At 74.1% G+C, this 56,236-nt stretch carries 56 protein-coding genes, 1 tRNA gene, 1 other RNA gene and 1 pseudogene (1 of these 59 cut by a window edge); 40 read left to right on the forward strand and 19 right to left on the reverse strand.

Annotated elements, in window-relative coordinates:
- On the forward strand, window positions 1-311 hold a 311-nt coding region (locus tag BLW63_RS21365; protein ID WP_139263713.1), incomplete at its 5' end, for a transposase.
- Between the two features lie 101 nt (window positions 312-412).
- Here the strand turns inward: BLW63_RS21365 and BLW63_RS21370 are convergent.
- Entirely contained in the window at window positions 413-685 is a 273-nt protein-coding gene (locus BLW63_RS21370; RefSeq protein ID WP_091160761.1) for a hypothetical protein, read from the reverse strand.
- On the reverse strand, window positions 682-1,833 hold the full coding sequence (locus tag BLW63_RS21375) for a M14 family metallopeptidase (protein WP_091160764.1): 1,152 nt from the start codon (window positions 1,831-1,833) through the stop codon (window positions 682-684). The genes BLW63_RS21370 and BLW63_RS21375 overlap by 4 nt, the downstream gene beginning before the upstream one ends.
- 299 nt (window positions 1,834-2,132) lie before the next feature.
- Between BLW63_RS21375 and BLW63_RS21380 the strand changes: the two genes are divergently transcribed.
- The 4 genes from BLW63_RS21380 (at window position 2,133) to BLW63_RS21395 (ending at window position 7,529) form a co-directional block, all read left to right on the forward strand.
- The gene (locus tag BLW63_RS21380) at window positions 2,133-2,579 is read left to right on the forward strand and encodes a hypothetical protein (RefSeq protein WP_091160767.1); all 447 of its coding nucleotides are present in this window, start codon (window positions 2,133-2,135) and stop codon (window positions 2,577-2,579) included.
- A gap of 43 nt (window positions 2,580-2,622) precedes the next feature.
- Window positions 2,623-6,633: an nSTAND1 domain-containing NTPase gene (locus BLW63_RS21385; RefSeq protein ID WP_091160770.1), complete on the forward strand. Its 4,011-nt coding sequence runs from the start codon at window positions 2,623-2,625 to the stop codon at window positions 6,631-6,633.
- Between the two features lie 71 nt (window positions 6,634-6,704).
- A complete protein-coding gene (locus BLW63_RS21390; protein ID WP_091160773.1) occupies window positions 6,705-6,914 on the forward strand; it encodes a glycoside hydrolase family 6 protein in 210 nt (69 codons plus the stop codon).
- 66 nt (window positions 6,915-6,980) lie between these two features.
- Window positions 6,981-7,529, forward strand: a complete 549-nt coding sequence (locus BLW63_RS21395) for a hypothetical protein (protein ID WP_091160776.1) — start codon at window positions 6,981-6,983, stop codon at window positions 7,527-7,529.
- On the opposite strand, the gene BLW63_RS21400 is transcribed toward BLW63_RS21395, so the two are convergent.
- Both BLW63_RS21400 and BLW63_RS21405 read right to left on the reverse strand, forming a co-directional pair.
- Window positions 7,530-8,528 carry a patatin-like phospholipase family protein gene (locus BLW63_RS21400; RefSeq protein WP_211517219.1) on the reverse strand — a complete coding sequence of 333 codons (999 nt, stop codon included), beginning with the start codon at window positions 8,526-8,528 and terminating at the stop codon, window positions 7,530-7,532.
- Between the two features lie 34 nt (window positions 8,529-8,562).
- Window positions 8,563-8,799 carry a hypothetical protein gene (locus BLW63_RS21405; protein ID WP_091160778.1) on the reverse strand — a complete coding sequence of 79 codons (237 nt, stop codon included), beginning with the start codon at window positions 8,797-8,799 and terminating at the stop codon, window positions 8,563-8,565.
- A 52-nt stretch (window positions 8,800-8,851) separates the two neighbouring features.
- Between BLW63_RS21405 and cutA the strand changes: the two genes are divergently transcribed.
- Entirely contained in the window at window positions 8,852-9,220 is a 369-nt protein-coding gene (gene cutA / locus BLW63_RS21410; RefSeq protein WP_091160780.1) for a divalent-cation tolerance protein CutA, read from the forward strand.
- A gap of 68 nt (window positions 9,221-9,288) precedes the next feature.
- Window positions 9,289-11,052 (forward strand): putative bifunctional diguanylate cyclase/phosphodiesterase, encoded by a 1,764-nt coding sequence (locus BLW63_RS21415; protein WP_244522713.1) that lies wholly within the window; start codon window positions 9,289-9,291, stop codon window positions 11,050-11,052.
- Between the two features lie 19 nt (window positions 11,053-11,071).
- On the opposite strand, the gene BLW63_RS21420 is transcribed toward BLW63_RS21415, so the two are convergent.
- Window positions 11,072-11,365, reverse strand: coding sequence for a DUF6343 family protein (locus BLW63_RS21420; protein WP_091160785.1), 294 nt, complete (start codon window positions 11,363-11,365; stop codon window positions 11,072-11,074).
- 47 nt (window positions 11,366-11,412) lie between these two features.
- Here BLW63_RS21420 and prfB point away from each other — a divergent pair, with 47 nt between their 5' ends.
- The 7 genes from prfB to BLW63_RS21455 all read left to right on the forward strand — a co-directional run bounded on the left by prfB (window position 11,413) and on the right by BLW63_RS21455 (window position 17,311).
- Complete coding sequence (gene prfB / locus BLW63_RS21425) at window positions 11,413-12,525, forward strand: peptide chain release factor 2 (protein WP_091160970.1); 1,113 nt, start codon at window positions 11,413-11,415, stop codon at window positions 12,523-12,525.
- 276 nt (window positions 12,526-12,801) lie between these two features.
- A complete protein-coding gene (ftsE, locus tag BLW63_RS21430; RefSeq protein WP_091160788.1) occupies window positions 12,802-13,491 on the forward strand; it encodes a cell division ATP-binding protein FtsE in 690 nt (229 codons plus the stop codon).
- Window positions 13,492-13,526: 35 nt separating this feature from the next.
- Window positions 13,527-14,411, forward strand: coding sequence for a permease-like cell division protein FtsX (gene ftsX, locus BLW63_RS21435; RefSeq protein WP_091160791.1), 885 nt, complete (start codon window positions 13,527-13,529; stop codon window positions 14,409-14,411).
- A 106-nt stretch (window positions 14,412-14,517) separates the two neighbouring features.
- On the forward strand, window positions 14,518-14,994 hold the full coding sequence (gene smpB, locus BLW63_RS21440; protein WP_091160793.1) for an SsrA-binding protein SmpB: 477 nt from the start codon (window positions 14,518-14,520) through the stop codon (window positions 14,992-14,994).
- A gap of 9 nt (window positions 14,995-15,003) precedes the next feature.
- On the forward strand, window positions 15,004-15,918 hold the full coding sequence (locus BLW63_RS21445) for an NADP-dependent oxidoreductase (protein ID WP_244522714.1): 915 nt from the start codon (window positions 15,004-15,006) through the stop codon (window positions 15,916-15,918).
- Window positions 15,915-16,895 (forward strand): amidohydrolase family protein, encoded by a 981-nt coding sequence (locus tag BLW63_RS21450; protein WP_244522715.1) that lies wholly within the window; start codon window positions 15,915-15,917, stop codon window positions 16,893-16,895. Before BLW63_RS21445 ends, BLW63_RS21450 begins: the two co-directional genes overlap by 4 nt.
- 53 nt (window positions 16,896-16,948) lie before the next feature.
- Window positions 16,949-17,311, forward strand: a complete 363-nt coding sequence (locus tag BLW63_RS21455; RefSeq protein WP_091160799.1) for a VOC family protein — start codon at window positions 16,949-16,951, stop codon at window positions 17,309-17,311.
- 3 nt (window positions 17,312-17,314) lie between these two features.
- Here the strand turns inward: BLW63_RS21455 and BLW63_RS21460 are convergent, their stop codons facing one another.
- Window positions 17,315-17,635 carry a GYD domain-containing protein gene (locus BLW63_RS21460; RefSeq protein WP_091160801.1) on the reverse strand — a complete coding sequence of 107 codons (321 nt, stop codon included), beginning with the start codon at window positions 17,633-17,635 and terminating at the stop codon, window positions 17,315-17,317.
- Window positions 17,636-17,746: 111 nt separating this feature from the next.
- On the opposite strand from BLW63_RS21460, the gene BLW63_RS21465 reads away from it, so the two are divergent.
- The 3 genes from BLW63_RS21465 (at window position 17,747) to BLW63_RS21480 (ending at window position 21,844) form a co-directional block, all read left to right on the forward strand.
- Window positions 17,747-18,730 carry a GNAT family N-acetyltransferase gene (locus tag BLW63_RS21465; protein ID WP_244522716.1) on the forward strand — a complete coding sequence of 328 codons (984 nt, stop codon included), beginning with the start codon at window positions 17,747-17,749 and terminating at the stop codon, window positions 18,728-18,730.
- Between the two features lie 369 nt (window positions 18,731-19,099).
- Window positions 19,100-19,969 carry an SCO6745 family protein gene (locus tag BLW63_RS21475; protein ID WP_091160805.1) on the forward strand — a complete coding sequence of 290 codons (870 nt, stop codon included), beginning with the start codon at window positions 19,100-19,102 and terminating at the stop codon, window positions 19,967-19,969.
- Between the two features lie 261 nt (window positions 19,970-20,230).
- Window positions 20,231-21,844, forward strand: a complete 1,614-nt coding sequence (locus BLW63_RS21480; RefSeq protein ID WP_091160808.1) for an SLC13 family permease — start codon at window positions 20,231-20,233, stop codon at window positions 21,842-21,844.
- A gap of 11 nt (window positions 21,845-21,855) precedes the next feature.
- Here the strand turns inward: BLW63_RS21480 and BLW63_RS21485 are convergent, their stop codons facing one another.
- Complete coding sequence (locus BLW63_RS21485; RefSeq protein ID WP_091160811.1) at window positions 21,856-22,998, reverse strand: acyl-CoA dehydrogenase family protein; 1,143 nt, start codon at window positions 22,996-22,998, stop codon at window positions 21,856-21,858.
- Between the two features lie 72 nt (window positions 22,999-23,070).
- Here BLW63_RS21485 and BLW63_RS21490 point away from each other — a divergent pair, with 72 nt between their 5' ends.
- From BLW63_RS21490 to ssrA, 3 genes are all read left to right on the forward strand, one after another.
- Window positions 23,071-23,745 (forward strand): winged helix-turn-helix transcriptional regulator, encoded by a 675-nt coding sequence (locus tag BLW63_RS21490; protein WP_091160814.1) that lies wholly within the window; start codon window positions 23,071-23,073, stop codon window positions 23,743-23,745.
- Window positions 23,746-24,089: 344 nt separating this feature from the next.
- Entirely contained in the window at window positions 24,090-25,229 is a 1,140-nt protein-coding gene (locus BLW63_RS21495; protein WP_091160816.1) for a magnesium and cobalt transport protein CorA, read from the forward strand.
- 224 nt (window positions 25,230-25,453) lie between these two features.
- Window positions 25,454-25,829: a transfer-messenger RNA gene (gene ssrA / locus BLW63_RS21500) on the forward strand.
- A 223-nt stretch (window positions 25,830-26,052) separates the two neighbouring features.
- Here ssrA and BLW63_RS27500 read toward each other — a convergent pair.
- From BLW63_RS27500 to BLW63_RS21515, 3 genes are all read right to left on the reverse strand, one after another.
- Window positions 26,053-26,409: a divalent metal cation transporter gene (locus tag BLW63_RS27500; protein ID WP_211517221.1), complete on the reverse strand. Its 357-nt coding sequence runs from the start codon at window positions 26,407-26,409 to the stop codon at window positions 26,053-26,055.
- A gap of 560 nt (window positions 26,410-26,969) precedes the next feature.
- On the reverse strand, window positions 26,970-28,526 hold the full coding sequence (locus tag BLW63_RS27505; RefSeq protein ID WP_211517222.1) for a lytic murein transglycosylase: 1,557 nt from the start codon (window positions 28,524-28,526) through the stop codon (window positions 26,970-26,972).
- Window positions 28,527-28,714: 188 nt separating this feature from the next.
- On the reverse strand, window positions 28,715-29,704 hold the full coding sequence (locus BLW63_RS21515; protein ID WP_091160820.1) for an NADPH:quinone oxidoreductase family protein: 990 nt from the start codon (window positions 29,702-29,704) through the stop codon (window positions 28,715-28,717).
- Between the two features lie 175 nt (window positions 29,705-29,879).
- Between BLW63_RS21515 and BLW63_RS27050 the strand changes: the two genes are divergently transcribed.
- A complete protein-coding gene (locus tag BLW63_RS27050; RefSeq protein ID WP_170856897.1) occupies window positions 29,880-30,044 on the forward strand; it encodes a hypothetical protein in 165 nt (54 codons plus the stop codon).
- Window positions 30,045-30,244: 200 nt separating this feature from the next.
- Here BLW63_RS27050 and BLW63_RS21520 read toward each other — a convergent pair whose 3' ends face one another.
- Window positions 30,245-31,324, reverse strand: a complete 1,080-nt coding sequence (locus BLW63_RS21520) for a potassium channel family protein (protein WP_244522717.1) — start codon at window positions 31,322-31,324, stop codon at window positions 30,245-30,247.
- Between the two features lie 124 nt (window positions 31,325-31,448).
- On the opposite strand from BLW63_RS21520, the gene BLW63_RS21525 reads away from it, so the two are divergent.
- From BLW63_RS21525 to BLW63_RS21535, 3 genes are all read left to right on the forward strand, one after another.
- A complete protein-coding gene (locus tag BLW63_RS21525) occupies window positions 31,449-32,300 on the forward strand; it encodes a patatin-like phospholipase family protein (RefSeq protein ID WP_091160824.1) in 852 nt (283 codons plus the stop codon).
- Between the two features lie 153 nt (window positions 32,301-32,453).
- Window positions 32,454-33,581: a glycerophosphodiester phosphodiesterase gene (locus BLW63_RS21530; protein WP_091160827.1), complete on the forward strand. Its 1,128-nt coding sequence runs from the start codon at window positions 32,454-32,456 to the stop codon at window positions 33,579-33,581.
- Between the two features lie 43 nt (window positions 33,582-33,624).
- Window positions 33,625-34,338, forward strand: coding sequence for a DsbA family oxidoreductase (locus BLW63_RS21535; RefSeq protein WP_091160830.1), 714 nt, complete (start codon window positions 33,625-33,627; stop codon window positions 34,336-34,338).
- Window positions 34,339-34,363: 25 nt separating this feature from the next.
- On the opposite strand, the gene BLW63_RS21540 is transcribed toward BLW63_RS21535, so the two are convergent.
- Window positions 34,364-34,867 carry a MarR family winged helix-turn-helix transcriptional regulator gene (locus tag BLW63_RS21540; protein ID WP_091160833.1) on the reverse strand — a complete coding sequence of 168 codons (504 nt, stop codon included), beginning with the start codon at window positions 34,865-34,867 and terminating at the stop codon, window positions 34,364-34,366.
- A gap of 88 nt (window positions 34,868-34,955) precedes the next feature.
- On the opposite strand from BLW63_RS21540, the gene BLW63_RS21545 reads away from it, so the two are divergent.
- The 7 genes from BLW63_RS21545 (at window position 34,956) to BLW63_RS21575 (ending at window position 42,707) form a co-directional block, all read left to right on the forward strand.
- Window positions 34,956-35,513, forward strand: coding sequence for a YceI family protein (locus BLW63_RS21545; protein ID WP_091160836.1), 558 nt, complete (start codon window positions 34,956-34,958; stop codon window positions 35,511-35,513).
- A gap of 238 nt (window positions 35,514-35,751) precedes the next feature.
- Window positions 35,752-36,942 (forward strand): FAD-dependent oxidoreductase, encoded by a 1,191-nt coding sequence (locus BLW63_RS21550; RefSeq protein ID WP_170856899.1) that lies wholly within the window; start codon window positions 35,752-35,754, stop codon window positions 36,940-36,942.
- Window positions 36,943-36,988: 46 nt separating this feature from the next.
- The gene (locus BLW63_RS21555; RefSeq protein WP_091160841.1) at window positions 36,989-37,315 is read left to right on the forward strand and encodes a hypothetical protein; all 327 of its coding nucleotides are present in this window, start codon (window positions 36,989-36,991) and stop codon (window positions 37,313-37,315) included.
- 226 nt (window positions 37,316-37,541) lie between these two features.
- A complete protein-coding gene (gene typA, locus BLW63_RS21560; protein WP_091160843.1) occupies window positions 37,542-39,431 on the forward strand; it encodes a translational GTPase TypA in 1,890 nt (629 codons plus the stop codon).
- Between the two features lie 228 nt (window positions 39,432-39,659).
- Window positions 39,660-40,904, forward strand: coding sequence for an aldose epimerase family protein (locus BLW63_RS21565; RefSeq protein WP_091160846.1), 1,245 nt, complete (start codon window positions 39,660-39,662; stop codon window positions 40,902-40,904).
- Between the two features lie 189 nt (window positions 40,905-41,093).
- Window positions 41,094-41,594: a DUF5994 family protein gene (locus BLW63_RS21570; protein ID WP_091160849.1), complete on the forward strand. Its 501-nt coding sequence runs from the start codon at window positions 41,094-41,096 to the stop codon at window positions 41,592-41,594.
- A 129-nt stretch (window positions 41,595-41,723) separates the two neighbouring features.
- Entirely contained in the window at window positions 41,724-42,707 is a 984-nt protein-coding gene (locus BLW63_RS21575; RefSeq protein WP_091160851.1) for an NAD-dependent epimerase/dehydratase family protein, read from the forward strand.
- A gap of 178 nt (window positions 42,708-42,885) precedes the next feature.
- Here BLW63_RS21575 and BLW63_RS21580 read toward each other — a convergent pair whose 3' ends face one another.
- Both BLW63_RS21580 and BLW63_RS21585 read right to left on the reverse strand, forming a co-directional pair.
- Window positions 42,886-43,887, reverse strand: coding sequence for a sulfite exporter TauE/SafE family protein (locus tag BLW63_RS21580; protein WP_091160853.1), 1,002 nt, complete (start codon window positions 43,885-43,887; stop codon window positions 42,886-42,888).
- A gap of 247 nt (window positions 43,888-44,134) precedes the next feature.
- Window positions 44,135-44,680, reverse strand: a complete 546-nt coding sequence (locus tag BLW63_RS21585; protein WP_091160972.1) for a sigma-70 family RNA polymerase sigma factor — start codon at window positions 44,678-44,680, stop codon at window positions 44,135-44,137.
- Window positions 44,681-44,767: 87 nt separating this feature from the next.
- Between BLW63_RS21585 and BLW63_RS21590 the strand changes: the two genes are divergently transcribed.
- Genes BLW63_RS21590 through BLW63_RS21610 form a run of 5 tightly spaced genes read left to right on the forward strand, consistent with a single transcriptional unit; the run spans window position 44,768 to window position 49,778 of the window.
- Window positions 44,768-45,409 carry a zf-HC2 domain-containing protein gene (locus BLW63_RS21590; RefSeq protein ID WP_091160856.1) on the forward strand — a complete coding sequence of 214 codons (642 nt, stop codon included), beginning with the start codon at window positions 44,768-44,770 and terminating at the stop codon, window positions 45,407-45,409.
- A 44-nt stretch (window positions 45,410-45,453) separates the two neighbouring features.
- Window positions 45,454-47,274 (forward strand): copper resistance CopC/CopD family protein, encoded by a 1,821-nt coding sequence (locus BLW63_RS21595; RefSeq protein ID WP_091160973.1) that lies wholly within the window; start codon window positions 45,454-45,456, stop codon window positions 47,272-47,274.
- Window positions 47,275-47,314: 40 nt separating this feature from the next.
- Complete coding sequence (locus tag BLW63_RS21600) at window positions 47,315-48,070, forward strand: YcnI family protein (protein ID WP_091160858.1); 756 nt, start codon at window positions 47,315-47,317, stop codon at window positions 48,068-48,070.
- On the forward strand, window positions 48,067-48,720 hold the full coding sequence (locus BLW63_RS21605) for an SCO family protein (RefSeq protein ID WP_091160975.1): 654 nt from the start codon (window positions 48,067-48,069) through the stop codon (window positions 48,718-48,720). The genes BLW63_RS21600 and BLW63_RS21605 overlap by 4 nt, the downstream gene beginning before the upstream one ends.
- The gene (locus tag BLW63_RS21610) at window positions 48,717-49,778 is read left to right on the forward strand and encodes a hypothetical protein (RefSeq protein WP_091160860.1); all 1,062 of its coding nucleotides are present in this window, start codon (window positions 48,717-48,719) and stop codon (window positions 49,776-49,778) included. Before BLW63_RS21605 ends, BLW63_RS21610 begins: the two co-directional genes overlap by 4 nt.
- 121 nt (window positions 49,779-49,899) lie before the next feature.
- Here the strand turns inward: BLW63_RS21610 and BLW63_RS21615 are convergent, their stop codons facing one another.
- Both BLW63_RS21615 and BLW63_RS21620 read right to left on the reverse strand, forming a co-directional pair.
- Window positions 49,900-50,712: a phosphocholine cytidylyltransferase family protein gene (locus BLW63_RS21615; protein WP_091160862.1), complete on the reverse strand. Its 813-nt coding sequence runs from the start codon at window positions 50,710-50,712 to the stop codon at window positions 49,900-49,902.
- Window positions 50,702-51,838, reverse strand: a complete 1,137-nt coding sequence (locus tag BLW63_RS21620; protein WP_091160865.1) for a CDP-glycerol glycerophosphotransferase family protein — start codon at window positions 51,836-51,838, stop codon at window positions 50,702-50,704. The genes BLW63_RS21615 and BLW63_RS21620 overlap by 11 nt, the downstream gene beginning before the upstream one ends.
- Before the next feature lie 482 nt (window positions 51,839-52,320).
- On the opposite strand from BLW63_RS21620, the gene BLW63_RS21625 reads away from it, so the two are divergent.
- The 4 genes from BLW63_RS21625 to BLW63_RS21640 all read left to right on the forward strand — a co-directional run bounded on the left by BLW63_RS21625 (window position 52,321) and on the right by BLW63_RS21640 (window position 54,000).
- On the forward strand, window positions 52,321-52,974 hold the full coding sequence (locus tag BLW63_RS21625; protein ID WP_244522718.1) for a M23 family metallopeptidase: 654 nt from the start codon (window positions 52,321-52,323) through the stop codon (window positions 52,972-52,974).
- Between the two features lie 21 nt (window positions 52,975-52,995).
- On the forward strand, window positions 52,996-53,409 hold the full coding sequence (locus BLW63_RS21630) for a helix-turn-helix domain-containing protein (RefSeq protein WP_170856901.1): 414 nt from the start codon (window positions 52,996-52,998) through the stop codon (window positions 53,407-53,409).
- Window positions 53,410-53,429: 20 nt separating this feature from the next.
- Complete coding sequence (locus BLW63_RS21635) at window positions 53,430-53,843, forward strand: VOC family protein (RefSeq protein WP_091160873.1); 414 nt, start codon at window positions 53,430-53,432, stop codon at window positions 53,841-53,843.
- 84 nt (window positions 53,844-53,927) lie between these two features.
- Window positions 53,928-54,000: transfer RNA gene (locus tag BLW63_RS21640), tRNA-Ala, on the forward strand.
- A gap of 200 nt (window positions 54,001-54,200) precedes the next feature.
- On the opposite strand, the pseudogene BLW63_RS29065 reads toward BLW63_RS21640, so the two are convergent.
- The 3 genes and pseudogenes from BLW63_RS29065 to BLW63_RS21655 all read right to left on the reverse strand — a co-directional run.
- Window positions 54,201-54,968 (reverse strand): annotated as a pseudogene (locus tag BLW63_RS29065) (tyrosine-type recombinase/integrase); the annotation flags it as partial.
- Entirely contained in the window at window positions 54,925-55,719 is a 795-nt protein-coding gene (locus tag BLW63_RS21650; protein WP_170856902.1) for an IS110 family transposase, read from the reverse strand. The pseudogene BLW63_RS29065 and the gene BLW63_RS21650, both read right to left, overlap by 44 nt.
- Before the next feature lie 317 nt (window positions 55,720-56,036).
- Window positions 56,037-56,236 carry the 3' end of an LLM class flavin-dependent oxidoreductase gene (locus BLW63_RS21655; protein ID WP_091160878.1) on the reverse strand. The gene runs 895 nt beyond the window's last position, so only the last 200 of its 1,095 coding nucleotides appear in the window; its start codon lies off the right edge, out of view; it ends in the stop codon at window positions 56,037-56,039.

A 56,236-nucleotide genomic window follows, 5' to 3' on the forward strand; every position in this document is an offset into this window, starting at 1 on the left:
CCGGAGACAACCCCGACCGGCTGCGCTCCGAGCCGGCGTTCGCCGCGCTCTGCGGGGTCTCACCGATCCCGGCCTCCTCCGGGCGCACCCACCGCCACCGGCTCAACCGTGGTGGCGACCGACAAGCCAACGCCGCCATCTACCGCGTCGTGCTCTGCCGGATGCGCTGGGATGCCCGCACCCGCGCCTACGTCCAGCGCCGCACCGAGGAAGGCCTGTCGAAGAAGGACATCATCCGCTGCCTGAAGCGACTCATCGCTCGAGAGCTCTACTACCTGCTCACCGCATCGCCACCGGCCCGAGCCTCTTGACGATCCATAGGAGCATCGAACTCGTCACCTGCGTTCCTCGCGGGTTGCCGGCACCACAGCACCGGCACTGCACGAGGAACGCCGGCACGGGGAGAGCCCGGTCAGCCGTCGTCGTCCTCGGTCGGCGGTCGCTCCTGCATCCGGGCCACGTACTCCGCCGCGGTGGCCCAGCGGTCCACCCGGGCCAGCCGCCGCCGCTCCAGCTCGGCGAGCCGGCTCTCCGGCGCGGCGACGACGAGGAAGTCGGCGTGCCGCTCCCAGACGTCGAGGCCCAGGGGCATACCCAGCAGCCTCGCGACGGTGCTGCCGCTCTCCGGCGTCACGCGGGCGACCACCGGCTCGTCGCCCGCGCCGGTGAGGTCCGAGCGGGTCACGACCGGTCAGGCTCCGCCCGCTCGAGGGCGTGCTCGATGAACGCGAACGCCGCGGGCCGGTTCTCCTCCCAGCAGGGGTGGATCTGGCTGGCGGGCAGGATGAACCCGCCCTCCTGCGCGGAGGCCGGGCGCAGCTCGATGGTGAAGGACAGCGCGTCGTACTCGCCGTAGGTCCAGTCGCTGGTGTCGCCCGCCGTCGGGTACAGCTCGGACGACTGCTGCGCGGTGTACGTCTTGCCGTGCACCTTGCGGATCAGCTGCTCCATGTCCTGCGCCAGCTCCCGGTGCGCGGCGAAGTCGGCGTCGTCCTCGATCGGGTCGGACGTGTAGCCCCACGGGTACAGGACCAGCTGCGAGTAGCTGTGGTAGCTGAGCACGCCGCGGAACTGCTCGCGGGCGACGAGGTCCCGCACCGCCCGCACCTCGGGCTCGGAGAAGGCCCGCGGGCCGACGTACGTCTCGTCCGACGGGACGTGGCTGGAGGTGCTGACGTCGAGCGTGCCCCACATGTAGCCGTAGTTACGGTTCGGGTCGACGCCGACGCTGCCGCCCCGGTTGCGCCGCCGGTTCTTGCGCCACAGCCGGTTGTCGGTGCGCGTGTACTCGTGGCCGTCCGGGTTGACCATCGGCGCCACCCACACCTCGCCCTGCTGCAGCCACTGCTGCACCGGGTCGGAGGAGGAGTTCTCGACCAGGTGCTCGGCCAGCCGGTAGGGCACCTCGACGGCGAGCCACTCCCGGGCGTGGTGGCAGCCCAGGAAGGCGACCTTGGCGGTGCTGCCGCGGCGCTCGCCGATGCGCAGCGCCCAGAGGGGTCGGCCCTGCACGCTGCGTCCGATCTCGTGCAGCTCGGCGATCTCCGGGTGCTCCTCGGCCAGCCGCCGCAGGTCCTCCTCCAGGCTCGCCACGGTGTGGTAGCCGGCCGCGGCGTCGTCGGTGGCGAAGGTGCTCAGGTAGGGCTCGAGCAGCTGCACCTGCTCCACGCCGTACCCCATGGCCTCCAGCCGGGCGGCCTGGGCCTCGTCGGCCTGCACCACCAGGTGGTCGGGCCGGACCTCCCAGACGTCCAGGCCGAGGGGTGCCGTGAGGAGCCGGGCGAGCGGCGCCCGCGCACTCGTGGAGGTGACTGTCGCGATCAGGCCTGCCATCGGTCTCTCCTGCTCTGTGAGGGGCGACTGCGCGGGTCCACGGCCGGACAGGGAGCGGGTCCGCTGGAGGCCCCACCGCAGCACCGTGCGCGTGCATGCACCAGAGGCCGACGACGGGGCGCGAGATACCCGACGGCAGCTGCTGAGGTGTCGCGGGCGCGTCGGTGTGTCCGTCCCGCGGCGACCACGGGTGGTGCCGCGGTGACGGTCCGGTGACGGCCGGACTGCAGAGTTCCGTCCGACGGTACCCAGTGCACACCGGTGCCGACCGTGGGGCTGGAGAGAGACGGGTGAGGGACATGCCGCCTAAGAAGCCCAAGAAGCACAAGGGAGTCCCCGAGAAACTCAACCCGGAGGTCGCGGACGACCTGCCGGACGAGTTCACCTTGCGGTGGCACGACCCGCCGGTCAACGGCTACCGGGTCGTCGAACCGGACTCCTTCGACCGACGCCTCGGCGAGATCCTGGTGTGGAACGAGGACGCCCCACTACCGGACTGGGCCGAAGGTGAGGGATGGCGGAACATCGCCGGGCCGGACCAGGTCGTGTGCCGGCGGAAGCGCTGGTCCGAGCCCAGGTCGCCGGCGGACTACGAGTGCGAGTACCGGCACGAGCGTGGGGACTCGGACCACGACGACCGGGATCACGACGTGACGTTCCCCCTGGACGAGATGGTGTTCGTCGAGCCGGGTGAGGACGGCTACCCCGACCACTGGCTGCCGCGGTACGAGCCGCCCTGGAGCTGACCACGGCGCGGCGCACCTGGCACCCCAGGATCCGGGAACGGTCATGCCGTCGTTGTTCGTGAGCCACTGCAGTGCCGACCGGGCCGCGGCTGAGCGGATGCGCGACTGGCTGCAGCGCGAGGAGTTCTCGGCGCTCTTCCTCGACTTCGACCCCGCTCTCGGCATCCCCGCAGGACGCAACTGGGAACGAGAGCTGTACGCCCGGCTGCGCAGCGCCGATGCCGTGGTGTTCCTCGCCAGCCCGGCGTCGGTCGCATCCTCCTGGTGCTTCGCCGAGGTGAGCCTGGCGCGGTCCCTGGGCCGACCGGTCTTCCCGGTGCGCGTCGAGGCCGGCGTTCGGATGCCCCTGCTCGAGGACGTGCAGTGGGTCGACCTCGGAGAGGGGGAGCCCGCCCTGGCCCGTCTGCGGGGTGGGTTGCGGCGAGCCGGGTTCCACGCGGCTGACGCCTTTGACTGGGATGTCACCCGTCCGCCGTATCCGGGTCTGGAGGCGTTCACCGCGGAGGACGCTGCCGTCTTCTTCGGCCGGGACCCGGAGATCGAGCGGCTGATGGACCTGCTCCAGCCGACGCTGCAACGAGGGAGCGGGCGCTTCGTGGGCATCATCGGGCCCTCGGGCAGCGGCAAGTCCTCGTTGCTCCGGGCCGGCCTGCTCCCCCGCCTGCGGCGCCTGCGCTCCAGGTGGGTGCTGGTGCCGCCCATGCGTCCCGGTGACCAGCCGGTCCGCAACCTGGCCCGCTCCCTGGCCGCGGCGTTCGACGGGCACGGCCGGCCGCGTCCGGTCGAGCTGGTGGAACGGCGCCTCGAGGACGGCATGACCGGGTTGCGGCGTCTGGCCCTCGAGCTCTCGGACCTCCACCGTGCCGCGGACGGCGACCCCCCGGGTGTGCTGATCGCCATCGACCAGGCCGAGGAGCTGCTGACCCAGGGCGGGATCCATGAGCAGCAGGCCTTCCTGCGGCTCGTGCGTGGCGCGGTGGGCGGTGAGGGTCCCCTCTGGGGAGTGGCCACCATCCGGTCGGAGTTCCTGAGCACGTCACCGGAGCGCGCGGGGCTGGCCGAGCTCGTCGACGACTCGCTCGTCGTGGAACCGCTCAGCAGGGCGCGACTCGCCGAGGTGATCGAGGCACCCGGGCGGCGAGCGGGACTCGAGTTCGCTCCGGGCCTCATCGGACGGATGGTCGAGGACACCGCCGGCGGGGACGCCCTCCCGCTGCTGGCCTACACCCTGCGCGAGCTGTACCAGCGCGCCGGACCCGATGGGCGGATCGAACACGCCGACTACGAGTCCGTCGGCGGGGTCGTCGGTGCCCTCCAGCGCCGCGCCGACCGGATCACCGAGGAACTGTCCCGGCGAGGCGACGACCGGCTGGTGCTGCCCACGTTGCTGAAGCTGGTCACCGTCGAGGGCGACGGCGAACCGACCCGTCGACGTGTGGGACGCAGCTCCCTGGGCGTCGACGAGCAGGTCGTCGTCGATGCGTTCGTGGAGGCGCGCCTGGTCACCTCGCGCCAGGAGGGCGGTGGCCGGCCCGGGACCGCCGAGGCGGTCGTGGAGGTCGCCCACGAGGCGCTGCTGCGGCAGTGGCCTCCACTGCGAGACGCGATCGAGGCCGGACGGGCGTGGCTGCGGATCCGCTCGGAGCTGGAACGGATGGCCCTCGACTGGGACGCCGAGGGGCGCGACGACTCCTATCTGCTGCGCGGTGCCCGCCTGGCGGCCACGGACCGCTGGTCCGGGGAGCACTCTGCGGAGCTCGGTCCGACCGAACGGGCGTTCCTCGACGCCAGCCGGGCGTCGGCCTCGCGGGAGCTCCATGCCGCGCGACGGTCCGTCCGGCGGCTCCGGGTCCTGGCGGCCGGTCTGACCGTGCTGTTGGTGGTCGCGCTGGGAGCCGTTGCGTACGCCGTCCGCGCGAACGAGCGCACCCTGGCCCAGACGCGTCTGACGCTGGCTCGCCAACTCGCCGCAGCAACGACCGAGCTGGTGGACTCCCAGCCCGACACGGCGATCCTGGCCGGTCTGCAGTCGATGAGCCTGGCCCGCGGCCAGGTGCCGGAGCCGCCGGCCGGGCTGGTCACCGCTCTCTCGCGGACCACCCACGCGTCCCGGCAGCTCCTCCACGACGACCGGGTCCACGGGGTGGCCTTCAGCCCGGACGGCCGGGTGCTGGCCACCGGCAGCGCCGACGGGGCCGTCCACTGGTGGGACGCGGCGAGCGGCACCCCACGGGGGGAACCGCTGGCCGTGCACTCCAACGGCGTGTCGGCCGTGGCGTTCAGCCCGGACGGTCAGCAGCTGGTCTCGGGGAGCTCCGACGGCACCGTGGCACTCACCGACGTCCGGAGCGGCGAGGTGCGCGGCGAGCCGCCGGCCGGCCACGAGGCCGCCGTGACCTCGGTCGCCTTCAGCCCGGACGGCCGGTCGATCGCCACGGCGAGTGACGACCGGACGGTGCGGCTGTGGGACGTGGCGTCCGGACGTCCTCTCGGGCAGCCGCTCACCGGACACGGGGACGCGGTGAACCGAGTGGCCTATAGCCCCGACGGGACCCTGGTGGCATCGGCGAGCAACGACGGGACGATCCGGTTGTGGGACGTCGGGACGGGCGGCCAGCACGGCGCACCGCTCACCGGCCACGGCAACTGGGTGCGCGGGGTCGCGTTCAGCCCCGACGGCGCACTGCTGGTGTCCGGCAGCTTCGACGCCACCGTCCGCCTGTGGGACGTCGCCACCGGTCAGCCGCACGGCGCACCGCTGACCGGCCACTCGGCCGAGGTGCGCGCGGTGGCGTTCAGTCCCGACGGCCGGCTGGTGGCCTCGGGCGGCACGGACTCGACCACCCGGCTGTGGGACGTCGCGACCGGTCGGCCCCACGGCCAGCCGTTGGCGGGGCACACCAACGAGGTCGACTCCGTGGCCTTCAGCCCCGACGGACGGCAGATGGCCACCGCGGCATGGGACGACACGGCGCGGATCTGGCAGCTCGAGGAGACCCCCACCGTCAGCCGGGCCCTCGTCGGCTCCGAGGACGCGGTCTTCGCGGTCGCGTTCAGCCCGGACGGGCGCTCCCTGGTCACGGGCGGCGCTGATGACGTCGTCCGCACCTGGGACGTGTCGACGGGACGACCCCTCGGCGTGCCGATGTCCGGGCACCAGGGTGACGTCCATGACGTCGCCCTCAGCCCCGACGGCCGACTCCTGGCCTCGAGCAGTGAGGACGGCACCGTCCGGCTGTGGGACGTGGCCACCGGGGAACCGCACGGTCTGCCCCTGGGCGGCCATGGCTACCGGGTCTACGGCATCGCCTTCAGCCCCGACGGGCGGCTGCTCGCGTCCGGAGGCGAGGACGCGACGGTGCGGCTCTGGGACGTCGCCGCCGGTCGAGAGGTCGGCGCGCCGCTGACCGGGCCCGTCGAGGCCGTGTACGCGGTCGCCTTCAGTCCCGACGGGGCGACGGTGGCCGGCGGGAGCCTGGACAGCACGGTGTGGCTCTGGGACGTCGCGACCGGCCGACCGCTCGGGGAGCCGCTGAGCGGCCACACCGCCGACGTCAACGGCGTCGCCTTCAGCCCCGACGGCCGGCTGATCGCCTCGGCGTCCTCCGACAGCACGGTCCGGGTGTGGCAGGCGTCCAGTGAGCAGCCGGACGGCATTCCCCTGACCGACCACACGGACGAGGTCTACGGCGTGGCCTTCAGTCCCGACGGCAGGTCGGTCGCGTCCGGGAGCCTCGACGGCACCGCGCTCGTCTACGACGCCCGGACGGGGGACCGCCACGGTCACCCACTGAGCGGCCACCGGGCCGGCGTCGTCGGTGTGGCGTTCAGCCCCGACGGCGACGTGCTCGCGACCGCCAGCGATGACGGGACCGTGCTGCTGTGGGACCTGCGGTTCGACGACTGGCTGGCTGCCGGGTGCGGGCTGGTGAACCGCAACCTCTCGATGACCGAGTGGGAGCGACTCCTCCCCGGTCGGCCCTATGAGCGGACGTGCCCGGGGTTCCCGGCGGGGACGGGTGCGCCGGGCGGCGCGCCGGCCGCGCCGTACTGATGCGCGGGCCCGGGCTCACCCGGCGCCCGGCCGGGAGGGACCCACCGGCTCCGCTGTGATGACGGTCGGGGGTGTCCGAGGCCTCCGAGGGTCGCTGGTGCAACCCGCCGGACCGCGAGGTCGGCGCCGCGCCGACGACGTCCCCCGACCTCGACTGGGTCGACGCGCTGCTGTGGGTCAAGCAGCCGGGCGACTCCGACGGCACCTGCGCAGGCGGTCCGCCCGCCGGTCAGTGGTGGCCCGAGATGGCCCTGGAGCTGGTGGACGGCGAGGACGGCTGAGAGGACCATCCTGCCCCGGCCTCCCTGCACGAGGCCGGCAGCCGCCCGGATCGGAGGCATGGGGCCGTGACCTCGGACTGGGAGCCGTTCTTCTCGTCGCTGGCGCAGGTGGCCGTCACGGCCTTCGCCGTCCTGCTCGCGCTCCTGCAGGTGACGAGGAGGAGGTGGCGGACCTCGACGCTCCGGGCGGCTGCCGCGGCGCTCGCGCTGCTGCAGCTGGTCGTGCCGCTGCTGGCCGGTGTCGTGGCCCTCATGCCGGGGAACCCGTGGCGCGTCGGTTACCTGCTCATGGCGTCCGCCGGCCTGCTCGGTCTGGTCTGGCACGGCTGGCTGTACCTGCGGCACGAGGACGAGGCCGACACCTTCGACCAGCGGCAGGTCCAGATCGGCCTGCCGGTGTCCCTGGCGGTCTACTTCGGCCTGGTCGCCTTCGCCTGGAACGGTTCGCCGACCTCCCTCTACGTGGTGGGCGCCCTCAGCCTCTGGCTGCTCCTCTCCGGCTCGGGGCAGGCCTGGCTGCTCCTGGACGTCGCCCGTGGACGGGTCGCCGACGACGCGGACGGCGCTGCGACGCACTCCCCGGAGACCCCGGTCGGCCGGTCGCCGACCCGGTGATCAGCCGGCGCCGCGGCACTCGCGGACGTAGCCGGCCCAGTCCCAGCCGGCGAGGAACTCCCGCGCCGTCGCCGTCCCCGCGGCGACCAACCGCGACCGCTCGGCCGCGCCGACGTCGAACTCGGTCAGGCCGGTGCCGGTGGTGTCGATCGAGAACGCGCGGCGCCGCACGCACGGCCGGGCGAGGTAGCCGCGGTCGCGGGCGGAGATCGTCGTCGCCACCAGCGAGTCCAGCAGCCGCAGCGGCCCGGGCAGCCGCCGGCCGTGCGGGAGGACCGACACGTCCTCGTCGGAGAGCGTGTCCCCGACGCCGATGCCGAACGTCGGCCAGCGCGGCGCGGCGGCGTCGGTGCGGTCGAACGTCTCCACCGGGAAGTTGGACAGCACCCCGCCGTCCACCAGCGTCGAGCGCCGGCCGGTGCGCGCGTCCCGCAGCGTCCGCGGGGAGAAGAAGTAGGGGATGGCGAGGGACGCGCGCACGGCGTCGGCGACGGGCTGGGCGTCGGGGTCCAGCCCGTACTCCCGGTAGTCCCAGGGCAGCCGCAGCAGCCGGCCGCGGGTGACGTCGGTGGCGGTCACGACTAGGCGGTAGCGCTGCCACGGCGCCAGCGCCGGGTCGTCGCCGGGGTCGTCGCGGCGCAGGTCGCCGAAGGTGTGGACGCCGAGGTCGGCGAGCTCCCGGCGGAGCCAGTCGGTGACGTAGCGCCCGGGGTGCAGGCCGGACCGGGTCAGCAGGCCGACGACGGGGGCCACGATCGGCACCGGAGCCCACGCGTCGGGGACCCGGTCGTACTCCAGCCGGGAGACCCGCTCGAGCACACCGTCGGCGTCCAGCCCGGTGGCGAGGAACGCGGCGAGCACGGCGCCGGCCGAGGAGCCGGCGACCCGTTCGACCCGGTGGCTGCGCAGCAGCTCGACGACGGCGCCCAGCAGGGCGATCCCCTTCACCCCACCGCCCTCGAGGACCAGGTCGGCCGGCAGCCGGTCGGGAGGGGGCACCCCCGCACCGTAGGCGCGGGCCCGCCCGGTCCGCTCAGCCGCCGCGCCGCACCTCGGCGGCCACCACGCCGCGGAGGGCGAGCTCGAGCGCCGCGTCTGACGTGTTCCCGCGCTCGAGGGCGATGCGGGCGTCCGCGGGCAGGGTGGCCAGGTCGACGTCGTCGAGCCAGGCGGTGTCGCCACCCATCCGCCGGCCCACCTTCAGGCTGTCGCCCTCGCGGCGGAGCACGTACTCCTCGCTGTCGACCGTGATGGTCATCTCGTCGCTCATGGTCCCGCCCCTACCCCGCAGACCTGTCACTGCACCCCTGGAGGATGGCCGCGTGGTCGAGGACGTGTGCGAGATCGTGGTCACCGGAAGTGACTCCGAGTGGCTGAGCGGGTACACACGGACACTGGTGGAGGAGAGACTGGTGGCGTGCGGCCACCAGCTCGCCGCGATCCGGTCGGTCTACCGCTGGGAGGGTGTCGTGCACGACGAACCCGAGGCGCGCGTCGCCCTGCACACCCGCCGGTCGCTGGTGCCGGAGGTCGTCGCACGGACGTCGGAGCTGCACCCGTACGACGTCCCGTGCGTGATCGCGGTGCCGCTCGTCGGTGGCCACCCCGACTACCTGCGCTGGGTGGTGCGGGAGACGCGCGAGCCGCGGAGCCGGACCCCGGTCGCCGGGGAGAGGGGAGGCGGAGCATGAGCACCCTGGACGTGGGCACAGTGATCGACGAGACCGACGAGGACCGCCCTGACCTGGCAGGAGACCCTGTGGCACGACGACCGGAGGACCGCGAGCTGCCGCGCGACGTCCGCCGCCGGGTCGACGGGCCGGCCCAGCCCGCCGTCGTCGTCGAGGCCGTGCTGGACGCGCTGCCCTCGCCGACCCTGCTCATCGACGCCGACGGCACGGTGCTGCTGGCCAACACCGCCTGGGAGAAGGCCGCCGAGGTCGTCGGCGACGACCGGGTGCGCATCGGGGTGGACGGCGACTACTTCGCCATGGCCCGTCGGCTCAACGGCGACGACACCACCTCCACGCTCATCGACCAGTTGCGCGCCCTCTCCCGCGGGGAGCGGCCCTCGGTGCAGGCCGACTACGCCCTCGAGCTGCCGACCGGCACGCACTGGGTCCACCTGCAGGCCTCGCGGGTCGACCAGGCCGGCCAGGTCGTGGTCACCCACACCGACGTCACCGGCCGGGTCGCCGCCGAGCGCGCCTCGCACTGGCGGGCCCGCCACGACACCCTCACCGAGCTGCCCAACCGCGCCCACCTGCACGAGCTCATCGACACCGAGCTGCAGCGGCAGGACCGGGGCCCGGTGTCGGTGCTCTTCCTCGACGTCGACGGCTTCAAGGACGTCAACGACTCCCTCGGTCACGAGGCCGGTGACGACCTGCTGCGCCAGATCGCGCAGCGGCTGACCGGCGTGACCCGCGCCGGCGACACCGTCGGCCGGCTGGGTGGCGACGAGTTCGTCGTCCTGTGCCGCGACTGCGACACCACCGGCGCGGAGGCCCTCGCCGACCGCTGCCGGGCCAGCATCGACCGCCCGTTCGACCTCGGCGGCCGGTTGGTGCGGCTGGGCGTCAGCATCGGCATCGCCACGGCGGCGGAGTCCGGGCCGGCCCGGGTGCGCTCCACCGACCTGGTCCGCGACGCCGACCTCGCCATGTACGCGGCGAAGGCGGCCGGGCGCAACCGGGTCCGGTTGTTCACCGCCGACCTGCGCGCCGCCGCGCAGCACAAGGCGACCGTCGTCGCCGAGCTGCGGGACGCGCTGGACGACGGCCAGCTGGTGCTGCACTACCAGCCGGTGCTGCACCTGGCCTCCAGCCGCTGCACCGGCGTCGAGGCGCTGGTCCGCTGGCGGCACCCGCGCCGCGGCCTGCTCGCGCCGGCGGACTTCCTGCCCACCGCGATCCAGCACGACCTGATGGCGCCGATCGCCCGCTGGGTGCTGCGCACCGCCACCCGGCAGACGGCGGCGTGGGCGCGGGCGGGGCTGCACCTGGTCACCTCGGTGAACATCGGCGCCCAGCACGTCGCCGCCGGCACGCTGGTCGCCGACGTCCGCGAGGCACTCGAGGACTCCGGGCTGCCGCCCGAGCAGCTCGTGGTCGAGCTGGCCGAGCGGTCGGTCGCCGAGGACGTCGAGCGCGCCGCCGCCCAGTTCGCCGAGCTGCGTCGGTCCGGCGTCGAGGTCTCGATCGACGACTTCGGCACCGGCTTCTCCTCGCTGGGCCAGCTGGTCGCCACGCCCACCGGGCTGCTCAAGATCGACCGCAGCCTGGTCGCCTACCCCGAGGGCCGGCGCAGCCAGGCGGCCGCGGCGATCGCCGCCGTCGTCGCGCTGGCCCGGGCCTGCGGCGTGCGCACCCAGGCCGAGGGCGTGGAGACCGCCGAGCAGCTCGAGCTCGCCACCGAGCTGGGCTGCACCTTCGCGCAGGGCTTCCACCTGGCCCGGCCGATGCCCGCCGAGGACCTGGCCGGCTGGCTCGCCGAGCACGCGCAGCCCGTCCCCGTCCCCTGACGTCGCAGGGCGCCGGCATTCAGCCCGGTTCGCCCCGCGCCTTCCTGCGGGCCACGACGGCCAGGTCGACGGCGGCCACCGCCGCGAGCACGAACAGCGCCACGGCGGGCCACGCGGGCAGCCCGTCGCCGGCCAGCCACAGCACACCGGCGACCAGGCAGAAGACCAGGCCGAAGGCGGCCAGCACCAGCCGCAGCGTCAGGGCCGACCGCGCCGGCGGCGCGCCGCCGACGCCGGCCGTCGGGTCGTGGTGGTCGGGTAGGCCGCGGGCGTAGTCCTCCCGCGACCGGGGTTCGCGTCGGGGATCACTCATGTCACGGCTGGCTACCCCGAACCGGGAGCGCACTACCCTCGGTGGACGTGGCCGCTGACTTCTCCGTCGTCCTGGACGAACTCGACACGACCCTGAAGTCGATCGAGGCTGTCCTCGACGTCGACCGGTTGCGCCGCGAGGTGGCCGAGCTCGAGCAGCAGGCCTCCGCCCCCGACCTCTGGAACGACGTCGAGGCCGCGCAGGCGCTGACCTCCAAGCTCTCCTACCTGCAGGGCGACCTGCGCCGGGTCGAGGAGCTGCGCAGCCGGCTCGACGACGTCGGCCTGCTGCACGAGATGGCCGTCGAGGAGAGCGACGAGGCGACCGCGGCCGAGGCCGAGCGGGAGCTGGCGAGCCTGCGCCAGGCGATCGACGAGCTCGAGGTACGCACCTTGCTGTCGGGTGAGTACGACTCCCGCGAGGCGCTGGTCACCATCCGCTCCGAGGCCGGGGGCGTCGACGCCGCCGACTTCGCCGAGATGCTCATGCGGATGTACCTCCGCTGGGCCGAGCGGCACAAGTACCCCGTCGAGCTCTACGACGTCAGCTACGCGGAGGAGGCCGGCATCAAGTCGGCGACCTTCGCGGTCAAGCAGCCCTACGCCTACGGCACGCTCTCGGTCGAGCAGGGCACCCACCGGCTGGTGCGCATCTCGCCGTTCGACAACCAGGGCCGCCGGCAGACCTCGTTCGCCGGCGTCGAGGTGCTGCCCGTCGTCGAGCAGACCGACCACGTCGACATCCCGGAGAACGAGATCCGCATCGACGTCTTCCGGTCCAGCGGCCCCGGTGGGCAGAGCGTGAACACCACCGACTCGGCCGTCCGGATCACCCACCTGCCGACCGGCATCGTCGTCTCCTGCCAGAACGAGAAGTCGCAGATCCAGAACCGCGCGGCGGCCCTGCGCGTGCTCCAGGCGCGGCTGCTGGCGGTGCGGCAGGCCGAGCAGCGGGCGGAGATGGACGCGCTGCGTGGGGAGGGCAGCAGCTGGGGCAACCAGATGCGCTCCTACGTGCTGCACCCGTACCAGATGGTCAAGGACCTGCGCACCGAGCAGGAGACCGGCAACACCGCCGCCGTCCTCGACGGCGACATCGACCCGTTCATCGAGGCCGGCATCCGCTGGCGCCGTCAGCAGGAGGCCGTGCCCTCGAGCTGAGAAAGGACCCCCTGCCCCCCACCACTCGCACGCTCGCGGCGGTGCCCTGGACGGGGCCGGCAGGACCTTGCAGGGGGGCCGGCAGCACCGGAGGGGCAGCGGGACCAGGCGTCCCGCTCGTCACACCCGTCGCACGGCCGGACGCCGGATGGGCCACGCTGGGTGACGGGCGTCCCGGGCCCCCGGCGGAACCGCTCACGCTCCGTCGGAACGGGACGGCGACCGACCGCGCGTGACACTCCAGTCTCCCGGGTTGGAGAGGTACCGTGGCCCCTCGTGATCGAACTGCAACACGTCACCAAGCTGTACCCGGCCAGCTCCCGGCCGGCCCTCGATGACGTGTCGACGGAGATCGACAAAGGCGAGTTCGTCTTCCTGATCGGCTCCTCCGGCTCGGGCAAGTCGACCTTCCTGCGCCTGCTGCTCAAGGAGGACGACCCCACCCGGGGCACCGTCATCGTCAACGGCAAGACGCTCAACACGATGAGCAAGTGGCAGGTGCCCAAGCTCCGCCGCACCATCGGCTGCGTCTTCCAGGACTTCCGCCTGCTGAACAACCGCACCGTGGGCCAGAACGTGGCCTTCGCGCTGGAGGTCATCAACAAGCCCCAGCGGACCATCAAGCGCGTCGTCCCCGAGGTGCTGGAGATGGTGGGCCTGGAGGGCAAGACCAACCGGCTGCCCAACGAGCTCTCCGGTGGCGAGCAGCAGCGCGTCGCCATCGCCCGCGCGTTCGTCAACCGGCCGCTGGTGCTGCTCGCCGACGAGCCCACCGGCAACCTGGACCCGGAGACCAGCGAGGGCATCATGCTGCTGCTGGAGCGGATCAACCGGACCGGGACGACGGTCGTCATGGCGACGCACGACTACCACATCGTCGACTCGATGCGCCGCCGCGTGATCGAGCTGAGCGAGGGAGCGCTCACCCGCGACCAGTCGCGCGGTGTCTACGGCGTCGGCCGCTGAGCCTCCCACCTGCCTGACCTCACGACAGGGAAACCATGCGCGTCAACTTCGTGCTCTCCGAGGTGGCCACCGGGCTGCGTCGCAATCTGACCATGACGGTCGCGATGATCCTGACCACGGCCATCTCGCTCGGCCTCATGGGCACCGGCCTGCTGATCGCCGGGATGATCTCCGACATGAAGGAGATCTACTACGACAAGGTGCAGGTCTCCATCTTCCTGGCCGACGGCGTCACCGAGGAGCAGCGGGCGGCCATCGACCAGCAGCTGTCGGACTCGCCGGAGGTGGCCAACCACATCTACGAGTCCAAGGACGAGGCCTACGCCCGCTTCCAGCAGCAGTTCAGCCAGCAGCCCGAGCTCGTGCAGAACACCCCGCCGGACGCGCTCCCCGAGAGCTTCCGCGTCGAGCTGGTGAACCCCGAGCGCTACGAGCTCATCGCGGCGGAGTTCCCGAACGGGCAGGACGGCGTCGACCAGGTGCGCGACGAGGGTGACTTCCTCGACCGGCTGTTCAGCCTGCTCAACGGCGCCCGCAACGCGACGATCGCCGTCGCCGTCGTCCAGGCGCTCGCGGCGTTGCTGCTGATCTCCAACACCATCCAGCTGGCCGCCTTCAACCGCCGCAACGAGACCAACATCATGCGGCTGGTCGGCGCCTCCCGCTGGTACACTCAGCTGCCGTTCATCCTCGAGGCCGCGCTGGCCGGGCTGATCGGTGCGCTGCTCGCCATCGGCGGGCTCGTGGTGACCAAGATCCTGTTCGTCGACAAGACGCTGGCCGGGCCGATCCGGGCCGGGATCATCCCGCCGGTCGACTGGGGCGCGATCGCCTTCATCAGCCCGGTGATCGCCGCCGCGGGCGTGGGCCTGGCCGCCGTCGCCGCCTACGTGACCCTGCGGCTGTACGTGCGCATCTGAGACCCCCGTCCTTCCCGCGAGATCTGCACAGTGGCGGCCTTCCGCGCGCTGAAGGTCGCCACTGTGCAGATCTCGTCGCATTCGGGCCGCCCAGTAATCTGGGGTCATGCCGCGTGAACAGGGGCGGAAGCTCATCGCCCAGAACAAGAAGGCGCGGCACGACTACTCGATCCTCGACACCTACGAGGTGGGCCTGGTGCTCACCGGCACCGAGGTGAAGAGCCTGCGTGCCGGCCGTGCCTCGCTCGTCGACGGCTTCGCCACGGTGGACGGCGGCGAGGTGTGGCTGCAGCACGTGCACATCCCCGAGTACACCGAGGGCACCTGGACCAACCACGCCCCGCGCCGCAAGCGCAAGGTGCTCATGCACCGCGCCGAGATCGACAAGCTGATCGGCAAGACCAAGGAGGGCGGCCTGACCCTCGTGCCGCTCGACCTGTACTTCAAGGACGGCAAGGTCAAGGCGACCCTCGCGCTGGCCAAGGGCAAGAAGTCCTACGACAAGCGGCAGGACCTCGCCGAGCGCGACTCGCGCCGGGAGATCCAGCGGGCCTTCGGGCGCTACGTGAAGGGACGGCGGTAAGTGCGCGGTGTGGCCTACGACCGGTACGGCGGCCCCGAGGTCCTGACCCTCCGCGACGACCTGCCCGACCCCCCGGTCGGCCCCGACACCGTGCTGGTGCGGGTGCACGCCGCCGGCGTCAACCCCGTCGACCTGCTGATCCGCTCCGGTGGGCTGACCGGCGCCTACCCGCACCACCTGCCGCTCGTCCCGGGCTGGGACGTCGCCGGGGTCGTCGAGGCCGCGGGCCCCGCCGTTCCCGCGTTCGCCGCCGGCGACGAGGTGTTCGGCTACGTGCGCCGGGACGACGTCCAGTGGGGGACGACGGCCGAGCTCGTGCCCGCGCCGCAGCGCTGCCTGGCGCACAAGCCGGAGTCGCTGTCGTTCGCCGAGGCGGCGGGGCTGCCGCTGGCCGGGCTCACCGCCTACCAGTCGCTGACCGAGGCGCTCGACGTGCACGAGGGCGAGCGGGTGCTGGTGCACCGCGCCGCCGGTGGCGTCGGCTTCTCCGCCGTCCAGATCGCCGTCGCGCTGGGCGCGCACGTCGTCGGCACGGCCAGCCCGCGCAACCACGGCTTCTTGCGGGACGCCGGGGTCGCGGAGGTGCTCGACTACTCGGCCGGGCCGATCAGCGGGCAGCTGTCCGAGCCGGTCGACGCCGTCCTCGACCTCGTCGGCGGGGACACCCTGGCCGACGCGCCGAAGCAGGTCCGCGACCGGGCCCGCATCGTCTCCGTCGTCGACCCGGTGGTCAACGAGATGGGCGGCCGCTACGTCTTCGTCCGGCCCGAGCACGAGCACCTCGAGGAGCTCGGCCGGATGGCCGACGCCGGCCAACTGCGGGTGCCGATCGCCCGGGCGTTCCCGCTGGAGGAGACTGCGCAGGCGCAGGAGCTGGTCGCGGGCGGGCACGTGCGCGGCAAGGTCGTCGTCACGCTGCGGTGAGCGGCCCCGAGGACGACGCCCGAGCGAGCACCGCAGGCAGCGCTGGCGACCGAGGAGCGGAACGAGGGCGGGGTCGAGCCACGGACGCCGTCCCGCCGCCGGCCGACGACGCCGACGTCCCCCGGTACTGGCGCGAGCTCGGCCTGCCCGGGCTGGTCGACGTGCACGTGCACTTCCTGCCCGAGCGGGTGCAGGCCAAGGTCTGGGACTACTTCGCACAGGCCGAGACGCACTACGGCGCGGCCTGGCCGGTGCAGTACCCGCTGTCGCAGGACGAGCGGCTGGCGGTGCTCGACCGGCTCGGCGTCCGGGCCTTCCCGACGCTGCCCTACCCGCACAAGGCCGGCATGGCCGCCTGGCTCAACGACTGGTCGGCGGAGTTCGCGGCCGCGCACCCGCGGGCGCTGCAGTCGGCGACGTTCTTCCCCGAGCCGCAGGCGGCCGGCTACGTCGAGGCGGCGCTGGCGGCCGGCGTGCGGGTGTTCAAGGTGCACGTCCAGGTCGGCTCTTTCGACCCGCGGGACCCGCTGCTCGACCCGGTGTGGGCGCGGCTGGAGGGAACCGGGACCCCCGTCGTCATCCACTGCGGCTCGGGCCCGCTGCGCGGCGAGCACACCGGCCCGGCGCCGATGACCGGCCTGCTCGAGCGGTACCCGCGGCTGCGGCTGGTCATCGCCCACCTCGGCATGCCCGAGTACGCCGAGTTCCTCGACCTGGCCGAGCGGTACGAGCGGGTGCACCTGGACACCACGATGTTCGCCACCGACTTCACCGAGCGGCTCATGCCCTTCGACCCGGCGCTGCGGCCCCGGCTGGCTGCGCTGCGGGACAAGGTCGTGCTCGGCAGCGACTTCCCCTCCATCCCGTACCCGTACGCCCACCAGCTGGCCGCGCTGCACCGGCTGGAGCTGGGGGAGGAGTGGCTGCGCGCCGTCCTCTGGCACAACGGCGCGCGGCTGTTCTCGCTGGCACCCTGAGCCCGGGAGCACGCGCGGTGGCGCGACCACGCCCGGCTGCCCAGGCTGGGCGGGTGCGACTCACCGCGACCGTCCTCGACACCCCCGACCCAAAGGGGCTCGCGCTCTTCTACCAGCGCCTGCTCGGCTGGCCGGTCGACGCCGACGAGCCGGACTGGGTAACCCTCCGGCCGGAGGACGGCGGCGCCGGGCTGTCGTTCCAGCGGGAGACCGACCACGTGCCGCCGGTGTGGCCGGCCGGCCCCGGCGACCCGCGGATGCAGCTGCACCTCGACATCGAGGTCGACGACCTGACCGCGGCGGTCGCGCTCGCCGTGGAGGCGGGTGCGACGGTGGCCGGCCACCAGCCGCAGGACGACGTCCGGGTCTGCCGCGACCCGGCCGGTCACCCCTTCTGCCTGTGGGTGGCCGGGTGACCCTCAGCGCGGGCCGGGGGAGTAGTCGGGGTGCAGCCGGGCGGCCCGGTCGACCTCCTCGGGCGTCAGCAGGGCGACGGTGCGGACCGACGCGACACCGCCTCCCGTGATGGTGAGCGACAGCGCCGCGGCGGCCGCGCTGTCGGGCAGCTCGACGATCGCGTAGACGTCGGCGTCCCCGAGGGCGAAGTCGAAGCTCTCCAGCCGGCCCTCCAGGTCGAGGACGGCGTGCGCGAACGCGCTCCGGCGGGCCGTGCCCCCTGCGGCCATCACCGCCCGCGCGCCCTGCGCCTCGTACCGGGCGATGACCAGGAAGCGGGGCACGGGCCCTCCTCTCGGCGGCGTGCGCCGATGCTGACGCCCGCCGGCACCCGGCCGCAAGAGAGCCCGGGGAACCCGGTCGACCGCCGCGGTCGCCGTCCCTACGCTGCGCGCGTGCGCCACCTGCCCGTCGGCCTCACCGCCCGCCGGCTGACCACCGACGACCTGCCGGCCGTCGCCGGGCTGCTGGCCGCCGCCGAGCCGGTCGACGACACCGGCGAGCACCTGGACGTCGACGACCTCGCCGAGTGGTGGGCCGCCGACGTGGTGGACCTGCCGAGCGACGGCCGCGCCGTGTGCACCGCCGACGGCACCCTGGTCGCCGTCGCCGTGGTGCTGTCGGTCCGCGGCGCGCGGGAGGACCACCGCGTGCTGCTCGAGGGGCGGGTGCACCCGGCCTGGCGCGGCCGCGGCACCGGGCGGGCGCTGCTGGACTGGGAGCTGCACCGCGGCGCGGAGCTGCACCGGCGCGACCACCCCGAGCTGCCCGCCCGGCTGACCGTCTCGGTCTACCCGGGGATGACCCCCCTGGAGTCGCTGGTCCGCCGCGCCGGGTTCACCGCCGAACGGTGGTACGCCGACATGGAGCGGCCGCTGACCGGGCTGCCGGAGGCCCCTGCGGTGCCCGGCGTCGAGCTGGTGCCCTTCGCCCGGGACCGGGACGACGAGGTGCGGCGGGCGCACAACGCCGCCTTCACCGACCACCACGGCTTCGGTGAGCGCGACGCCCCCACCTGGCGGGCGTGGTTCACCGGGACGCGCGCCTTCCGGCCCGACCTGTCGGTGCTCGCCCTCGTCGACGGGGCGGTGGCCGGCTACGTGCTCACCTACGTGTACGACGCCGACACCCGTGCCACCGGCGTCGAGCAGGCCCACCTCGGGCAGCTGGGCGTGCTGCGCCCCGCCCGCGGCCGCGGCATCGCGTCGGCCGCCATCGTCGCGGCCCTGCGGGCCGCGGCCGCGGCCGGCTGCGACACGGCCGGGCTGCAGGTCGACACCGAGAACCCCACCGGGGCCTTCGGGCTGTACCGCCGGCTCGGCTTCACGCCGGTGCGCACCCGCGTGCAGTGGGCCTGCACCCGCCCGCCCGCGACGTGAGCTGGGACGACGGCGCCGGGCCCGTCGAGCTGCCCGGCGGGGCACGGGTCCGTGGCCGCCGGCTGGGCGCGCCGGCGTCGCCGGCCGACTCCGCCGTCGTGCTCGGCCGCGGCCCGCTGCCGCCGTGGCCCGCGCGCCGGGTGCGCCGGCCGGACTCCTGGGTGCCGCTGGACCGCGCCGACGCGATCGCCGCGCTCACCGAGGCGCGGGGCCGGGCGCGGGCGGGGGAGCGGGTCGAGGTCGCCGGGCACGGCGGCGGGGGCCTCTCAGGGTGCGCGAGCGGTACGCCCCGCGGGCGGTGGAGACGCCGTGGCGGCGCCGGTGGCTGCGCTCGCTCGGCCGTCGTACGACGGCCGCTAGATTCCGCGCATGGTCAGCGCCGGTCCGCCCACTCCCGACGTCGCCCGCGCGCACCGCGCCGTGGAGCCGCTGCACAACCAGGTCTACTTCTCGCCCGAGCAGGACGAGTACCTCACTGCGGTGGGGCTGCGCCCGGGCCGGATGTGCTACTTCGCCGGGCGGGCGGCCGCGATGGGGGCGGTCGGGCCGGGCACGGTGACGGCGACCTTCGTGAACTTCTCGCCGGCGCTCGTGGCCCGCCACGTGCCGCGCGCCTGGACCCTCGCCACCCCGGAGCAGGTGCTCGCTGCCCGCCGCGACGGCGCCTGCACCTCGCTGACCCGGCTGCTCGGCGGTCCGGAGGCGGCCGCCGCGCCGGAGGTGGGCGAGCTGGCCGGCCTGCTGCGGGAGGCCTGCACCGCGCTCACCCCGGAGGGGCGCCCGCTCTACGCCGCGCACGCCGACCAGCCCTGGCCCGAGGAGCCGGTGCTGTCGCTGTGGCACGGGGCGACGCTGCTGCGGGAGCACCGCGGCGACGGGCACGTCGCCTGCCTGCTGCGGGCGGGGCTCACCGGCCTCGAGTCGCTGGTCACCCACACGATGACTGGACGCGGCTTCACCGAGGCCGCCGCCAAGGCCAGCCGCGGCTGGAGCGACGAGGAGTGGTCGGCGGTAGCCGACCGGCTGGCCGCGCGGGGCCTGGTGGCCGACGGCGCGCTCACCGAGGCGGGGGTGGCCCTGCGCGCCGGCGTCGAGGCCGCGACCGACGAGCTCTCGGCGGCGCCGTGGGCGCACCTGGGCGTCCCGCGGACCGCGCGGGTGGTCGAGCTGGGCCGTGCGCTGTCGGCCCGGCTGGTCGCCAACGGCGCCTACCCGGCGGGCGTCTTCTCCGCCCGCTGAGCCCGCGCCGCCGCGCCGGCCCGAGGCCGCCGTCCCCGCCTCCACCGACGCCTCGACGCGCCGTCGCCGTCCGGAGGACGTGTTGGCCGGCGTCCGGGAGCACCTCGACGACCGTGGGTCGTGGAGCTGACCGTGCCGGTGAGCGGCTACGCGGGGGTGTCGCGTTCCCTCGCGGCGCCGGCCGTGCCGTCGCCGGACGCGGAGGTCGCCGGATGGCGACCACCTTGCCTATGGTCTGCGTCACAGTTCCAGGGAGGCGACATGGCCATCACCGATCGAGGGCCCGGGTCCGGCGCGCGGACCGACGTCGACGCCGCGTTCCGCGGTCACGCCACCTACCGCAGCCTCGGGGAGCAGGAGCTCAGCCCGGCCGAGGAGAGGTTCGAGAAGGGACGCCGCACGGTCGGGCTGTTCCTGGCCCCGGCCGTGACTATCGTCTTCGCGCTCCTGCCGCTCGACCTGCCGCGTGACCAGCACCTGCTCGCCGCGGTGCTGCTCGGCGTCATCATCCTGTGGATCACCGAGCCGGTGCCCATCCCGATCGGCGGCCTGATCGGGGTCGGCGCGATCGCCCTCCTCGGAGTGGTGACCGGGGACGAGGTCGTCGCCCCGCTCGGGTCGACGACGGTGTTCACCTTCATCGGCGCGTTCATCCTGGCCCAGGCGATGCTCAAGCACGGCGTGGCCCGGCGGTTCGCCATGACGATCCTGTCGCTGCGCTGGGTCGGCGGCTCGACCGCGCGGCTGATCATCGCCTTCGGGCTGATCACCTGCCTGCTGTCGGCGTTCGTGTCCAACACCGCCACCGTCGCGATGCTGCTGCCCACCGCGATCGGAATCCTGTCGGTCATAGCCAAGCTGCTGCAGCACAAGGAGTTGGTGGCGCCGGACTTCGACCCCCTGCGGCTGCGGGTCGGCGTCGCACTGATGCTGATGCTGGCCTACGGCGCCAGCGTCGGCGGGCTGCTCACCCCCGTCGGCAGCCCGCCCAACCTGATCGGCCGCGGGCTGATCGAGGAGGCGACGGGCGAGCGCATCGGCTTCCTCTCCTGGATGCTGATGGCCCTGCCCATCTGCGCGCTGATGTTCGTCGCCTTGGCCGCCGTCCTGCTGCTGCTCAACCGCCCGGAGATCAAGCGGATCGAGGGCGTGCACGAGTACGTGGAGCGGGAGCGCGAGGCGCTCGGGCCGATGTCGCGGGCCGAGAAGAACACGCTCGTCGCCTTCGGCATCACCGTGGCCTTCTGGATCTTCCCGGGCGTCATCGCGCTCACCGCCGGCACCGACTCCGACCTCTACACCGAGGTGGGCAACCGGCTCGACGAGGGCATCGTGGCCGTCCTCGGCGCCTCGCTGCTGTTCCTGCTGCCCACCGACTGGCCACGCCGCGAGTTCACCCTCAACTGGTCGGATGCGGCGCAGATCGACTGGGGCACGATCCTGCTGTTCGGCACCGGGATCATCTTCGGCTCGCTGCTCGCCGACACCGGCCTGGCCGAGACCATCGGCAACAGCTCGGCGAATGCGCTCGGCCTGACGAACCTCTTCCTGATCACCATCTTCGCGGTGATCCTGGCCATCGTCATCTCGGAGACGACCTCGAACACCGCCTCAGCCGCGGTCGTCGTGCCGATCATCATCCCGGTGGCGGTCGCCGCAGGGGTCAACCCGTTCGTGCCGGCCCTGGCCGCGACCTTCGCGGCCTCCTTCGGGTTCATGCTGCCGGTGTCGACGCCGCAGAACGCGATCGTCTACGGCTCGGGCGTCGTGCCGATCACGAAGATGATCCGGTCGGGGATCTCCTTCGACGTCCTGGGCGCGATCCTCATCGTCCTCCTGCTGCCGCTGCTCATCGGCTTGGTGCTCGACGTCTGACATCCGGCCGCTCAGCCACGCGCCGCCGCCAGCACGCCCTCGCCGACGTCGGCCAGCGTCGCCTCGGGCGTCATCGGGTGGAACGGTCCGCCGCGGACGTCGCGGTAGGCCCGCTCCAGCGGTGACCGTCGGTAGAACGCCGGCCCGCCGGCCACCTGCAGCGCCAGGTCGGTGACCGCCACGGCCTCCAGGACGGCGTGCCGCTTCGCCAGCAGCACCGTGCGCACGGCGGTCATGTCGGGGGCCGGGTACTCGCCGACCTCGTCGAGCGAGCCGAGCACGCCCCACCGGGCGACGCGCAGCCGGCTGTGCATCTCGCCCAGTTGACGGGCCGCTCCGGGTGAGGGCTGCGCCTTGGCGGCGGCGAGCCGCAGCGCCTCGTCGAAGGCGCCCTGCGCGATGCCGAGGTAGACACCGGCGATGACCGGCGCGAAGTGCAGCACGGCCACCAGCAGCGGCCCGCTGAGCACGCCGTACGGCCGTCGGCCGAGCACCCGGTCGGCCGGCACGAAGACGTCCTCCAGGACGACGTCCTGGCTGGCGGTGCCGCGCATGCCCAGGGTGTCCCAGGTGTCGACCAGGCTCACCCCCGGGCTGCTGAAGGGCACGCTGGCGTGCAGCACCTCCGCCTTCGGCCCCGGCTCGCCGAGCACGGCCGACGTGGCCAGCACGGTGGCACCCGGCGCCTGGGAGCAGAACGACTTGCGCCCGGTGAAGAGGTAGCCGTCGTCGACCTCGACGGCGGTGGTGGTCGGCGAGACCCAGTCCGATCCGCCGCTCGTGGCCAGGACGATGCCCTCGCCGGCGACTCGCCGCAGGACGGCATCGGCGCCCGCTGCGCCGTTGTGGTGCCGCCAGCGCTGCACGAGCGTCAGGTACTGGTGCATGGCCGACGCCAGCGCGGCCGACCCGGACCACCGGGCCAGCTCGTGCTGGGCCAGGACGACCTGGCGCCAGGTGGCGCCGAGGCCGCCGAACTCCACTGGCACGGCCAGGCCGAGGTACCCGGACTCGCGCATGGCCTCGTACGCCTCGGCGACGAAGGAGGCGTCGCGGTCGTGCTGCGCGTCGGTCTCCGCCGCACGACGGCCGATGTTCGCGGCCATCGCGACGAACTGCTCGTCGGTGGACAGGGGCTGCAGGGTGGTGGTCATGCCGACACTGTCTTGGGCAGGCCGCGCCGGTACTAGTTCATGTTCTGCACCGGGTCTGCCAGCCTGGGGTGCATGGCCCGGTACGGGCAGTACTGCCCGATCACCCGCTCGCTCGAGGTGCTGGGCGACCGCTGGACGCTGCTCGTCGTCCGGGACCTCCTGCTGGGCGCCGAGCGGTTCAACGAGATCTCCCGCGGTCTGCCCGGGCTGAGCCGCGGGCTCCTCTCCAAGCGGCTGGACCACCTGGTCCGGTGCGGGCTGGTCGAGCACGGGAACGGGCGGTACACCGTCACCCCCGCCGCAGAGGCGCTACGGCCCATCGTCTTCGGGCTCGCGGAGTGGGGAGCCCGCTGGGCGTTCGGCGAGCCGCGACCGGACGAGCTGGACGCCACGACGCTCATGTGGTGGATCCGCGGGGGCATCGATGCGGCACAGTTCGGCCCTCGCGACCCGGTGGTGCTGGAGTTCCGGTTCCGCGATGGTCGGCGCCGGCTGTACTGGCTGGTGGTCCGGCGCGACGACGTCTCGCTCTGCTTCACCCGGCCGGACTTCGCCGTCGACCTCGTCGTCGACGTCGGCCTGGACGTCCTGTACCAGGTGTGGGAGGGGTTCATCGAGTACGGCGCGGCTGTTCGTGACGGGCTGCTGACCGTGACCGGGGAGACCGCGTTGGTGCGGGCGCTGCCCCGGGCACTGCGGTTCAGCCCGATCGCGGGGTACGTCCGCGCGGCGGCTGCCGCGCGCTGAGGTGAGGCGGTTCACCGTCTGAACCGCCTCACCCGTCCGGGTACGACCGGGCGGATGCGCCGTCGGGCGTGTCACGATGGACGACGGCCCACTCGAGCGGGCCGGCCCACGGACGACGGGAGGTGCTGCGCGTGCCCAGCGAACCGCCCAGTACCGGCACCGGGGGCCGCACCAGCTGGTGAAGGACCCCGCTGCCCCCGCCGTCAAGGACCCCGTCCTCCTCACCCTCGCACGCTCGGGGTGAGCCTCGGGACCGGGCCGGCGGCGGGACCCTGCAGCGGGGCCGCCGAGGGTGCGGACCCCCGACGAGTCCCCCCGCTCCAGCGTCTCCCCGGGAGTCCGCCGTGGTCGACCGCCGTCGTGCGTCCCTCACCGCCCTGTCCACCCTGGCCCGCCGGCCCCGGCCCGAGCTGACGCTCGCGCCGCCCCCGCAGCCGTCGGCCCCGGCCGCGCCGCAGCGGCAGTCGCTGATCGTCGACAACGCCGTCTACTCGTCGGGACGGCGGGTGGCGACGCCGGACAGCGTCGCCGAGAGCCACGAGTGGCTGGTCGAGGACCCCGACCGGCTGGTGTGGCTGGGCCTCTACCGGCCCGAGCCCGGCGAGCTCGGGGAGCTGGCCGAGCAGTACGACCTGCCCGAGCTCGCGGTCGAGGACGCCATCAAGGCCCACCAGCGGCCGAAGTTCGAGCGCTACGGCAGCACGCTGTTCGTCGTCCTCAAGGCCGCCCGGTACCTCGACGCGGCCGAGGAGGTGGAGTTCGGCGAGCTGCACCTGTTCCTCGGCCGGAACTTCGCCATCACGGTGCGGCACAGCGAGTCCCCGGACCTGTCCCGGGTGCGGCGGCGGCTGGAGAGCGAGCCGGCGCTGCTGGAGAAGGGCAGCGAGGCGGTGCTGTACGCGATCCTCGACGCCGTCGTCGACGGCTACTCGCCGGTGGTCGCGGGCCTGGCGAACGACATCGACGAGATCGAGACCGAGGTCTTCCGCGGCGACCCCGGCGTCTCGAGGCGCATCTACGAGCTCTCGCAGGAGGTGCTGGAGTTCCAGCGGGCCGCCCAGCCGCTGACCGGCATCCTCGCCGCGATCGCCGCCGGCTTCGACAAGTACGGCGTCGACGAGGACCTGCGCAGCTACCTGCGCGACGTCGAGGACCACGTCGTCCAGGTCACCGAGCGGGTGGAGAGCTTCCGGCTGCAGCTGCGCGACATCCTCACCGTCAACGCCACGCTCGTCGCGCAGCGGCAGAACGAGGAGATCCGCGAGCTCACCGAGGCGTCGATCGCCCAGGGCGAGGAGGTCAAGAAGATCTCCGCATGGGCCGCCATCCTGTTCGCGCCCACCCTCGTGGGAACGGTGTACGGGATGAACTTCGAGGACATGCCGGAGCTGGGCTGGTCCCTGGGGTACCCGTTCGCCCTGGTGCTGATGGTGGGGGTCAGCCTCACGCTGTACGCCGTCTTCAAGCGCCGCGACTGGATCTGACAGCGGCCGGCGATGCGCGGGGCCCGCCGTCTCCCGCGTCTCCCGCCGTTGCCCGCAGTTGATCATGGGATTCGCGTCGGCTGCGGCGGCGTGTCCAGCCGTGTCGCGGACGACAAGCCCATGATCAACTCGTCGGGCGGTCGCGGTTGTGCTCGCGGTTCGACCGGTGCGGCGGGGGAACAAACCGCCAGGAGGTGCCGTTACGCTGTCTGCACAACTACACAGGGGGTGAATGGTCTCGACTGCGGTCGGGTGACCAGGGGAAGCGAGCCGAGGAAGCCGACGATGAGCTCGTTAACCACGCGTCGGAAACAACACAAGCGCCGACTCCAGTCGCGCTGACTTCGAACTCGCTGCCTGACAGCTAGTCTCGAGGTCTGTCAGCCCGGGTTCGTCATCGGCCCGGATCCTGGCATCAGCTAGATGACTCACCGTGCGTGCCGGTCGCGGGCGCGCACGGGACACCTCACAGCGACTGGGCCCGTCACATCGACTCGTCCGTGAGATCGATGGGGTCGAGCAGAGACACAGCGGACTGCGCTCGGAGAAGCCCTGGTGATGCGTCGTAGGACGCGGGTTCGATTCCCGCCACCTCCACCCCTGGGGTCCTGGCGAAATGTCAGGGCCCATGTTGGCGAAAGGGCCGGTGGCCGCCGCGCACAGCGGTGACCACCGGCCTTTCGTTCGCCCCCCGCAGGCGAGTGCAGCCAGGCCCCAGAGGCCGCCGGGGTCAAGGTCCCAGCCTGGGACTGCAGGGAAGGGTTCGGACCACAGCGGCCGCCCGGTCAGAGGACCGGGCGGCCGCTCGTGCTTGCGTGGCGCGTCAGAAGGTGGTGACCACCAGCTGGTAGCAGGTGGCGAGGATGGCCACGAGCCCGACAGCTGCGACGACGTTCTGCCACCAGCGGTTGCGCAGGTCGCCCATGAGCCGGCGGTTGTTGGCGAGGATGACCAGCAGCACGCCGAGCATCGGGGCGACGATCACGGTGAGCGCCTGGGCCACGATGATCAGCTGGACCGGCGAGGTGCCCTGGGCCAGGACGGTGACCGTGGCGCCGAAGGCGAGCACGCCGAGGATGCCCAGCCGCACCCGACCGGAGGAGACCCGGTTGCCCCAACCGAGCCCGTCGGAGAGCAGCGTGCCCCCGGCGGTGGCGTTGGCGAGCCACAAGCCGCTCATGCGTGCGCGGCAGATGAGTCCCGCTGGAGGGCTCGCCGGCAGCCGCCTCGGGCGGGTACGCGCGTATTCCGTCGGCCACCTCGTCGAACAGGTTCCGGAGCGCGGTCGCGGCCTCCGATACGCGGTGCGCGTCAGCCACCCGCTGAGCAGTTGGTGAAGACCGTGGGCCCCGGGTTCACGTCGTTGCGTTCCGGATCGAGTGATGCCCCAGGACCGTTCGACCACGGTCGTCGGGGTGAGGACCATCTCGGCGCGGGTCGGAGTCCGGGGCCGCTCGTCCTCATCACATCCGTCCGGGCTGGGATTTCGAGCGATGACCTGGCGGGACACCACCTACTCCGCCTCGCACCCGAGCGAGACGGGGCGTAGGGGGCCGCGTGTGCACACTCGCGACGACTCGTGCGTCTGTGCAAGCTCCCACCAGCCGACCGCCCACGACCGGGCGGCGAGGGCCACCCGGCCTGACGTCCCGGCTGTTGCGCCGGGTGTCCGGCCGACGGGGCCAGAGCGTCTACGACGCGAGGATGTCGAAGACGTGGTCGGGGCTGATGACCTGGGCGTCAGGTCGTGCAGGCCGGCCGGGCGGCGTCACCGGCCCCGATCACCACGGTGACCCGGTCGACGGTCGCGACCTGCGCCGCCCCGGTGAGCCCCAGCGCGTCGGCGAGGGCCGTCGCGACCGCGTCCTGGCCGTCCGGGTACAGGACGGCGGAGGTCGTGTCCTCCGTGGCGGTGACGGTGCCGACCGTGCCGCCCGCCTGCTCGACCCGGGTACCGACCCCACCGGCCGCCGCCGGGTCCGCGGAGCCGTGGCGGACGTCGACCGTGCCGAGCGAGTCGACCACCGGGGTGCTGCACCCGGGCGTCGTCGTGACCGGTGCGGTCGTCTCGACCGTGGGCGGTTCCGGAACCGGTGGCGTGGTGACCGCGGGCGGTTCCGGAACCGGCGGCGGGGTGGTCGTCGGCGGGGTAGTCACCGCGGGAGGGGTCGTCTGGGGGGCGGGAACCGCCGGCGGCGTCGTCGGGGGCGTGGGAACGGCCGGGGGAGTGGGAACCGCCGGCGGGGTCGTCGGCGTGGCCGGCGGTGCCAGCGGAGCCGGCGACGGTGTGACGGTCGGCGGTGTCGTCGGCCGCGACGTCGGCGAGGACGGCCGGGGCGGCGTCGACGGCAGGCCGGCCGCCGACGCTGCGGAGGACGAGGGTGCCGAGGACGAGGGGCCGGACGACGACGGGCGCACGGCCGGCGCCATCGCCGGCGGGGGGCCCGGGTTGGCCGGCGGCTCCGACGGCGGGGGCACCGGGTCGGTCGGCACGGTGGGCGGTGGCGTCCCGGCGTACTGGGCGGCGAGGGTCAGCACCGTCGCCACGTAGCTGTCCGAGTGGTTGTACGCGAGGACGGCGCGGCGCTGCCCGGCTACGGTGGTGAGGTCGCCGCCGGCGGCGCACAGGTACCGGGCGGTCGCCTGCGCGGCGTCCTGGATGTCGAAGGGGTCGCTGCTGCCGTCGCCGTCCCCGTCGCTGGCATAGCGCGCCCAGGTGGAGGGGATGAACTGCATCGGGCCGACGGCGCGGTCGTAGACCGGGTCGCCGTCGAGGCGTCCGCCGTCGGTGTCCCGGATGACCGCCGTGCCGTCGCCGTTGAGCTGGATCCCGATGATGCGCGGCGCGGAGCGCCCGTCGGCCTGCAGCACCGCCCCGGCGAAGCGGCCGTGGTCGGACTCGACCCGGCCGATGGCGGCGACCAGCGACCAGCCGGCGCCGCACCCGGCCGGCGCCGCCGCGGCCGCGGCGTCGTAGGCAGCCCTGGCGACCGATGGGATGCCGCCGGCCGCGAGGCCCGACGCGGCGGCCGCCGCGCTCGTCATCGCGGCCGCGGTGGTGCCCGGAGCGGTCGTGCCGGCAGCGGTGGTGCCGGGCGCGGCGTACGCGGAGGTGGCGGAGGTGCCGGTCGGGTCGCGGAACACCTCGGAGCCGGCCGGGGGCGGCTCGTGCGCGGCGCTCGCGGTCGGTCGCGCGAGGCCGTCCGCCTGCGCGGTCGCCATGATGGTGGCGGCGGCGATCACCACGGCCGCGCCCTGCCACAGGCCCGGCCCTTGCCGCCGGGACGGCGCCGGCACCGGCGGGACGGGCGACCGCCGCCGCCCGTGACGGGGACCGGACCCGACCCCGGACTGTTTCGACATCGATCCGTCCCCCGCGACCCGCCCCATGGGCACTGCTTGCTGGCCCGGCCAGTCTTCCCCGGGCCGGCGGGCCGTCGCGCCCGCCAATCCGGGGGGGTGCGGAGCGGACCACCGCCGCCCGGTCACCGGGTCCGGGCGCTGCCGTGGTGCCGGGGCATGTGGACGACCACCTTGCCGGCGGCCCGGCGTTCGTCCAGCTCGCGGATCGCCGCGGCGGCCTCGTCGAGCGGGAAGGTGGCGCCGATCGGCGGGTCGATGGCGCCGGACCGCACGAGGGGCATCAGGTCGCGCCACTGCCGGCTGGGGTACCCGGGGTCGTCGGCCCAGAACTCGGCCGACGCCACGCCCACCACCGAGGCGTTGGCCGACAGCAGCCGGTCCGCCCCGACGGTGGGGATGCCGCGGCCGGTGAACCCGAGGACGAGCAGCCGGCCCTCCGGGGCCAGCGAGAGCACCGAGTCGGGGAACCGGTCGCCACCGACCGGGTCGACGACGACGTCCACGCCCCGCCCCCCGGTGAGCCGGTGCACCGCCTCGCGGAAGCCGTCGACCGGCACGACGTCGTGCGCCCCGGCAGCCCGGGCGACGTCCGCCTTGCCGGGCGTGGACACGACCGCGACCACCCGGGCGCCCAGCGCCGCGGCCAGCTGGCAGGTGGCGGTGCCGAGGCCCCCGGCGGCGCCGTGCACCAGGACGGTCTCGCCGGCCGCCAGCCGGGTGCGTCGGGTGAGCGCGAAGTGGGCCGTCAGGTAGTTCAGCGGCAGCGCCGCGGCCGTCTCGAACGGCACGCCGTCCGGCAGCGGGAAGACCAGGTGCTCGTCGACCGCCACCACCTCGGCCAGGCCGCCGGTGACGGGCATGGCGGCCACCCGGTCGCCGGCGCGGACGGCGCCGGCCCCCGAGCGCACCACCCCGGAGACCTCCCAGCCCGGGGTGAACGGCACCTCGGGGCGTCGCTGGTACTCGCCGCGCGTGTGCAGCACGTCGGGGAAGGCGACGCCCGCGCACTCGACGTCGACGAGCACCTGACCCGGGCCCGGGGCGGGTTCGGGGCGCTCCTGCACCGCCACGGCGTCCGGCCCGGTCAGCGCGGTGATCACGGCGGCACGCATGGCCCACGCTAGAGCCGCCCCGCGGCGGCGCACCAGGCGGAGGCGGGCCGCGCGGCCGGCCCGCCGTCGCCCGCGGCGTGCGCCGTCCACCCCCTCGGGGTGACGTTCGTGTTGCACGACTGGAGCTCCGTACCGCCGGTGCCGACCGTCCTGGCAACCGATGAAAGGAGCCGTCATGCGGAACATGGCGTGCAGGGCCGTGGCCCAGGCCTCGCTGGTGGCGACGACGGCCTCGCTGGACGACGAGCAGGCGTGGCCGTTGCTGCTGGTCGCCGGCTGGTTGACCACCGCGGCCGACCTGGTGCAGCAGGCCGATGCCCTGGAGGCCGTGCTCGTCTGAGGCCCCGGCTGCGGGGTGCGGCTCGGTGACCATGGGAGCCGTGCCCGTCCTCCCGGCTCCCGCACCCGGTCCCTGAGGGACGTCCCCGCCGCGGCCCGCCGTCGCTCCGTGGCGTGGTGACCGCCGGCGTGAGCTGGCTGCTCGCGCTGCGGATCGGCCGCGACGTGACCGCGCCTCCCGCGCCGTCCCGGCGGCTCGAGCTACGCCAGCGGATCGGCCTGCGTCTGCCGTCTGCTCGCGGAGATGTGCCCGCCGGGCGGGTGCGAACGCACGACGACGAGCACGTCCTCGGGCTCGAGGGTGCCGATCAGCGGGTCGTCGAAGCGCAGCGTGCGCCCGCCCCGGGTCACCGACAGCACGATGTCGCGCAACTGTCGCGGTCCCAGGCCCACCTCGCCGGCGGTGACCCGGCGCTGCTGCAGGTCGAGTCCCTGGCCACCGGTGACGAGGTCCTCGACCGTCGCGACGACCCGCGGGGCGTCCGTGGACAGCCCCAGCAGCCGGCCGGAGGTCGCCGAGGTCGTGATGACCGTGTCGGCACCGGACTGGCGCAGCAGCGCCGCGTTCTCCTCCTCGCGCACCGACGTCGTGATCGGCACGCTGGGGTTGAGCTGCCGGACGGTCAGCGTGATCAGCACCGCCGCGTCGTCCCGGTTCGCCGCGACGATGACCGCCCGCGCCCGCTCGATCGACGCCCGCCGCAGCACGTCGGTGCGGCTGGCGTCGCCGATGATGCCGGTGAGCCCGAGCGAGTTGGCCTCGTCGATCGCCCGCGGCTCCGGGTCGACGACGACGATCTGCTCCAGCGGCGTCCCGTTGGCCTGCAGGGAGCGGATGGCGCTGCGGCCCTTGGTGCCGTAGCCGCACACGATGACGTGCTGGCGCACGCGGGACCTCCAGCGACGGATGCGGAACTCCTCGCGGGTGCGCGTGGTCAGCGCCTCGAGGGTGGTTCCGATGAGGACGATCAGGAACAGGATGCGCAGCGGTGTGATCACCAGGATGTTGACCAGGCGCGCCCCCGGGGTCAGCGGCGTGATGTCGCCGTACCCGGTCGTGGAGAGCGTGACCGTCGCGTAGTAGAAGGCGTCGAGGAGGGAGAGGCCCATCTCGTCGCCGTCCCGGTAGGCGTCCCGGTCCAGCCAGACGATCAGGACCGTGGCCAGCAGCACGACCGCCGCGATGACCACCCGACGCCACACCTGGCGGAACGGCGACAGCTCCTCGTGCGCGATCCGCACACCGGAGTGTTCGGTCATCTCCTCCGTGTCGCCTTCCACCCGCGGGACGATAGTGAGCCGCCCGGCCACGCGCGTGCGCGCCGCACCCGTCCGGGTGAGCCTGGGGCTGCGGCGACGGGCCGGTGTCCCCGGTCGCGGCCGGACCCTGGGTGAGGATGGCGGAATGAGCGACCAGCGCACGGCCCTCGTCCTCGGCGGCGGGGGCATCACCGGCATCGCGTGGGAACTCGGCGTGCTCGCCGGCCTCGCGGACGCCGGCGTCGATCTCCCCGGCGCCGACCTCGTCGTGGGCACCTCGGCCGGCTCGGTGGTCGGCGCGCAGCTCACCTGCGGCGCCGACCTCGAGGCGGCGTTCGCCCGCCAGCTGGCGCCGCCCACCGCCGAGCAGGCCGCCCGGATGACCCGATCCGGGCTGCTCCGCTACGGCCTGGCGGCGCTGCGTAGTCGCGGGGACGACGTCGCCTTCCGCCGCCGGGTCGGCGCGCTGGCGCTGGCCGCCGAGCGGGCCGGGCTGACCCCGACCGAGCAGGAGCGGCTCGACGTGATCGGCTCTCGCCTGGTCGGCCTCGAGTGGCCCGACCGCGACCTGCGCGTCACCGCCGTCGACGCGGAGACCGGCGAGTTCCGCGTCCTCGACCGCACCTCCGGCGTCCCTCTGCTCCAGGCGGTGGCGGCCAGCTGCGCCGTGCCGGGCGTGTACCCGCCGGTCACCATCGACGGTCGCCGGTACGTCGACGGCGGGATGCGCTCGGCGGCCAACGCCGACCTCGCCGACGGCTACGACCGGGTCGTCGTGCTCGCCCCCGTCCCGCGCGGCTTCGGCCCGCTGGCCAGCGTCGACGCGCAGGTCACGGGGATGGTCGCGCGGGTCGCCGTCGTCTCGCCGGACGAGGTCAGCCGCCGCGCGATCGGCCGCAACGTGCTCGACCCCGCCGCCCGTGCCGGTTCTGCGCGCGCCGGCCGGGCACAGGCCGCCGGCGTGGCCGCGGAGGTCACCGAGGCCTGGCAGGGCTGACACCGAGGTGGACCCGTGCGAGCGGTGGTGGCCGCCTCCGGTGCCGGGTTCACCTCCTGTTCACACGCGCTCCCACGTCGCGGTCACGTCGCCGGGCTGGGATCGTCCGGGCGGGCGGCGAGGGTCGCCGTCCGAGCCCGGGGGAGAGAACCCATGCCACGTGCCCACCGCCGGACCGCCCTGCTGACCGCGTCCGTGGTCGCCGTCCCGTTGTTGCTGACCGGACCGGCTCCCGCGACCGCGGCGCCGCCGCGGGACGAGGCCGGCCCCGGCGCCGACCAGCTGCTCGTCATCGGGCACCGCGGCGCCTCGGGCTACCGGCCCGAGCACACGCTGGCCTCCTACGAGCTGGCCGCCCGGATGGGCGCGGACTACATCGAGCCCGACGTCGTCAGCACGTCCGACGGCGTGCTGGTCGCCCGCCACGAGAACGAGATCTCCGGGACGACGGACGTCGCCGAGCGCCCCGAGTTCGCCGACCGGCGCAGGACCAAGACCATCGACGGCGTCGAGCTGACCGGCTGGTTCACCGAGGACTTCACGCTGGCCGAGCTGCGCACGCTGCGCGCGGTGGAACGGCTGCCCGACATCCGCGAGGAGAACACCCTCTACGACGGCCTGTACGACGTGCCGACCCTCGACGAGGTGCTCGAGCTGCGCGCCGAGCTGTCCCGCGAGCTGCGCCGCGAGGTCGGCGTCTACATCGAGACCAAGCACCCGACCTACTTCGACTCCATCGACCTCTCGCTCGAGGAGCCGCTGGTCGAGGACCTCGACGAAGCGGAGCTGGACCGCCGCAACGCGCCGGTGTTCGTCCAGTCGTTCGAGACGGCCAACCTGCGCGAGCTCGACGAGGTCGTCGACGTCCCGCTGGTGCAGCTGCTGTCGGCCACCGGCGCGCCGGCCGACCTCGTGGCTTCCGGCGACCCGCGCACCTACGCCGACCTGTCCACGGCCGAGGGGCTCGCCGGGATCGGGGAGTACGCCGACGGCGTCGGCCCGGAGAAGGCGCAGGTCATCCCGCGCGAGGCCGACGGGACCCTCGGCGAGCCGACGTCCTTCGTGGCCGACGCGCACGCCGCGGACCTGCTGGTGCACCCGTACACCTTCCGCAACGAGAACGAGTTCCTGCCCGCCGAGCTGCGCGACCCCGGCGAGGAGCCCGGCGACTACGGCCGGGCGATCGAGGAGCAGCTCGTGTTCTGGGAGACCGGCATCGACGGGATCTTCACCGACAACCCCGACACCGGCGTCGTGTCGCGCGACCTGTTCCAGGACTGAACCGCTCGGAATGCCGGGTGGCGCCAGGGATGTTCGGCCGGGCGTGAAGGTGGAGATCTGGTCCGACGTCGTGTGTCCCTGGTGCCACATCGGCAAGCGCCGGTTCGAGGCCGCGCTCGAGCGGTTCCCGCACAAGGACGCCGTCCAGGTGGAGTGGCGGTCCTTCGAACTCGACCCCGGTGCGCCCTCGGCCGCCGCGGGTGAGGACGTCTCGCCGACGGAGTACGCCGAGCGGCTGGCGAGGAAGTACGGCACCTCGGTGCTCGGCGCCCAGCAGATGACCGACCACATGACACAGCAGGCCGCCGCGGAGGGGCTGGACTTCCGGTTCGACCGGGCGGTGCGCGCCAACACGTTCGACGCCCACCAGGTGATCCACCTGGCCGGCGAGCGCGGGGTGCAGGACGCCGTCAAGGAGCGGCTGCTGACCGCCTACTTCAGCGAGGGCGAGGCGGTCGGCGACCACGAGACCCTCGTCGGGCTGGCCGCCGGGGCGGGGCTGGACGCCGACGAGGTGCGCGCGGTGCTGGAGGACCAGCGCTACGCCGGCGCGGTCAGGACCGACGAGGCGGAGGCGCAGGCGCTGGGCATCAGTGGCGTGCCGTTCTTCGTCGTCGACCGGAAGTACGGCGTCAACGGGGCCCAGCCGGCCGACGCGCTGCTGCAGGTGCTCGAGCGGGCGTGGGCCGAGCGCACGCCGCTCATCCCGGTGATCGCCGGCGGCGAGGCCTGCGGCCCGGACGGCTGCATGATCTAGCGCGCGTCGTCCGGAGGGTCTTCGCTCAGCGGGGGCCGAGGTGGCGCAGCAGCGTCTCGCCGATGTCGCGCATCGCCGCAACCTGTTCGGGGGAGAGCTGGTCGAACAGGTGGCTGCGCACGCCCTCGACGTGGACGGGGGCGGCCGCCTCGAGGGCCGCGAACCCGTCATCGGTGAGGACGGCGAGCTGGCCGCGACCGTCGTCCGGGCAGACCTGCCGGCGCACCCAGCCGCGCTCCTCCAGCCGGGAGACCGCGTGCGACAGCCGGCTGCGGGAGGACAGGCAGCGTTCGGCGAGCTCGCTCATCCGCATCATCCGGCCCTCGGTCTCGGACAGCGCGACGAGGATCTCGTAGTAGGCGTGCGAGATGCCGGTCGCGTGGGTGAGCTCCCGGTCGAGCCGGTCCTGCAGCAGCTGGCTGCTGTAGAGCCAGGCCCGCCAGGCGCGCTGCTCCTCGGCGTCGAGCCAGCGCGGCTCTCCGGAGGGCGTGCCCGGGTCCCCGGGGGCGAGCGACACGTCGGCGGTCATGTCCCTCAGGGTACTGGCGGAATAGATGAGCCTTCAACTACGCTAGCGTCGAGCAGAAGGTCAAACGCTCAACCAACTGGAGGCACCCATGACCACCATCACGCAGATCCCCGGGTACGTCGTCGGCACCTGGGACATCGACGCCAGCCACTCGACCGTCGGCTTCTCCGTCCGCCACATGATGGTCAGCAAGGTCCGCGGCTACTTCACCAAGTTCGCCGGTGAGATCGTCACCGCCGAGGACCCGGCGCAGTCCACCGTGACCGCCACGATCGACATGGACTCGATCGACACCCGGCAGGAGCAGCGCGACGCGCACATCCGCTCCGCCGACTTCTTCGACGTGGGCAACCACACCCACATGACCTTCCGCTCGACCGAGGTCCGCACCGATGGTGCCGACTGGACCGTCGGCGGCGACCTGACGATCAAGGGCATCACCAAGCCCGTCGAGCTGGCCCTCGAGCTCAACGGCTTCGGCCCCGACGCCTACGGCGGCACCCGCGCCGGCTTCAGCGCCAAGACCGAGATCTCCCGCAAGGAGTACGGCGTCGACATCGACATGCCGATGGACGGCGGCGGCGTCGTCGTCGGCGACAAGATCAGCATCGAGCTCGAGATCGAGGCCGTGCTCCGCACCGCCTGAACGAGGACCCCACACCCCGCCGTGATCATCGGCGGATGGCTGTGCGCTCCGGCGTGTCGGCCGACCACCTGACGATGATCACGGCCGTACGAGGGCCCCGGGCGATCCGCTCGGGGCCCTCGTCGCGTCCCGGGGGCCGAGTGGGTCGCAGGAACCCCGCTACCGTCTCCGACGTCTGCCAGGTCACACCGCGCGGGCACGGCGGTCGGTCCCCCGTCCCGCGTGGCGGGGAGGAGGCGTGGCCGTGCGGGTCCTCGTCGTCGGAGCCGGGATCGCCGGGTTGTCGGCCGCCCTGCGACTGCGTCAGCTCGGCTGGTCCCCGACGGTGGTGGAGACCGCGCCCGGGCCCCGCGGCGGCGGCTACATGATCGACTTCTTCGGTCCCGGCCTCGACGCGGCCGACCGCCTGGGGCTGCGCCCCGCACTGGAGCGCATCCACGCGCCGATCGAGCGACTGGTGTTCGTCGACGGCTCTGGCCGGCCGCGGGTCACCGTCGGCTATCCGGCGCTGCGTCGCCGCGCCTTCGGAGGGCGGCACCACAACTTCCTGCGCGGCGACCTGGAGGCAGAGCTGTACGCCGCGGCACGGGACGCCGGCGTGCAGTTGTCCCACGGGCGCAAGGTGACCGGCGTGCAGCCGGCCGCGGCGGACGGGGACCCGGTCCTCGTGCGCTACGCCGATGGCGCCGAGGAGGAGTGGGACGTCGTACTCGGCGCCGACGGGATCCACTCGCGGGTGCGCGACGACCTGCTGGAGCGGGACGAGTGGAGCACCCGCGACCTCGGTCACGCCGTCTGGGCCTGGCTCCTGGACGGCAGCCTGCGCAGTGTGCGCCGCGAGGACTTCGTCACGCTCACCGCGCCCGGACGCATGGTGGCGGTCTACCCCGTGGACGAGGGGCGCACCGCCGCCTTCTTCGTGCACCGGTCACCCGACGGCGGGGGTGAGCACGGTGCCGACCTCCCCGGGACGCTGCACGACCGCTTCGGCGACCTGGGTTGGCTCGTCCCCGAGCTGCTCGCAGCGCTCCCCTCGGCCGTGGACCGCTACACCGACCGGACCGTGCAGGTCCGCGCGCGGGTGTGGCACCGCGGCCGGGTCGCCCTGCTCGGCGACGCGTGCTGGTGCGTCTCCCTGCTCGCCGGGCAGGGGGCGTCGCTCGCGATGACCGGTGGTGTGGCGGTGGCCGAGGAGCTGGCGACGGTGTCGGCCGTCACCGACGTCCCTGCCGCACTGGACCGGGTCCGGAACCGACTGGGGCCGCCCGTGGCTCGGCTCGCCGAGGCGGGCGCCCGCACGGCTTCCTGGTTCGTGCCCGAGGAACGGTGGCGGATGACGGTCCGGGACACGTCGCTGCGCGCATCGGCGTGGCCGGTCGTCGGCCCGGTGCTCGGCCGGCGGTTCGGTCTCGTGCGCCCGGCCGCGTAGGCCGGTGCCGGATGCGTGCTGTACGCGGCCGGGGAGACTGGACGGCATGACGACCTCGACCCTGACCCGGACGCGCTTCCCGTCCGCCGTCCTCGTCGCCATCGGTCTGGCGGCCGGCTTCGGCGTCGCGCAGGGCACGGGGGTCCGCGCGCTCGGCGGCGCGGTCTTCGCCCTCGGCGGCCTGGGTGCGGCCTGGCTGTGGGTGAGGCACCGCGGTTGGGCCGTGGCCCTCGGTCTGGGGGCGCTCTACGTCGGCGCCTTCGTGCTGGCGCACCTGCTGGCGCTCGGCGTCGGGATGGCGTCCTGGCTAGCGGTGGCCCTGGTGACCCTCGTCGCCGCCGGGGTCACGTACGCGGTGGCCGACCGCAGCTGATCGCCGGTCGGCCCCCTGCAGGGTTCCGCCGCCGGCCCCGTCCCGGGTACCGCCCCGAGCGTGCGAGGGGTGGGAAGGACGGGGTCCTTCCACGGAGGGGGGCAGGGGGTCCTTCTACTACCATGGGAAGGTCGCCGGGCCGGCGGCTGTTGACCCTGGTGTCTGGGCGCTCCGCAACAGAGACGGACGCGCCGACCCCCTGATCTCCCCCGAGGTGCCCTCCCGCATGCCCACCCGCGACGACCTGCGCAACGTGGCGATCATCGCCCACGTCGACCACGGCAAGACGACCCTGGTCGATGCCCTCCTCCGCCAGGCGGGCGCCCTCGGCCGCGCCAAGGGCGAGGGGACGGACAACGACTCCACGCAGGACCGCGTCATGGACTCGATGGACCTCGAGCGTGAGCGCGGCATCACCATCCTCGCCAAGAACACCGCCATCCACTTGGCCGACGAGAACGGCAACCCCGTCGTCGTCAACATCGTCGACACCCCCGGCCACGCCGACTTCGGCGGCGAGGTCGAGCGCGGCCTGTCGATGGTCGACGGCGTCGTGCTGCTCGTGGACGCCTCCGAGGGCCCGCTGCCGCAGACGCGCTTCGTGCTGCGCAAGGCGCTGGGCAAGGGCATGCCGGTCATCCTCGTGGTCAACAAGACCGACCGGTCCGACGCCCGCATCGCCGAGGTCGTCGACGAGACCTACGAGCTGTTCATGGAGCTGCTCGAGGACAACGGCATGGACCCCGAGGCCCTCGAGTTCCCCATCGTCTACAGCAACGGCAAGACCGGGCAGGCCTCGCTCACCCGGCCGGCCGACGGCACCAGCCCCGACAGCCCCGACCTGGGCCCGCTGGTCAAGACGCTGCTGGAGACCATCCCCGCGCCGACCTACGACGCCGAGGAGCCGCTGCGCGCGCAGGTCACCAACCTCGACGCCTCGCCCTACCTCGGCCGGCTGGCGCTGCTGCGCATCCGCTCCGGCACGATGAAGAACGGCCAGCAGGTCGCCTGGTGCAGGACCGACGGCACGATCCAGCGCGTCAAGATCACCGAGCTGCTGGTCACCGAGGGCCTCACCCGCACCCCGGCCGAGAGCGCCGGCCCCGGCGACCTCGTCGCCATCGCCGGCATCGAGGACATCATGATCGGCGACACCCTCGCCGACCCGAACGACCCGCGGCCGCTGCCGCCGCTCACCGTCGACGAGCCGTCGATCTCGATCACCATCGGCATCAACACCTCGCCGATCTCCGGCCGCTCGGGCAAGAAGCTCACCGCCCGGCTGATCAAGAACCGCCTCGACCAGGAGCTGGTCGGCAACGTGAGCGTGCGGATGCTGCCCACCGAGCGTCCCGACACCTGGGAGATGCAGGGCCGCGGCGAGCTGGCGCTGGCCATCCTCGTCGAGCAGCTGCGCCGCGAGGAGTTCGAGCTGACCGTCGGCCGCCCGCAGGTGGTCACCAAGGAGATCGACGGCAAGCTGCACGAGCCGGTCGAGCGGGTCACCATCGACACCCCGGGCGAGTACGTCGGCACCCTGACCCAGGCCCTGGCCACCCGGCGCGGGCGCATGGAGAACCTGGTCCACCACGACACCGGCTGGGCGCGGATGGAGTACATCGTCCCCTCGCGCGGCCTGATCGGGTTCCGCACCGAGTTCCTCACCGAGACCCGCGGCACCGGCGTCCTCAACCACAACCTCGAGGGCTACGAGCCGTGGCTGGGCGACATGCGCGCCCGGCCGACCGGCTCGCTGGTCGCCGACCGGCAGGGCGCGGCGACCTCCTACGCGATGTTCTCGCTGCAGGAGCGCGGCTCGATGATGGTCGCCCCGGGCACCGAGGTGTACGAGGGCATGATCGTCGGCGAGAACTCCCGGCCCGACGACATGGACGTCAACATCACCAAGGAGAAGAAGCTCACCAACATGCGGTCCTCGACCGCGGAGGAGCTCGAGCGGCTGGTACCGCCGCGGATCCTGAACCTGGAGCAGGCGCTGGAGTTCTGTGCCGAGGACGAGTGCGTCGAGGTCACCCCGGCCGCCGTCCGGGTGCGCAAGGTGATCCTCGACCAGAACGAGCGGGGCAAGGCGAAGAACCGCAAGCCCAAGGTCTGAGTCCTGCTCAGTGGCCCCGTCCGGCGCGTCCGGGCGGGGCCTCTGGCGTGTCGTGGGGCGGGGGGCGCGGGTCCGTTGACACCCCTTCCGGGGCCTCCCTAGCGTCGGGCCGCGTTCTGGGGCCGCACCACGGGGGAGTCGAGCGCGCGCTGTCCAGGCGCGGGTTCGGCAGTGGTCCTGCCACCGTGCGACGACGCCGGTGGACCGTCCACGGACACCGGAGGATCCATGCCCGGACAGCCCCAGCCCACCCCGCTCCCGCCCTCCGGCCGGCGCGCGCGCCGGCGCCGCCGCACGCTGGTCGCCGTCCTCGGGGCCGGCCTGCTGGCCGGTGGCCTCGCCGCACCGGCGGGCGCGTCCGGGGCACCCGAGGAGCGCAGCGGGGACCCGAGCAGCAGCGTCGAGCCCTTCGGCGTCCTGCCCGACGGCACCGCCGTCGAGCGCTGGACGCTGCGCAACGGCGACACGACGATGCGGGTGCTCACCTTCGGCGGCGTCATCCAGACGCTCGAGGTGCCCGACGCCGACGGCGACGTCGACAACGTCGTCCTCGGCTTCCCCGACCTCGCGGGCTACGTCTCCGAGGACGACCCCTACTTCGGTTCGCTCATCGGCCGCTACGGCAACCGCATCGCCGAGGGCCGGTTCACCCTGGACGGCGCGACGTACCAGCTGCCGCTCAACGACGGGCCCAACACCCTGCACGGCGGCCCCGGGGGCTTCTCCGAGCGGGTCTGGACCGCCACCGACGTCAGCGACGACGAGGTGGCCGCCCTGCAGCTGCGGCTGGTCAGCGAGGACGGCGACCAGGGCTTCCCCGGCACGCTGACGACGACGGTCACCTACCGCCTGGACGCCGGGTCGCGGCTGACCGTGCACTACCAGGCCGCGACGGACGCCCCGACCGTCGTCAACCTGACCCAGCACACCTACTGGAACCTGGCCGGCGAGGGCTCCGGGGACGTCTACGACCACGAGCTGCAGCTGAACGCCAGCGGCTTCACCCCGGTCGACGAGACGCTCATCCCCACCGGCGAGATCGCCCCCGTCGAGGGCACGCCGTTCGACTTCCGCGAGCCCACGCCGATCGGTGAGCGCATCCGCGTCGCCGACCAGCAGCTGCTCTACGGGCAGGGCTACGACCACAACTGGGTGCTCGACCGCAGGGACGACGGCGCGCGGGAGGGCTCGGACAGCGAGGACGCGCTCGAGGAGGCCGCGGTGCTGCACGACCCGGCTAGCGGCCGCACGCTGACCATCTCCACCACCGAGCCGGGCATCCAGTTCTACTCGGGCAACTTCCTCGACGGCACGCTCGTGGGCACCGGCGGCGGGGTCTACCGGCAGGGCGACGGGCTGGCGCTGGAGACGCAGCACTTCCCGGACTCGCCCAACCAGCCGGACTTCCCCTCCACGGTGCTGCGCCCGGGCGAGGTCTACGACAGCACCACGGTCTTCGAGCTGTCCTCCTGAGGCGCCCGGCACCCCCGCGGACGGGGCACGTCCGCGGGGGTGCCGTGACCGTTCCATGACCAGTTGTGACGGCGGGCCGAAGGGTGCCGACCCGCCCGCGACCCGCTGGCCGGGACCCACCGACGCGGCTGCCTACGTTCTCCTCGGGGCCGTGTCGGCGGGCCCGGGATCGACGAGGAGGCGACGCTGATGAGGACCACCCGGCACACGCTGGCGGCCGAGGGGCACCGCGGCGGGATCGACGTCCGGGTGAGCCTGCGCGACGACGCGGGGTCCGGCGAGCAGGCCTTCGACGGCGCCTGGTTCCCGCGCAGCCGCGACCTGGCCGTCGAGCTGCCCGAGCTGGTGGCCGCGCTGGACAAGCGGGGCCTGCGCATCGAGCGCTTCACCTACCCGCTCGACGTCTGGTCGCCGGCGCCGCGCAAGGTCGTCGTCGGCGGGCGGGTCGTCCGCACCGGCGGCTTCCGCAGCATGGACGCCGGCGTGGTCTGCCTGACCTGGGGCGGCGGCACGCGGCGCGCCGACCTGCTCGTCGTCCCCCCGGAGACCGACGTCATCACCGGCGCCCGGGCGCTGCGGCTGTGCACCCGCCGCGGCCTGCCGCGCTCGCCGCAGATGGTGCTGGCCGCCGCCCGTTCCACCCCGCTGCCGCAGGTGCCGGTGGGGTCGCCCTACACCTCGGCCGTCTGAAGGAGGCCCCGTCCTCCTCACCGTGGAAGGACCCCGTCCTCCCCACCCTGCGCAGGCTCGGGGCGGGGCCTGCTGCGCCGAGAGTGAACCGGCTGGACGGCGGGGAGCGGCTCGGCTGGGCTGACGGGCATGCGACTGCTCGTGCTCGGTGGCACCTCCTTCCTCGGCCGGCACGTGGCGACGGCGGCCCTCGACCGCGGCCACGACGTGGCGACCTTCACCCGCGGCGTCTCCGGGTCCCCACCCGCCGGCGCCCGCGCTCTGCACGGGGACCGGGACGACCCCGCCGCGCTGCCGGCCGCGCTCGACGGCTGGCCCCCCGACCTCGTCGTCGACACCTCCTGCCAGACCCGGGCGGCCGCCCGCAACGCCGCGGCCGCGCTGGGCGGCGTCCGGGGGTACGCCTTCGTCAGCAGCCTCAACGCCTACGCGACCTGGCCGCCCGGCCCGATCGGCCCGGAGGACGACGAGCCGACCTGGTTGACCGACGACGACGAGTACGGCCCGGTCAAGGCCTCCGCCGAGCGGGAGATCGGTGCCGCCCTGCCGGGCCGGTTCCTCACCGCGCGCGCCGGGCTGATCGCCGGTCCCGACGACCGGGTGGACCGGCTGGGCTGGTGGCTGCGGCGGATCGCTCGCGGCGGCCGGGTCGTCGTCCCGGCGGAGGGGTGGGACCAGCCGATCGCCCTCGTCGACGTCCGCGACCTCGCCGGCTGGCTGGTGGAGATGGCCGAGCAGGGCGTCCCCGGCGCGGTGAACGCGACCGGGCCGACGGGCATGGCCACGTACGGCGGTCTGCTGGAGCTCTGCCGGGAGGTGACCGGCGGGGACGCCGAGTGGGTGCCGGTGCCGGAGGCCGACCTGCTCGCGGCCGACGTCGAGCCGTGGCTGCACCTGCCGCTGTGGCTGCCGGCCGAGACGGCCCGGACGGCCTGGGACGTCGACACCACCCGGGCGCGCGAGCTGGGCCTGCCCAGCCGGCCGCTGGCGCAGACCGTGACGGACACCTGGGCCTGGTTGCGCGGCGTGGAGGAGCTGCCGCCCCCGCCGCACGGGCTGCCCCGACCGGGCCTGCCGCCCGAGCGCGAGGCCGCGCTGCTGGCATCGCGATGATCAGCTGACCTGATCCCGCTGGCTCCTGGCTCACTGCCGAACGTGAGCCAGGACCCAGCACGGTGAGCCAGGACCGCGGCAGGGCCCGCCGGATCGGACCCCCGGGTCCGAGTGCACCCGCGAGTGACGGCGCGCTGCAGGAACCCCGGACTGCCGGCTCCCGGAGCCGCCCCGGTCGCTAGTCCCGCGGGTCGATCGGCCGGCCCGCCGTGACGTCGCGGCGCAGGTCGGCGGCGTCCGCGCCGTCGGCCGGGAGCTCGATCTGGTCGTGCGTCCGGGCCGCCTCGGCGGCCAGGGCGTCGGCGGACTCCAGCGCGCGGTCCTTGCGGTACTCGCGGAAGGAGTGCACGACGGCCGCGGCCCAGATCGCGTAGATGACCGCGTAGACGGCGTAGCGGACGGGGTCGGAGGCGTCGATCCAGTCGCTGCGCAGCAGCGTCCGGGTGTTGGTCAGCACGATCATGCCGCCGACCAGCGAGCCGAGCATGCGCGGCGGCACGTGCCGCACCAACCAGGCGGCGAGCGGCGCGGCGACCAGCCCGCCGGCGAGCAGCCCGAGCGCCCACGTGGCGTCGACACCCTGCGAGCCCAGCGCGACGAGGAAGCCCAGGCTCGCGGCCACGGCGATGAGGAACTCGGACGTGTCGATCGAGCCGATGACCTTGCGGGGCTCCATCCGACCGCTGGCCAGCAGCGCCGGCGTCCCGACCGGACCCCAGCCGCCACCGCCGGTGGCGTCGACGAAGCCGGCCACCAGGCCCAGCGGGCCGAGGAAGCGCTTGCGCACCGGCTTGCCGAGGTGCCGGCGGTCGATGCCGCGGAGGGTGAAGCGCACCAGCAGGTAGGCGCCGAGCGTCAGCAGGATCAACGACATCACCGGGGCGGCGACCTCGGTGGACAGGCTGGACAGCACGTTGGCGCCGATGAAGGCGCCGACCGCGCCGGGGACGCCGACCTTGGCGACGACCTTCCAGTCGACGTTGCCGAACTTCCAGTGTGCGAGGCCGGACATCAGGCTGGTGCCGATCTCGGCGAAGTGCACGGTGGCCGACGCGGCGGCCGGGTTGGAGCCGATGGCGAGCAGCAGGGTGGTCGACGTCACGCCATAGGCCATGCCGAGGCTGCCGTCCACGAGCTGCGCACCGAGGCCCACGAGGGCGAGGAGGACGAGGGTCTTCACGGGGCTGGTCTCCGGATCCGGGGAGGTCCGCGGGGGCGCGAGCAGGCGCGGCGCAGCGCGGGGGGAGGAGCGAGGGGTGCGCGGAGCGCGGGAGGTCAGCAGCCCGGACAGCGAGCGGTGCAGACGCGTAGCAGGTCGACGTGGATCCGCCCCACGAGGAGCACCGTCGTCGCCGCCACGGACGCAATGTCTACCAGATCGATGGACTAATGCCCAAAGCCCGTCCCGGAGGGTGGGACGACGGGGGTCAGGCGCGCGCGACAGCCGCTTCGTCGCCCAGGGCCTCGACCAGGTCGGTCCGGGCCCGCGCCACCCGCGACCGGATGGTGCCCACCGGGCAGCCGGCGACCTCGGCGGCCTCCGCGTAGGGCAGCCCGAGCAGCTGGGTGAGCACGAAGGCCTCGCGCCGGTCGGGGACGAGCCGGGCCAGCAGGTCGGTGACGGCGGCGCCCTCACCCACCCGGTCGGCGCCGTCCCCGGTGGTCAGCGCCTCCAGCTCGGCGTCCTCCCGCACGAGGGTGAGCCGGCGGCGCCGGCGGGAGCGGACGGCGTCGGCGCACACCCGCCGGGCGATCGACAGCAGCCAGGTCCGCAGCGAGGAGCGCCCCTCGAACCGGTGCAGGGACCCGAAGGCGCGCAGGTAGGTCTCCTGCGTCAGGTCGTCGGCGGACTGCCGGTCGCCGAGGGCCGCGCACAGCCGCCAGACGTCGGACTGGGTGGCGCGCACCAGGGCGGCCGCGGCGAGGGGGTCGCCCTCCACGGCGGCAGCCGCCAGCCGCTCCAGCTCGTCCACGTGCTCCATCCTCCCCGGTGGACCGTCCTCCCGGCTCCACCCGAAAGGAGGGGGAACCAACCGGCCCCGGGAGACGACCAACCCATCATGCAGTGCACTCCGTACCGCGAGGCGGTGTCCGCCCGGCTCGACGGCGAGTCGCCCGGCCTGCCCGACGGCGAGGTCGACGCGCACCTGGACGCGTGTCCCGGCTGCTCGGCCTGGGCCCGCCAGGCCGAGCAGGTCACCCGTCGGGCCCGGCTCGCCGCCGCCCCGGCTGTGCCGGATCTCACCGCCACGGTGCTCGCCGCACTGCCCCGCGAGCTGCCCGGCACGGTCGCGGCCGCCCGCGCCCGGCTGGCCACCGCCGCGCTGCGCCTGGCCCTGCTCGCCGTCGGCGTCGCCCAGGCCGCCTTCGCCTGGCCGTCCGTCGTCGCCGGCTCCGCCGCGATGAGCGCGCCCGTGCACATGGCGCACGAGACCGGGGCCTGGAACCTCGGCACCTCCGCGGCCTTCCTCGCCGTGGCCGCCGCCCCGCGGCTGGCCGCCGGCGCGCTGCCCTTCCTCGGCACGTTCGCCGGGCTGCTCGTCGTCCTCACCGTCGCCGACCTGCAGGCCGGGCACGTGCACGCCGAACGCGCGGTCACCCACGGGGTGCTGCTCGCCGGCGTGGCGCTCGTCGGTGCCGTCGCCTGGCGCGGGCGCCGCCGGACGCTGCCCGCCGTCGGCCGCGAGCAGGTGCCGGCGTGACCAGGCTCGCGAGGTTCCGAGCGGGCGCAGCACCCGTGGGGAGCGTGGCCGACGAGCGCCGGCGAGGAGGACACGGGACCCGCCGCGCGCCCCGGGCGCTGCCGCTCCTGCTCGCCCTGCTCGGGCTGTGGTCCGCCGCCGGCGTGATCACCGCGCCGCCGGCCGCGGCGCACGCCGAGCTGGTGTCCACCGACCCGGCCGAGGGCGCCCGCCTCGCGGAGGCCCCGGACCAGGTCACGCTGACCTTCACCGAGGGCGTCTCCCTCGGCGCCGGCTACGCCCGCGTGCTGGACGCCTCCGGCGAGCGGGTCGACGCCGGGGACGCCACGGTCGAGGGCGACGCCGTCGTCGTGCCGCTGCGGGCGGGGCTGACCGACGACGGCTACCTCGTCACCTACCGCGTCGTCTCGGCCGACTCGCACCCCATCTCCGGGGCCTTCTCCTTCGTGGTGGGCGACGGCGAGCTGCTGGCCGCCGACGCCGTCGCCGGCGCGGGGGACACCGACCCGGTCGTCGCCGCGGCGCTGCCGGCGGCGCGCTGGCTGGGCTTCGCCGGGCTCTCGCTCGCGATCGGCGTGCCCGTCCTGCTGCTGGCCGCGTGGCCGGCCGGCTGGGCCTCGCCGCGGCTGCGCCGGATGACCACCGGCGGGCTGGCCGCCGTCGCCGCGGGCGCCGCGCTGTCCTTCCTGCTGCAGGGCCCCTACGCCGCCGGGAGCGGGCTGTCCTCGATCGCCGACCCCGCGCTGCTGCAGGCCACCGCCGCCTCGGGCAACGGTGCGGCGCACCTGGTGCGGATCGTCCTCGTGGCCGCGCTGGCGGTCGTCCTGCGCGCGGTGTGGCGGCGGGGGAGCCCGTCGCTGCCCGACGTCCTGGTCGGGGGCGTCCTCGCCGTCGCCCTCGTCGGGACGGTCGCCGCCGTCGGCCACCCCGTCGCCGGGCCGCTGCCGGGCCTGGCGGTCGCCGCGGCGGCGGTGCACGTCGGGGCGATGGTCGTCTGGCTCGGCGGGCTGGCCGGGCTGCTGGGCGGCGTGCTGCGCGAGGACGCCCCGGCGGACGACGTCGCCCGGGCGCTGCCGCCGTTCTCCCGGCTGGCCGCCGGCTCGGTCACCGCGCTGGTGGTCACCGGCGTCGTCCAGTCGGTGCGGGAGGTCGGCTCGCCGACCGCCCTGGTGACGACGACCTACGGCTGGCTGCTGCTGGCCAAGCTCGCCCTGGTCCTGCTGCTGCTCGCCGCGGCGGGGGTCTCCCGGGTGTGGGTGCAGCAGCACCTCGGCGTCCGGCGGGCCCGGCCCGCGCCGCGCCGCCGGGTCACCGCGCACGCCTTCTCGGCGTCGGCCGAGGAGCCCCCGCCCGACCCGGTGGCGTCCTCGGCCGCCGGCGCGCGCGCCGAGGTGCAGGCCGCCGCGGCCGCCGCCGAGCGGCCCGCGCTGCGCCGCTCGGTGCTGGTCGAGCTCGCCGTCGGCCTCGTCGTGCTGGCGCTGTCGGCCGTGCTCGTCGGCACACCGCCGGCACGCGCGCAGGTCGCCCAGCCGGTGGACGTGACGCTGCCGGTCCAGACCGCGGCGGGGGAGGACGGCAGCGTGCAGATGTCGGTCGACCCGGCCGCCACCGGGCCGAACACGCTGCACGTCTACCTGCTCGACGAGCGGGGGCAGCTGACCCAGCCCGTCGACATCCGGGTGACCCTCACCGAGCCGGCGCAGCAGATCGGCCCGATCGACGTCGTCCTGGCGCCCGCCGGCCCCGGTCACTACGTCGGCGACGGCATGGCGATCCCCGGCGCCGGCACCTGGACCCTGGCCGTCACCGTCCGGCTCGACGAATTCACCGCCGGCAGCGCCACCACCACCTTCCCGGCGCGCTGACCCGAAGACCCCCGCTCCACCCCCTTCCGACAGGAGAACCGTGTCCTCATCCCTGCCCCGACCCCTGGCGCGGCTCGGCGTCGTCGTCCTCGCCCTGGTGGCGGCGCTGGCCGCCGCTCTCGCCGGAGCGGGTGCCGCCGCCGCGCACGTCGGCGTCTCCTCGACCGACGCCGCCGCCGGCGGCTTCGGCAAGCTCACCTTCCGGGTGCCGAACGAGAGCGACACCGCCAGCACCGTCGCGCTGCGCATCTCCGTGCCGGAGGAGTCCGCGATGGTCTCCCTGCGCGTGCAGCCGGTGCCCGGCTGGACGGTCAGCACGACCACCTCCGAGCTGCGGACGCCGCTGGAGAGCCACGGCGAGCAGGTGACCAGCTACGTGTCGGTCGTGGAGTTCCGCGCGGTGGACGGCGGCGGGATCCGCCCCGGCGAGTTCCAGGAGTTCGCCCTCTCCGGCGGGCCGTTCCCGGAGAGCGACCAGCTGTCGTTCCCGACGGTGCAGACCTACGGCGACGGCAGCGAGTCGGCGTGGATCGAGCCGACCGTCGAGGGTCAGGCCGAGCCGGAGCACCCCGCGCCGGTGCTGGCGCTGACCGCCGCCGGCACCGCCGACGCCGCCCACGGCGCCGCCGCGTCGTCGCCCTCGACGACGGTGACCGACACCGCGGCGGCGAGCACCGGCCACACCGAGGCGGGCCCGGGCGCGCTCGCCCTCCTGGTGTCGATCGTGGCGCTGTTCACCGGTCTGGCCGGCGTCGCTCTGGGATGGCGGGCCGGCCGTCGTACCGTGTCCTCGTGACGTGGTTCCCCCGCAGCCGGCTCGCGGCCCTGACCGTCTCGGCCGGGCTCCTGCTGGCCGGCTGCGGGGGCGCCGCCGCCGAGGAGCCCGCCGAGGGCCACGACCACGGCGCCGTCGCCCAGGTCGAGGGGCCCGAGGACCGCTACGCCGGGCTCGACCTGCCCGACCCCTATCAGCGGCCCTCGTTCACCCTCACCGGCCCGGACGGGCAGCCCTACGACTTCAGCGCGGTGACCGCCGGGACGCCGACGCTGCTGTTCTTCGGCTTCACCAACTGTCCGGACGTCTGCCCGACGACCATGGCCGACGTGGCCGTCGCGCTCCGCGGGGTGGACCCGGCGCTGGCCGAGCAGGTGCAGGTGGTCTTCGTCACGACCGACCCGGCGTTCGACACCCCGGAGGTGCTCACCGAGTACCTGGGCCGCTTCGACGCCGACCTGCCGACCCGTTTCGTCGGGCTGACCGGCACCCAGGAGCAGATCGACCAGGCCCAGCTGGCCACCGGGGTGCCCGTGGCCGAGGACAGCGGCCGGCTGCACTCCTCGCTGCTGCTGCTGTACGGCGCCGACGACCTCGCCCACGTCGCCTTCGACGCGGGCAACACCAGCCGCGACATCGCTGGGGACCTCGGCCTGGTGGCCGGGGCGTGACCACCGCGGCGGCCCGCCTGCTGGTCGTCGTCCTCGGCGCGCTGGCCGTGCTGCTGCTCGCCGGACCGGCGCAGGCGCACGTCGGCGGCGGCGCGGCGGGCAGCGACTACGACGCCCGGGTCCTCACGGTCGACCCGGCGCTGCCCGGCGTCGCGGTGCGGGTGCTCGTCTTCGGCGACGAGCTCGAGGTGGTCAACCCGACCGGGACCGAGGTCGAGGTCCCCGGCTACTCCGACGAGCCCTACCTGCGCATCGGGCCCGACGGCGTGTGGCGCAACGCCAACAGCCCGGCGACCTACATCAACCTCGACCGGTTCGGGCGGGTCTCCCTGCCGGAGAACGCCGACCCCGCCGCCGAGCCGGACTGGGTGCAGGTGTCGACGGGGAACGGCTACGTCTGGCACGACCACCGCACGCACTGGATGAGCGAGGACCTCCTGCCGCCGCAGGTGGCCGCCGACCCGACCCGCGAGCACCTGGTGTCGTCGTGGGTGGTGCCGATGACCCACGGCGGCACCCCGGTGCAGGTGCGCGGCGAGCTGACCTGGAGCCCCCCGCCGCCGGGCTGGGTGGTGTGGCCGCTGTGCGCCGTCCTGGCGCTGGCCCCGCTCGCCGCCGCGCTGGCCGGCCGCGGGCCGCGGCCGCTGGGCGTGCTGCTGGCGGTCGGCGGGAGCGCCGCGGTCCACCACGCGGCGACCACGCCCGAGCCCGCGGCCAGCGTCTCCTCGCACGCCGGCGCGCTGGTGTCGGCGCTGCTGCCCGGGCTGCTCGCGCTCGCCGTGGCCGTCGGTGGCCTCGTTGCCGCCGGCCGGGGTCGCGGCGGGCTGACCGCGCTGCTGGCCGTCGTCCTGGGCTGGCTGCTCCTGGTGCAGGGGCTGCCCGACGTCGACGTGCTGTGGACGGCGAACGTGCTGGCCGAGGGGCCGGTGCTGCTGACCCGCGCGTCGGTCGCGGTGCTGGTCGCGCTGGGCGCCGGGTGCGTCGTCGGCGGCCTGGTCGGCACCCGACGGTTCCGGGAGGACCGTCATCCGGCCGGCGAGTCGCTGCGGCAGGGCTGAGGCTCGCCGGCCCGGCCCCCTCCAGGGCACCGCAGGCCCCCTGCAGGGGCCCGCCGCGAGCCTGCGAGTGGCCGGGGCAGGGGGTCCTTCTCCGAGGGGTGAGGAGGAGGGGGTCCTTCTGCTACACCGAGCCGTCGGCGACCGGATGCAGGTGGCTGCGCCCGGCGAACAGCGCGTTGGCGCGCTCGAGGTCGGCCTCGAAGTCCACCTCGACGGCGGCATGCTGCGAGATGTCGAGCGGACGGACGCGCAGCCCCGCGGCGGCGATCGCTGTCTCGATGCCGCGCTCGAAGTAGTCCTGCTCCGCGCAGGTCGCGAGGTGCTCGATCAGCACCGGCTTGTCGGCGCCGGAGACGTGGTTGATGCCGACCGCCTCGCCGAGGCCGCCGACGACGGACTTGGACAGCTCGTCGATCCAGCCCTCGGCGTCGACGGTGTACTTGACCTCCTCGTCGGCGACGGTGGAGGTGTCGACGCACACGAAGCTCTCGTCGGCCCGCAGTGCCGGCAGGGCGGTCTCGAGCACCGCCGGGTCGAAGACGACGTCGCCGTTGAGCCACAGCACGCCGCCGTCCCGGGTGGTCCGCAGCGCGCGCAGCAGGCTCTGCGAGGTGTTGGTGACCCGGTAGTCGGGGTTGTAGGCGAAGCGCACGTCCGGGACCGCCCGCATGACCCGCTCGGCCTCGAAGCCGACGACCACGGTGACGTCGACCGCGGGGCCGAGCACCGAGCGCAGCCCGTCGAGCTGGCGCTGCAGGATGGTGCGCCCGTCGTGCAGCGGGGTCAGCGGCTTGGGCCACGGCCGGCCCAGCCGGGTGCCCATCCCGGCGGCGAGGATGACGACCTGGACGGCGAGGTCGGCCCGGCAGGGCGCCGGGACGGCGGACGCCGGCCCGGTCAGATCAGCGGCGGTGGTGGCGCGGTCAGCGAGCACGGTCGTCCCCTCCTCGGGTGGTGGTCCCGGCGGCTGCTGCCGACGGGAAGAGCAGGTCGAGGACGCGCTCGGTGGCGTGCCCGTCCTCGAGGTGGCAGAAGGTGGCGCGGAAGTCGGCGTAGCGGGCGGCGGAGCGCTCGCGCACCCCGTCGAGGTCGGCGAGGGCGTCGATCAGCTCCGCGCTGGTCTCGAGCAGCGGCCCGGGCGCGATCTCCGCCAGGTCGACGTAGAAGCCGCGCAGGTCGTCCCGGTAGTGCGCAAGGTCGTAGGTGAAGAACAGGATCGGCTTGCCGGTGACGGCGAAGTCGAACGCCACCGACGAGTAGTCGGTCACCAGCACGTCGGCGGCCAGGTAGAGGCCCGCGGGGTCCGGCTCGGCGGACACGTCGAGCACCGGGAGGCCGTCGGGCAGCTCCAGCCGGTCGGCCACGATGCTGTGCAGCCGGGCGAGCAGCACGTGGTCCCCGCCGAGCCGCGCGGCGAAGTCGGCCAGGTCGATGCGCAGCTCGGCGGCCGGACCGCCGGCCCGGTCGAGGACCAGGTCGTCACGCCAGGTGGGCGCGTAGAGCACCGCCGTCGTCCCCTCGGCGATGCTCAGCCGGCTGCGCACCTCGGCCCGGACGGCGTCGCGCCGTGGGCTGCTCAGGACGTCGTTGCGCGGGTAGCCGGTCTCGTGGACCGGCCCGCGGAAACGGAACGCGCCGCGCAGCCGCTCGGTGCTCGCGGCGTTGGGGGAGAGCAGGTGGTCCCAGCGGGCGACGTCGAGGTCGGGCCCGTCCAGCCAGCCGGGGCGCACCGGCTGCACGTCGTGGTGGATCCGCTTGAGCGGCGTGCCGTGCCAGGTCTGCAGGTAGGTGGTGCCCGGCTGCTTGCTCCAGGACATGGACATGCAGTCGTTGGCGACGACGACGTCGGCCGCCTCCAGAGCGGCCCGGGCCTCGGGGGTGCCGTACCGCGCGGTGGCGACGCCGGGCGGGAAGGTGTGCTCGGTCGCGGCGGTGCACAGCCAGGTGTGCGTGACCTCGCCGTCGCCCGCCCACCCCGCGCCTCGGGCGACGAGGGCCTCGTAGACGGCCCGGGGGTTGTCCGCGTAGAGCCCGCGGTAGGTGAACCAGACGATCCTCACCGGCCACCGACCCGGCCAGGTGCGCCGTGTCGGCGGGCAGGGGTCGTCATGGGGCATCCGGTCCTCGTCTGTGGTGCGGTGGTCACCCCTCTGCCGCGGTCTGGCACGGGTCGGCGGGGCTCCAGGAGACGTCGACCGGGTGGTGCGAAGACAACAAGTACACGTCCGGGGCGGTGGCCGTCGAGTCGCGGGCCCGCACCGATGCCGAATCGATGTGCGGTCCGGGCGGTGGGACGCGTGGGACGTGGGATGGATCACCCTCGGCGTGTTCGTGAGGACACGCCGAGCACCCGGTCACGGATCCGTCACAGAGTGTTTGGATCGGCGGCAACCCCCTCGAGCCCGGCAACGGGCGGTCTTCCCCACGAACGGGTAGGTGCATGGCCGGTCGGCGTCGCGCTCAGCGCCCCGAGGACCCCCGGGTCCCCGCTTCCTCCCGGGTTCGTCGGCCGGTCGCGGGCCCGCGTCGTGGCCCGCTGCTGTTGGCCGCCCTGGTCGTGGGCGGGCTGGTGGCCGGCGTCACCGGGGTGTCGAACGCCTCCGACGACCCGGCCGGCTCGACCTCGGTGCTCGCCGCGCAGATGGAGCTGGCCACCGCGGCCGACGACGTCGAGGCGCTGCCCATGGCCTCGATCACCGAGGCAGAGGCCCAGGCCCGGCTGGCGGAGGTCGCGGCCTCCCGCGCCGAGCGCGCCGCGGCCGAGGCGGCCGCCGCCGACGCGGCCCGCGAGGCCGCGCGGCCCAAGGCCGTGCTGCCGGTCGATGGCGCCCGCTTCACCAGCGGCTACGGCGCCCGGTGGGGCACCTTCCACTACGGCATCGACCTGGCCGCCCCGATGCGGACGCCGGAGTACGCGGCCATGGACGGCGTCGTCGTCCGGGCGGGGTCGGCGAGCGGCTTCGGCCTGGCCGTCTACCTCCTCCACGAGAACGGCGACGTGACCGTCTACGGCCACATGGACAAGATCCTGGTCGAGCCCGGGCAGTACGTGGAGGCCGGCGAGACGATCGCGCTGCTCGGCAATCGCGGCCAGTCGACCGGCCCGCACCTGCACTTCGAGGTGCACCAGGGCGGGATGAACGGCAAGCGCATCGACCCGGAGCCGTGGCTGGCCGCACGTGGCGTCGAGGTCTGACGGCGTGGTGCCATCGCTTCCGTGAGCCGTGCGGTCGAGGACACGAACCGACGGATGCTGCGTGCGCGGGACGCGATGGACCGCGCCTACGCCGAGCCCCTCGACGTCCCGACCCTGGCGCGGATCGCGCACGTATCGGAGGCCCACTTCATCCGCACGTTCCGGGCCACCTTCGGGGAGACGCCTCACCGGTACCTGCAGCGGCGCCGGGTGGAGCGGGCGATGTTCCTGCTGCGCACCACGGACCGCAGCGTGACCGACGTGTGCATGGCCGTCGGCTTCAGCAGCCTGGGGACGTTCAGCCGGGTGTTCCGTGAGGTCGTGGGAGAGCCGCCGTCGGTGTACCGGCGCCGCGGCCCGCTCCCGCCCGTGCCGACGTGCTTCGCGATGGCCTGGGCCAGACCGAGCAGTTCCGGAGAAGCGCCGGGGGTGTGACCCTCCCTAGCGTCTCTCCCATGCTGACCGCCATCACCATCACCCAGATCTACGTGCCCGACCAGGACCAGGCGCTCGACTTCTACGTCGGCAAGCTCGGGTTCGACGTGCAGTCCGACATGCACTTCGGCCCGATGCGGTGGCTGACCGTCAACCTGCCGGGCCAACCCGACCGCGCCGTCCTGCTGGAGAAGCCGGGCCCGCCGTCCCTCAGCGACGAGACCGCCGCGCAGGTGCGGGAGCTCATCAGCAAGGGGGCCGCCGGCGGGCACCTGTTCTTCGCCTGCGACGACGCGTACAAGACCCACGCGGAGCTCAGGGCCAGGGGCGTGGAGATCACCGAGGAGCCGGTCGACCAGCCGTACGGCATCGACTTCGGACTCCGCGACCCCTTCGGCAACCACATCCGCATCGCCCAGATGAAGCAAGGCTGACCCGCCCCAGCCCCTGCGTCGGAGCCCCCGTCGTGGCCCTGTACAGTTGGGCCCGGCTCGGACACACCAGACCGGGCCGGGCACGGGGCTGTGGCGCAGCTGGTAGCGCACCACACTGGCAGTGTGGGGGTCAGGGGTTCGAGTCCCCTCAGCTCCACCCCGCTGACCAGGCCGTTCCCCTTCGGGGGAGCGGCCTGAGTCGTCTCTGGTTGCAGTTGTGGTTGCAGTTTGCCGACCCTTACCTGCGAGCAGCACCGTGCCCATGCGGTCGGCTGCCTCGCGGGCCAGCGCCGGCATGACGTGGCTGTAGATGTCCATCGTCGTGCGCATCTGGCTGTGGCCGAGCAGCTCCATGACCACCCGCGGGTGCACGTTCTCGCTGAGCAGCAGAGTGGCGGCGGTGTGCCGCCCGTCGTGCAGCCGGACGTGCCGGACACCGGCCTTCCGAAGGAGCCGGGACCAGTCGTCGTAGTCGGACTTCTTGTCGATGGGCCGGCCGTTCGGCTGGGCGAAGACGAGGTCCCCGTCGTGCCACTCGGAGCCGGCCAGCATCCGCTCGCCGAGCTGGGCGGCCTTGTGCCGGTGCAGCTCGGCGACCAGAGGCAGCGGCAGCGCGAGGGTGCGGTGGCTGCGTTTGCTCTTGGGCTCCTCGTAGATCAGTCCACCGCCCCGGACGCGGTGGATGCTGCGCCGCACCGTCAGCGTGTTGTTCAGCAGGTCGACGTCCTTCCACTGCAGCGCCAGGGCCTCGGACTGGCGCAGGCCCAGGGCGAGGGCGACCGTCCAACGGGCGGAGTTGCGGACGTGCGCCGCTGCCTCCAGGACTGCGCGGGCCTCCTCCAGGTCGAGGGCGGTGGCGAGGTCGCTCGCGCGCTGCGGAGGTGGGTCGACGAGCGCGGCGACGTTGCGGGGGACGTGGCCGCGCTGGACCGCGACGGTGAGGGCCCGGGACAGGATCCGGTGGTGGCGGAGCACCGAGGCGGGGGAGTAGCCGTCGTCGAGCAGGGCGGTGTAGAGCTGGTCGAGGTGTTCGGGGCGCAACCGGTTCATCCGGTGGCGTCCGATGCCGGGGATGAGGTGCTTACGGACGGCGGACTCGTAGCTCTCCAGCGTGCGCTGGCGCACCCGGCGCGGCGCGATGGTGGTCAGCCAGAGCTCGAGCCACCAGGCGACGGTCGGGGTTGACGTCTCGCCGACCGTCCCGGTGTCGCGCTTGCGCTCGAGTTCTCGGACCTTCGCGACCACGACGCCGCGGTTCTTGCTGCTGACGTGCCGGCGGTCGAGCTTGCCGTTGAGCGTGAAGCCGACGGAGACGTAGCCGTGCCAGCGGCCGTCGGCGCCCCAGGAGCGCCAGTCCCGCCTGCAGATGCGCCGGCTGGGTGAGCCGGGGCAGCCGGCGCTGATAGCCCGGGTGCAACCAGCCCAGATCGGCGTGGATCCGGTTGGCCAGCGCGGTCCGCTCGTCGATGAGCTGCTCGCGGTAGTCCATCAGCACCCGCAGCTCGGCGGGCAGCCCGTCCATCGGGCGCACCGGCGGCAGGAACGTCTCCCGGGCGGTGATCCGGGCGATCGCGACCGCGTCGACCGGATCGGTCTTGCCCTGCCCGGGGCGGGACTGCCGTTCCCGGGAGGTCATCAGCGGCGGCACCTCGACCACCGTCGCGCCGGCGGCGACCAGGTGCATCGCCGCGGCCCAGCCGAAGTTGGCCGAGCCCTCGATGCCGACCCGCACGATCGCGTGCTCGGCCACCAGGTCGGCCAGGACGGCGAACCCGGCCGGCTCGTTGGCCACCTGCCGGACGGTGACCACCCGCCCGGCAGCGTCGATCACCGCGACCGCGAGCGTGTCCTTGTGGCTGTCGATTCCTACGAACACCCGAGCCTCCGCTCCCGATGTCGACCGCGGCCGGGCAGAGCGCGAGCACCTCAAGGGACCACGCTGGCGTCCCCACGCCTCTATCGAGCGTCAGCTGCCCGGACTGGAACCGCCGCCGGGAGGCACCCACTCAACAAAGCCTCGGCCCGAGAGCCGGGCAGCAAAAGGTAGAGCCTTCCCGACGGCGGCGCGGACCCCGTCGATGCGGGGCGAGGCCCATCCAACCTGAGGTGCATGAGGTGTGTGGGCCCATGATCTTGGTTCGGGTCGTTGCCCGGATCACAAGCTGCGGTCGTCGTGGGCGTCGGGCAGGTCCTCTACAACTCGGTGTCACGCGGGTCGACGCTTCCGAGAGACCCAGGACCCGTCCGCGCGGCGCGGAGCAATGCGCGAGGCCCTGTGACGCCCGCGGCCGCCTCGGCGATGTCGCGCATCGTGCGCTCCGCATGGGCCCGGGGCACATACATCATCATCTCGTCGACCCCCTGCTGCCGGTAGCCGTCGAACCGCTTGCGCA

Source organism: Geodermatophilus africanus (assembly GCF_900107105.1).
GTDB lineage: Bacteria > Actinomycetota > Actinomycetes > Mycobacteriales > Geodermatophilaceae > Geodermatophilus > Geodermatophilus africanus.

What these genes read in the sequence shown, in the direction of transcription:
- BLW63_RS21540 (WP_091160833.1), bottom strand. Translation starts at nt 34,867, where the DNA reads ATGACCGCCGACGTGTCGCTCGCCCCCGGGGACCCGGGCACGCCCTCC.
- BLW63_RS21565 (WP_091160846.1), top strand. Translation starts at nt 39,660, where the DNA reads ATGCCCGGACAGCCCCAGCCCACCCCGCTCCCGCCCTCCGGCCGGCGC.
- BLW63_RS21545 (WP_091160836.1), top strand. Translation starts at nt 34,956, where the DNA reads ATGACCACCATCACGCAGATCCCCGGGTACGTCGTCGGCACCTGGGAC.
- BLW63_RS21480 (WP_091160808.1), top strand. Translation starts at nt 20,231, where the DNA reads ATGGCCATCACCGATCGAGGGCCCGGGTCCGGCGCGCGGACCGACGTC.
- BLW63_RS21515 (WP_091160820.1), bottom strand. Translation starts at nt 29,704, where the DNA reads ATGCGTGCCGCCGTGATCACCGCGCTGACCGGGCCGGACGCCGTGGCG.
- BLW63_RS27500 (WP_211517221.1), bottom strand. Translation starts at nt 26,409, where the DNA reads ATGAGCGGCTTGTGGCTCGCCAACGCCACCGCCGGGGGCACGCTGCTC.
- typA (WP_091160843.1), top strand. Translation starts at nt 37,542, where the DNA reads ATGCCCACCCGCGACGACCTGCGCAACGTGGCGATCATCGCCCACGTC.
- BLW63_RS21555 (WP_091160841.1), top strand. Translation starts at nt 36,989, where the DNA reads ATGACGACCTCGACCCTGACCCGGACGCGCTTCCCGTCCGCCGTCCTC.
- BLW63_RS21475 (WP_091160805.1), top strand. Translation starts at nt 19,100, where the DNA reads ATGGTCAGCGCCGGTCCGCCCACTCCCGACGTCGCCCGCGCGCACCGC.
- BLW63_RS21575 (WP_091160851.1), top strand. Translation starts at nt 41,724, where the DNA reads ATGCGACTGCTCGTGCTCGGTGGCACCTCCTTCCTCGGCCGGCACGTG.
- BLW63_RS21385 (WP_091160770.1), top strand. Translation starts at nt 2,623, where the DNA reads ATGCCGTCGTTGTTCGTGAGCCACTGCAGTGCCGACCGGGCCGCGGCT.
- BLW63_RS27050 (WP_170856897.1), top strand. Translation starts at nt 29,880, where the DNA reads ATGCGGAACATGGCGTGCAGGGCCGTGGCCCAGGCCTCGCTGGTGGCG.
- smpB (WP_091160793.1), top strand. Translation starts at nt 14,518, where the DNA reads ATGCCGCGTGAACAGGGGCGGAAGCTCATCGCCCAGAACAAGAAGGCG.
- BLW63_RS21570 (WP_091160849.1), top strand. Translation starts at nt 41,094, where the DNA reads ATGAGGACCACCCGGCACACGCTGGCGGCCGAGGGGCACCGCGGCGGG.
- BLW63_RS21530 (WP_091160827.1), top strand. Translation starts at nt 32,454, where the DNA reads ATGCCACGTGCCCACCGCCGGACCGCCCTGCTGACCGCGTCCGTGGTC.
- BLW63_RS21405 (WP_091160778.1), bottom strand. Translation starts at nt 8,799, where the DNA reads ATGAGCGACGAGATGACCATCACGGTCGACAGCGAGGAGTACGTGCTC.
- BLW63_RS21590 (WP_091160856.1), top strand. Translation starts at nt 44,768, where the DNA reads ATGCAGTGCACTCCGTACCGCGAGGCGGTGTCCGCCCGGCTCGACGGC.
- BLW63_RS21420 (WP_091160785.1), bottom strand. Translation starts at nt 11,365, where the DNA reads ATGAGTGATCCCCGACGCGAACCCCGGTCGCGGGAGGACTACGCCCGC.
- ftsX (WP_091160791.1), top strand. Translation starts at nt 13,527, where the DNA reads ATGCGCGTCAACTTCGTGCTCTCCGAGGTGGCCACCGGGCTGCGTCGC.
- BLW63_RS21525 (WP_091160824.1), top strand. Translation starts at nt 31,449, where the DNA reads ATGAGCGACCAGCGCACGGCCCTCGTCCTCGGCGGCGGGGGCATCACC.
- BLW63_RS21380 (WP_091160767.1), top strand. Translation starts at nt 2,133, where the DNA reads ATGCCGCCTAAGAAGCCCAAGAAGCACAAGGGAGTCCCCGAGAAACTC.
- BLW63_RS21490 (WP_091160814.1), top strand. Translation starts at nt 23,071, where the DNA reads ATGGCCCGGTACGGGCAGTACTGCCCGATCACCCGCTCGCTCGAGGTG.
- BLW63_RS21375 (WP_091160764.1), bottom strand. Translation starts at nt 1,833, where the DNA reads ATGGCAGGCCTGATCGCGACAGTCACCTCCACGAGTGCGCGGGCGCCG.
- BLW63_RS21485 (WP_091160811.1), bottom strand. Translation starts at nt 22,998, where the DNA reads ATGACCACCACCCTGCAGCCCCTGTCCACCGACGAGCAGTTCGTCGCG.
- BLW63_RS21635 (WP_091160873.1), top strand. Translation starts at nt 53,430, where the DNA reads ATGCTGACCGCCATCACCATCACCCAGATCTACGTGCCCGACCAGGAC.